55 protein-coding genes and 1 pseudogene (2 of these 56 cut by a window edge) are annotated in these 55770 nt (G+C 63.1%); 25 read left to right on the top strand and 31 right to left on the bottom strand.

The window, feature by feature from the left end; translation table 11 throughout:
• Together C4K39_RS08005 and C4K39_RS08000 are read right to left on the bottom strand one after the other, a co-directional pair.
• A protein-coding gene (locus C4K39_RS08005; RefSeq protein WP_124346067.1) for an SDR family NAD(P)-dependent oxidoreductase crosses the window boundary here: on the bottom strand, positions 1–775 show its 5' portion. 71 nt of this gene lie to the left of the window's left edge; 775 of the gene's 846 nt are visible here — the first part of the coding sequence; its start codon is at positions 773–775; its stop codon lies off the left edge, out of view.
• A gap of 228 nt (positions 776–1003) precedes the next feature.
• On the bottom strand, positions 1004–1840 hold the full coding sequence (locus tag C4K39_RS08000; protein ID WP_068585956.1) for a CvfB family protein: 837 nt from the start codon (positions 1838–1840) through the stop codon (positions 1004–1006).
• 351 nt (positions 1841–2191) lie between these two features.
• Here C4K39_RS08000 and C4K39_RS07995 point away from each other — a divergent pair, with 351 nt between their 5' ends.
• The 3 genes from C4K39_RS07995 to C4K39_RS07985 all read left to right on the top strand — a co-directional run bounded on the left by C4K39_RS07995 (position 2192) and on the right by C4K39_RS07985 (position 4239).
• On the top strand, positions 2192–2383 hold the full coding sequence (locus C4K39_RS07995; RefSeq protein WP_176719762.1) for a PFL_1563 family small protein: 192 nt from the start codon (positions 2192–2194) through the stop codon (positions 2381–2383).
• Positions 2384–2577: 194 nt separating this feature from the next.
• The gene (locus tag C4K39_RS07990; protein WP_124346066.1) at positions 2578–3297 is read left to right on the top strand and encodes a TorF family putative porin; all 720 of its coding nucleotides are present in this window, start codon (positions 2578–2580) and stop codon (positions 3295–3297) included.
• 72 nt (positions 3298–3369) lie between these two features.
• Complete coding sequence (locus tag C4K39_RS07985) at positions 3370–4239, top strand: DUF6279 family lipoprotein (protein WP_124346065.1); 870 nt, start codon at positions 3370–3372, stop codon at positions 4237–4239.
• A 1-nt stretch (position 4240) separates the two neighbouring features.
• Here C4K39_RS07985 and C4K39_RS07980 read toward each other — a convergent pair whose 3' ends face one another.
• Positions 4241–4633 (bottom strand): transcriptional regulator, encoded by a 393-nt coding sequence (locus C4K39_RS07980; RefSeq protein ID WP_124346064.1) that lies wholly within the window; start codon positions 4631–4633, stop codon positions 4241–4243.
• Between the two features lie 159 nt (positions 4634–4792).
• Between C4K39_RS07980 and C4K39_RS07975 the strand changes: the two genes are divergently transcribed.
• Together C4K39_RS07975 and C4K39_RS07970 are read left to right on the top strand one after the other, a co-directional pair.
• Positions 4793–5539, top strand: coding sequence for a DUF899 domain-containing protein (locus C4K39_RS07975; RefSeq protein WP_068585967.1), 747 nt, complete (start codon positions 4793–4795; stop codon positions 5537–5539).
• A 66-nt stretch (positions 5540–5605) separates the two neighbouring features.
• Entirely contained in the window at positions 5606–6550 is a 945-nt protein-coding gene (locus C4K39_RS07970; protein WP_124346063.1) for an AraC family transcriptional regulator, read from the top strand.
• Positions 6551–6631: 81 nt separating this feature from the next.
• On the opposite strand, the gene C4K39_RS07965 is transcribed toward C4K39_RS07970, so the two are convergent.
• Positions 6632–7213 carry a hypothetical protein gene (locus C4K39_RS07965; protein ID WP_124346062.1) on the bottom strand — a complete coding sequence of 194 codons (582 nt, stop codon included), beginning with the start codon at positions 7211–7213 and terminating at the stop codon, positions 6632–6634.
• A 303-nt stretch (positions 7214–7516) separates the two neighbouring features.
• On the opposite strand from C4K39_RS07965, the gene C4K39_RS07960 reads away from it, so the two are divergent.
• Positions 7517–7792 (top strand): hypothetical protein, encoded by a 276-nt coding sequence (locus tag C4K39_RS07960; RefSeq protein WP_124346061.1) that lies wholly within the window; start codon positions 7517–7519, stop codon positions 7790–7792.
• A 62-nt stretch (positions 7793–7854) separates the two neighbouring features.
• On the opposite strand, the gene C4K39_RS07955 is transcribed toward C4K39_RS07960, so the two are convergent.
• Complete coding sequence (locus C4K39_RS07955) at positions 7855–9198, bottom strand: DEAD/DEAH box helicase (RefSeq protein WP_124346060.1); 1344 nt, start codon at positions 9196–9198, stop codon at positions 7855–7857.
• A 193-nt stretch (positions 9199–9391) separates the two neighbouring features.
• Between C4K39_RS07955 and C4K39_RS07950 the strand changes: the two genes are divergently transcribed.
• Complete coding sequence (locus C4K39_RS07950; protein ID WP_068585984.1) at positions 9392–10690, top strand: mechanosensitive ion channel family protein; 1299 nt, start codon at positions 9392–9394, stop codon at positions 10688–10690.
• Between the two features lie 219 nt (positions 10691–10909).
• Here C4K39_RS07950 and C4K39_RS07945 read toward each other — a convergent pair whose 3' ends face one another.
• The 4 genes from C4K39_RS07945 to C4K39_RS07930 form a co-directional block, all read right to left on the bottom strand.
• Complete coding sequence (locus tag C4K39_RS07945) at positions 10910–12154, bottom strand: MFS transporter (protein WP_124346059.1); 1245 nt, start codon at positions 12152–12154, stop codon at positions 10910–10912.
• A gap of 273 nt (positions 12155–12427) precedes the next feature.
• Positions 12428–13291 carry a carboxylate/amino acid/amine transporter gene (locus tag C4K39_RS07940; protein ID WP_068585991.1) on the bottom strand — a complete coding sequence of 288 codons (864 nt, stop codon included), beginning with the start codon at positions 13289–13291 and terminating at the stop codon, positions 12428–12430.
• Positions 13292–13502: 211 nt separating this feature from the next.
• Positions 13503–14102 carry an FMN-dependent NADH-azoreductase gene (locus C4K39_RS07935; protein WP_068585994.1) on the bottom strand — a complete coding sequence of 200 codons (600 nt, stop codon included), beginning with the start codon at positions 14100–14102 and terminating at the stop codon, positions 13503–13505.
• Between the two features lie 158 nt (positions 14103–14260).
• Positions 14261–14575: a 3-phosphoglycerate kinase gene (locus C4K39_RS07930; protein WP_124346058.1), complete on the bottom strand. Its 315-nt coding sequence runs from the start codon at positions 14573–14575 to the stop codon at positions 14261–14263.
• A gap of 49 nt (positions 14576–14624) precedes the next feature.
• Here C4K39_RS07930 and C4K39_RS07925 point away from each other — a divergent pair, with 49 nt between their 5' ends.
• The 5 genes from C4K39_RS07925 to aqpZ all read left to right on the top strand — a co-directional run bounded on the left by C4K39_RS07925 (position 14625) and on the right by aqpZ (position 19895).
• Positions 14625–15548 carry a PA3225 family LysR-type transcriptional regulator gene (locus C4K39_RS07925; protein WP_068586000.1) on the top strand — a complete coding sequence of 308 codons (924 nt, stop codon included), beginning with the start codon at positions 14625–14627 and terminating at the stop codon, positions 15546–15548.
• Positions 15549–15578: 30 nt separating this feature from the next.
• A complete protein-coding gene (locus tag C4K39_RS07920; RefSeq protein ID WP_124346057.1) occupies positions 15579–16382 on the top strand; it encodes an alpha/beta fold hydrolase in 804 nt (267 codons plus the stop codon).
• 3 nt (positions 16383–16385) lie between these two features.
• Positions 16386–16949, top strand: coding sequence for a peptidylprolyl isomerase (locus C4K39_RS07915; protein ID WP_068586006.1), 564 nt, complete (start codon positions 16386–16388; stop codon positions 16947–16949).
• Between the two features lie 87 nt (positions 16950–17036).
• Entirely contained in the window at positions 17037–18869 is a 1833-nt protein-coding gene (locus tag C4K39_RS07910) for an ABC transporter ATP-binding protein (RefSeq protein WP_068586008.1), read from the top strand.
• Between the two features lie 327 nt (positions 18870–19196).
• Positions 19197–19895, top strand: coding sequence for an aquaporin Z (aqpZ, locus tag C4K39_RS07905; RefSeq protein WP_068586012.1), 699 nt, complete (start codon positions 19197–19199; stop codon positions 19893–19895).
• 3 nt (positions 19896–19898) lie between these two features.
• Here aqpZ and C4K39_RS07900 read toward each other — a convergent pair whose 3' ends face one another.
• Together C4K39_RS07900 and C4K39_RS07895 are read right to left on the bottom strand one after the other, a co-directional pair.
• Complete coding sequence (locus C4K39_RS07900) at positions 19899–21023, bottom strand: GNAT family N-acetyltransferase (protein ID WP_068586014.1); 1125 nt, start codon at positions 21021–21023, stop codon at positions 19899–19901.
• Positions 21024–21090: 67 nt separating this feature from the next.
• Complete coding sequence (locus C4K39_RS07895) at positions 21091–21993, bottom strand: LysR family transcriptional regulator (RefSeq protein ID WP_178083954.1); 903 nt, start codon at positions 21991–21993, stop codon at positions 21091–21093.
• A gap of 90 nt (positions 21994–22083) precedes the next feature.
• On the opposite strand from C4K39_RS07895, the gene C4K39_RS07890 reads away from it, so the two are divergent.
• Positions 22084–23454, top strand: coding sequence for an MFS transporter (locus C4K39_RS07890; RefSeq protein ID WP_124346055.1), 1371 nt, complete (start codon positions 22084–22086; stop codon positions 23452–23454).
• On the top strand, positions 23435–23836 hold the full coding sequence (locus C4K39_RS07885; protein WP_068586021.1) for a nuclear transport factor 2 family protein: 402 nt from the start codon (positions 23435–23437) through the stop codon (positions 23834–23836). The genes C4K39_RS07890 and C4K39_RS07885 overlap by 20 nt, the downstream gene beginning before the upstream one ends.
• A 102-nt stretch (positions 23837–23938) precedes the next feature.
• Here C4K39_RS07885 and C4K39_RS07880 read toward each other — a convergent pair whose 3' ends face one another.
• From C4K39_RS07880 to aceK, 6 genes are all read right to left on the bottom strand, one after another.
• Positions 23939–25273, bottom strand: coding sequence for an OprO/OprP family phosphate-selective porin (locus C4K39_RS07880; protein WP_124346054.1), 1335 nt, complete (start codon positions 25271–25273; stop codon positions 23939–23941).
• A 350-nt stretch (positions 25274–25623) separates the two neighbouring features.
• The gene (locus C4K39_RS07875; protein ID WP_022642937.1) at positions 25624–25857 is read right to left on the bottom strand and encodes an anti-sigma factor family protein; all 234 of its coding nucleotides are present in this window, start codon (positions 25855–25857) and stop codon (positions 25624–25626) included.
• Positions 25851–26465: an RNA polymerase sigma factor gene (locus C4K39_RS07870; protein WP_124346053.1), complete on the bottom strand. Its 615-nt coding sequence runs from the start codon at positions 26463–26465 to the stop codon at positions 25851–25853. Before C4K39_RS07870 ends, C4K39_RS07875 begins: the two co-directional genes overlap by 7 nt.
• A gap of 79 nt (positions 26466–26544) precedes the next feature.
• Positions 26545–27666, bottom strand: coding sequence for a beta-ketoacyl-ACP synthase III (locus C4K39_RS07865; protein WP_068586028.1), 1122 nt, complete (start codon positions 27664–27666; stop codon positions 26545–26547).
• A 251-nt stretch (positions 27667–27917) separates the two neighbouring features.
• Positions 27918–31829 (bottom strand): ATP-dependent RNA helicase HrpA, encoded by a 3912-nt coding sequence (gene hrpA / locus C4K39_RS07860; protein ID WP_124346052.1) that lies wholly within the window; start codon positions 31827–31829, stop codon positions 27918–27920.
• A gap of 94 nt (positions 31830–31923) precedes the next feature.
• Positions 31924–33645 carry a bifunctional isocitrate dehydrogenase kinase/phosphatase gene (gene aceK / locus C4K39_RS07855; protein ID WP_068586035.1) on the bottom strand — a complete coding sequence of 574 codons (1722 nt, stop codon included), beginning with the start codon at positions 33643–33645 and terminating at the stop codon, positions 31924–31926.
• 250 nt (positions 33646–33895) lie between these two features.
• Between aceK and C4K39_RS07850 the strand changes: the two genes are divergently transcribed.
• Positions 33896–34789: a DMT family transporter gene (locus C4K39_RS07850; protein ID WP_124346051.1), complete on the top strand. Its 894-nt coding sequence runs from the start codon at positions 33896–33898 to the stop codon at positions 34787–34789.
• 63 nt (positions 34790–34852) lie between these two features.
• Here the strand turns inward: C4K39_RS07850 and C4K39_RS07845 are convergent, their stop codons facing one another.
• The 3 genes from C4K39_RS07845 to cysK all read right to left on the bottom strand — a co-directional run bounded on the left by C4K39_RS07845 (position 34853) and on the right by cysK (position 38206).
• Positions 34853–35716, bottom strand: a complete 864-nt coding sequence (locus C4K39_RS07845) for a DMT family transporter (RefSeq protein ID WP_124346050.1) — start codon at positions 35714–35716, stop codon at positions 34853–34855.
• 350 nt (positions 35717–36066) lie between these two features.
• A complete protein-coding gene (locus tag C4K39_RS07840; RefSeq protein WP_068586044.1) occupies positions 36067–37005 on the bottom strand; it encodes an aspartyl/asparaginyl beta-hydroxylase domain-containing protein in 939 nt (312 codons plus the stop codon).
• Between the two features lie 226 nt (positions 37006–37231).
• Positions 37232–38206: a cysteine synthase A gene (gene cysK, locus C4K39_RS07835; protein ID WP_068586047.1), complete on the bottom strand. Its 975-nt coding sequence runs from the start codon at positions 38204–38206 to the stop codon at positions 37232–37234.
• Between the two features lie 127 nt (positions 38207–38333).
• On the opposite strand from cysK, the pseudogene C4K39_RS07830 reads away from it, so the two are divergent.
• The 3 genes and pseudogenes from C4K39_RS07830 to C4K39_RS07820 all read left to right on the top strand — a co-directional run bounded on the left by C4K39_RS07830 (position 38334) and on the right by C4K39_RS07820 (position 41588).
• A pseudogene (locus C4K39_RS07830) lies at positions 38334–39408 on the top strand (DUF748 domain-containing protein).
• 143 nt (positions 39409–39551) lie between these two features.
• Positions 39552–40397, top strand: a complete 846-nt coding sequence (locus C4K39_RS07825) for an AAA family ATPase (RefSeq protein WP_022642923.1) — start codon at positions 39552–39554, stop codon at positions 40395–40397.
• A gap of 12 nt (positions 40398–40409) precedes the next feature.
• Positions 40410–41588 carry a vWA domain-containing protein gene (locus C4K39_RS07820; RefSeq protein WP_124346049.1) on the top strand — a complete coding sequence of 393 codons (1179 nt, stop codon included), beginning with the start codon at positions 40410–40412 and terminating at the stop codon, positions 41586–41588.
• 152 nt (positions 41589–41740) lie between these two features.
• Here C4K39_RS07820 and C4K39_RS07815 read toward each other — a convergent pair whose 3' ends face one another.
• From C4K39_RS07815 to C4K39_RS07800, 4 genes are all read right to left on the bottom strand, one after another.
• Positions 41741–42658 carry a 5-oxoprolinase subunit C family protein gene (locus C4K39_RS07815; protein WP_068586060.1) on the bottom strand — a complete coding sequence of 306 codons (918 nt, stop codon included), beginning with the start codon at positions 42656–42658 and terminating at the stop codon, positions 41741–41743.
• Positions 42655–43359, bottom strand: coding sequence for a 5-oxoprolinase subunit PxpB (pxpB, locus tag C4K39_RS07810; RefSeq protein ID WP_068586063.1), 705 nt, complete (start codon positions 43357–43359; stop codon positions 42655–42657). Before pxpB ends, C4K39_RS07815 begins: the two co-directional genes overlap by 4 nt.
• Positions 43356–44108, bottom strand: coding sequence for a 5-oxoprolinase subunit PxpA (locus C4K39_RS07805; RefSeq protein ID WP_124346048.1), 753 nt, complete (start codon positions 44106–44108; stop codon positions 43356–43358). Before C4K39_RS07805 ends, pxpB begins: the two co-directional genes overlap by 4 nt.
• A 69-nt stretch (positions 44109–44177) precedes the next feature.
• Positions 44178–45461 (bottom strand): MFS transporter, encoded by a 1284-nt coding sequence (locus C4K39_RS07800; protein ID WP_124346047.1) that lies wholly within the window; start codon positions 45459–45461, stop codon positions 44178–44180.
• A gap of 133 nt (positions 45462–45594) precedes the next feature.
• On the opposite strand from C4K39_RS07800, the gene C4K39_RS07795 reads away from it, so the two are divergent.
• Positions 45595–46515 (top strand): LysR family transcriptional regulator, encoded by a 921-nt coding sequence (locus tag C4K39_RS07795; RefSeq protein ID WP_068586072.1) that lies wholly within the window; start codon positions 45595–45597, stop codon positions 46513–46515.
• A 7-nt stretch (positions 46516–46522) separates the two neighbouring features.
• On the opposite strand, the gene C4K39_RS07790 is transcribed toward C4K39_RS07795, so the two are convergent.
• The 3 genes from C4K39_RS07790 to C4K39_RS07780 are packed head-to-tail and all read right to left on the bottom strand — an operon-like array spanning position 46523 to position 48374.
• The gene (locus C4K39_RS07790) at positions 46523–47065 is read right to left on the bottom strand and encodes a DUF2937 family protein (protein ID WP_068586075.1); all 543 of its coding nucleotides are present in this window, start codon (positions 47063–47065) and stop codon (positions 46523–46525) included.
• Between the two features lie 10 nt (positions 47066–47075).
• The gene (locus C4K39_RS07785) at positions 47076–47852 is read right to left on the bottom strand and encodes a class II glutamine amidotransferase (protein ID WP_124346046.1); all 777 of its coding nucleotides are present in this window, start codon (positions 47850–47852) and stop codon (positions 47076–47078) included.
• A 33-nt stretch (positions 47853–47885) separates the two neighbouring features.
• The gene (locus C4K39_RS07780; protein WP_068586083.1) at positions 47886–48374 is read right to left on the bottom strand and encodes an MFS transporter; all 489 of its coding nucleotides are present in this window, start codon (positions 48372–48374) and stop codon (positions 47886–47888) included.
• A gap of 108 nt (positions 48375–48482) precedes the next feature.
• On the opposite strand from C4K39_RS07780, the gene C4K39_RS07775 reads away from it, so the two are divergent.
• On the top strand, positions 48483–50537 hold the full coding sequence (locus C4K39_RS07775; RefSeq protein WP_124346045.1) for a S9 family peptidase: 2055 nt from the start codon (positions 48483–48485) through the stop codon (positions 50535–50537).
• A 93-nt stretch (positions 50538–50630) separates the two neighbouring features.
• Positions 50631–51104 carry a cyclic nucleotide-binding domain-containing protein gene (locus C4K39_RS07770; RefSeq protein ID WP_068586090.1) on the top strand — a complete coding sequence of 158 codons (474 nt, stop codon included), beginning with the start codon at positions 50631–50633 and terminating at the stop codon, positions 51102–51104.
• Positions 51105–51122: 18 nt separating this feature from the next.
• On the opposite strand, the gene C4K39_RS07765 is transcribed toward C4K39_RS07770, so the two are convergent.
• Complete coding sequence (locus C4K39_RS07765) at positions 51123–51410, bottom strand: hypothetical protein (protein ID WP_068586093.1); 288 nt, start codon at positions 51408–51410, stop codon at positions 51123–51125.
• 171 nt (positions 51411–51581) lie between these two features.
• Here C4K39_RS07765 and C4K39_RS07760 point away from each other — a divergent pair, with 171 nt between their 5' ends.
• The 3 genes from C4K39_RS07760 to C4K39_RS07750 all read left to right on the top strand — a co-directional run bounded on the left by C4K39_RS07760 (position 51582) and on the right by C4K39_RS07750 (position 52979).
• Positions 51582–51956 carry a YajD family HNH nuclease gene (locus tag C4K39_RS07760; RefSeq protein ID WP_068586096.1) on the top strand — a complete coding sequence of 125 codons (375 nt, stop codon included), beginning with the start codon at positions 51582–51584 and terminating at the stop codon, positions 51954–51956.
• Positions 51957–52054: 98 nt separating this feature from the next.
• Complete coding sequence (locus C4K39_RS07755; protein ID WP_031321120.1) at positions 52055–52522, top strand: RNA methyltransferase; 468 nt, start codon at positions 52055–52057, stop codon at positions 52520–52522.
• Between the two features lie 82 nt (positions 52523–52604).
• Entirely contained in the window at positions 52605–52979 is a 375-nt protein-coding gene (locus C4K39_RS07750; RefSeq protein WP_124346044.1) for a YgaP family membrane protein, read from the top strand.
• An 8-nt stretch (positions 52980–52987) separates the two neighbouring features.
• Here the strand turns inward: C4K39_RS07750 and C4K39_RS07745 are convergent, their stop codons facing one another.
• Both C4K39_RS07745 and C4K39_RS07740 read right to left on the bottom strand, forming a co-directional pair.
• Positions 52988–54223 carry a hypothetical protein gene (locus C4K39_RS07745; protein ID WP_068586102.1) on the bottom strand — a complete coding sequence of 412 codons (1236 nt, stop codon included), beginning with the start codon at positions 54221–54223 and terminating at the stop codon, positions 52988–52990.
• Between the two features lie 54 nt (positions 54224–54277).
• Entirely contained in the window at positions 54278–54727 is a 450-nt protein-coding gene (locus C4K39_RS07740; RefSeq protein WP_068586105.1) for a YcgN family cysteine cluster protein, read from the bottom strand.
• Between the two features lie 271 nt (positions 54728–54998).
• Between C4K39_RS07740 and C4K39_RS07735 the strand changes: the two genes are divergently transcribed.
• A complete protein-coding gene (locus C4K39_RS07735; protein ID WP_124346043.1) occupies positions 54999–55592 on the top strand; it encodes a nitroreductase family protein in 594 nt (197 codons plus the stop codon).
• A 57-nt stretch (positions 55593–55649) separates the two neighbouring features.
• Here the strand turns inward: C4K39_RS07735 and C4K39_RS07730 are convergent, their stop codons facing one another.
• Positions 55650–55770: the 3' portion of a D-2-hydroxyacid dehydrogenase gene (locus C4K39_RS07730; protein ID WP_068586110.1), read on the bottom strand. Its footprint extends 812 nt past the window's final position; 121 of the gene's 933 nt are visible here — the last part of the coding sequence; its start codon lies beyond the right edge, outside the window; its stop codon occupies positions 55650–55652.

The following is a 55770-nucleotide window of genomic DNA, read 5'->3' as shown; positions in this document are numbered from 1 at the left end:
CCATCGGATAATCGACTCCCGGATTCTCACTGAAGCGAGTCGCGGTGAACTGACCATTGCTGGCCCGCAGAACATAGCCGGTATCGCGACAGGCAGCACTGGCCAGGTAGATCACCCCGGGGCTGACCCATTCCGGCTTGAGGTCGCTGGGGGCTTGCGTTACCCCCCACATCCGGGTCTTGGCCACCGGCGAGACTGCATTCACCAGGATCCCATGCTCCAGGCCCTCCATGCTCAGGGCATTCATGATGCCCAACTGCGCCATCTTGCCCGCTGCGTAGGCTGCCAGGCCGGTCTGGGCGTATTGCTGGTACATGGCCCGATCGGATGTGGTCAGTACCACCCGTGGGGCCTCGGAGCGCTTGAGGTATTTCCAGGCATGCTTGCACAGCCAGATTGGGGCCTGGATGTTGACGTCCAGGGCTCGCTGGAGAAAGCCGGCCTCCGCGTCCTCGATCCCCTGGTACCCCACCCAGCCAGCGTTGTGAATGATGATGTCCAAGCCGCCGAAGGTCTCGACAGCCAGCTCCACCAACTGCCGGGCAACCTGTTCATCGGCCAGATCTCCAGCGTGGGCAATCACGTTCCGGCCCTGGGCTTTTAACCCCTCGGCAGCCTGGAAAGCCACCTGCATCTCGCTACCGGCACCGGACCGGTCCGTCCCCAAGTCGCTGATCACGACCTGGGCGCCCTGCTCGGCGAGGCTACAGGCATACGCCAGGCCCAGCCCTCTCCCGGCCCCAGTGACAATCGCGGTTTTTCCCTTGAAATCCATGATTCTTCCTTTGATGGCGATCTTGCACCTGATGACCCTGTGCATGGGAGCGGCTACATCCCCATGGAAATACAGGCACATCGCTGCGCCTGTGGTTGCGCGATGGCGCTGGTGCCTGAGTCGATCACAAGCACCAACCTGCGCGGCAAATTGGTGCTGTCGTGCCCAACGGCTGGGCGCAGGCCGGCCTGATCATCGGGAATGCGCAGGCCAGGCCCGCAGAGAGTCTTAGCTGAGTTCGATACGATCGGCGTGGATGACGATCTGCCCTTGCTTGTAGAGCGCGCCGATGGCTTTCTTGAAGTTGCCCTTGCTGACACCGAACAAACGACTGATCAACGCCGGATCGCTCTTGTCGCTGACAGCCAGGGTACCGTTGCTTTCCCGCAGCTTGGCCAGGATCTTGGCATTCAGGCTGCTGCCGGCCTGCTCGCCTACCGGTTGCAGGCTCAGGCTGACCTTGCCGTCGGCCCGCACTTCCTTGATAAAGCCCTTTTCCTGCATGCCTGGCCGCAGGAACTTGAACACTTCGTTCTTGTGGATCAGGCCCCAGTGCTTGTTGTTGATGATGGCCTTGAAGCCCATGTCGGTGGACTCCACCACCAGCAAGTCGACTTCCTGGCCAGCCTGGTAGTTGGCCGGCGTCTTGTCCAGGTAGCGATCCAGCCGAGCGGTGGCGGTGATACGGCGGGTATGGCGATCCAGATAGACGTGCACCACGCAGTAATCGCCGGCATTCAACTGGCGCTTCTCTTCCGAATACGGCAGCAGCAGGTCCTTGGGCAGTCCCCAGTCCAGGAATACGCCGATACTGTTGACCTCGACGACCTTCAGACTGGCAAATTCGCCTACTTGAACTTTCGGTTTCTCGGTCGTTGCAATTAACTTGTCGGTACTGTCCAGATAGACAAAGACATTCAGCCAATCTTCATCTTCGCTGGGAATATCCTTCGGAATATAACGATTGGGCAGCAATATCTCGCCATCCGCACCGCCATCCAGATACAAACCGAAGTTAGTATGCTTAACCACTTGCAAGCTGTTGTAGCGCCCGACTAAAGCCATTTCCAATACCCTCATTGCGTGGGCGGCATTCTACCTGTTTTCCATGTCCAGGTTGACGCTCGGGAGACGGCCATGGAGAAAATCCGCGCCAAGCCCCGGAGATTCCTGACCAGGCATCGCCTGGCGCTCCACTCGTCAGGCCGATCCGAGCTTGGGCAACGACAACAGCGCCAGCCCGGGCTGGCGCCCAAGGCCACAAGTCCTGATTTAAAACAGTGACTTATAAGGCTATTTGCAAGATAAATTCAGGAATAAGAAAGACCTGCGCTAGTGCGCCGGAGAATGCCCAACGGACAATTATCGAATAATTCTGTTAGGATGGCTGGCCAAATTAATTTTCCCGAAGGTTAAATGGCCGCCATGCGAGTAAAAGCATCCAACAGCAGTAAAGCAAAACCAGCTCCCGCCGTTGAAACCAGCGAATCCATCAACGAACAGATCGCAGCGTTCCTGAAATCCGGCGGCGAAATCCAGCAGATCGCCAAGGGCGTCAGCGGCCAGACTTTCAGCCCCTCCAAGCAGATCAGCCTCGGCAAGAAGTAACCCCTCGCGTATTGTCCTGGTCCCTCGGCGCTTACCCATGAAGCGCCAGGACTGGCACCTCTGCTACTCCTCCCTCCTTGGAAAACCGACGAACGGCCTCTATCCACAAGCGCAGGCCGGTATCCTTGCGCCCACGGAATAAACGTTTCAGCCCGCCTTCAGGTTGACACTCCACGCAGTTCAAGGAGTGCTGCATGCTCAAACCTTCAATTATGGCTTTGGCCCTGCTGCTGGCCTGCCCCTTGGCCCACGGCCAGATCTTCCAGCGCGAACTGGGCGACTTCGACCTCAAGCTCGGCACCAGCCCCAGCCGCAGCATGGCCCAAGGCCTGGTCAAGCCCGCCTCCAGCGGCTCCGTACACGGCGGTCTCGACCTGAGCCACGACAGCGGCTGGTACTTCGGCCAGTGGTCGCCGAGCATGGGCCTGAGCCCGGCAAGCCGTCTCGAGATGGATTCCTACCTGGGCTTCAAGCAACCGCTCGACCGGAGCCTGGGGTACGAATTGGGGGTGATCCACTACAACTACCCGCAACTGCGCACCCAGGACAGCAAGGAGTTCTACGGCGGCCTGACCCTGCTGGGCAGTCGGTTCGGCGCCGCCTTGAGCAATGACCCGGACCGGCGCAATAGCACGCTGTTCGCCGACCTGGGCGGCAATCCGCCGTTCGGCATCGGAGTCAGCGTCAAATACACCAACTACCGGCTCAACAACGCCGTGTCAGTGGCCAAGGGGGGATATGTGGCGGGCTTCAACGACTGGTCGATCAAGTTCTCGCGGCCCTGGTTGGGAATCGACCTGAACCTGATCTACAGCGATTCCAGCCTCAACGGCAGCAATTGCTCGGCCTATTCGGGGCACAACAGCCAATGCGACGGCTTGTTGACCTTCAAGGCCGAGCGGGCGCTCTACTAGTCAGTACGAGCGCTGAACTGCTGGGGGCCTTCCGGGTTCAGATGCAAGAACCGCACTCCCAGGGACTCGGATATGTCGCGCTGGCGCTGCCTGCTCATCCCGCTGCTGATTCTTGGTATGTCGCTCGCTGCCTGCAGCCGGGTCGGCCTGGCCTACCGCAACCTTGACGTCATCATCCCCTGGAGCCTCAACGACTACCTGGAGATGACCGGCGAGCAGAAAAGCTGGTTCGACCAACGCCTGCAGCAGCATCTGCACTGGCATTGCAGCACCCAGCTGCCAGGCTACCTGGACTGGCTCGACCGCTTGCAATTGATGGTCCAGGACAACCAGGTCAACGACCAGGCCCTGCAAGCACGCACGCAAGAGGCCAAGCAGGCCATTGCCGAAATCGCACGCCAGGTCGCACCGTCGGCCATAGAGCTGCTGCAAGGCCTGGACGATCAACAAGTGGCACAGTTGAACAAGTCACTGGCCAAGGATCTGCAGGAACGCCGCGAGCAGTACCTGGAACCGTCCCTGGCGCAACAGATCGAACAGCGCAGCCAACGCATGGACAAGCGCCTGAAGGCTTGGCTGGGCAGCCTGAGTCCGAGCCAGCAGCGACGTGTCGAACGGTGGTCCGTTTCGCTGGGGGAACAGAACCGGCAATGGATCGCCAACCGAGCCCACTGGCAGGCGCTATTTCGCGCCGCGGTACAACAGCGTCGGTCCAGCGACTTCCCACAACGCGTCGAGCAATTGCTGATCGAGCGTGAAAGCCTATGGACCGACGACTATCGCCAGGCCTACGCCCATACCGAGGAGGCTGCGCGCAGCCTGCTGGTCGACCTGATGGCCGATAGCAGCCCGGAACAACGCCAGCGCCTGCTGAAGAAGCTCGATGGCGTGCGCAAGGACTTCAGCGCCTTGAAATGCTTACAGAACGCCAGGCAGAACTGATTCAGGCAATCTGCGCCTTGGAGGCCAACTCGTCGAAGGTGGCAGGGTCCAGCGCGTCGACCTGCTCATCCAGCACTTGGCGTGGATGATCATTGCCCGGAATACTGCTGTCGAGCAGGCACAGCAGGCTCGAACCCCGTGGGGTGAGCATGAAGTTCTCGCCGTTGCCACCCTCCTGCTCCGGCCTGCTCTGGATGAAGTGCCGGTCCAGCAGCAGCTTTTCGTACTCGCTAGCGGTGGTCTTCAGTTCATCCAGGTTGCCCGTGGATTCACCTTCGGCGGCCATCGCCGCAGCATGCTGTTCGGCATAGGGCCGCGGAGTGAAACTATGGCCGGCGCCGTTCTGCACCTCGTGCAGCAAGCGCTCGATCAGATCCCAATTGTAAGTCGCCATGTTGATTCGCCCTCCAGGATGGAATGCCTTACCTGAGTTGTGACCCGTAGGCACACCAGCCGTTCAAGCCATTCGCACCACTGGGCAGCTTGTCGATCCGACGGTATGGCAAACGACTAGCGTGTGTAGGACCCATTCCACAGTTCGAGGAGAGACGTCATGGATATCAGCGATCATCCCGTGGTCACCCGGGAACAATGGCTCGAAGCACGCAAGCAGCATCTACTCCACGAAAAAGCCTTCACCCGCCAACGCGACCTGCTCAGCGCCGAACGCCGGGCGCTGCCGTGGGTGCGGATCGACAAGCCTTATCGTTTCCAGGGACCGCAGGGCACATTGAGCCTGGCGGACCTGTTCGGTGGCCGCAGCCAGTTACTGGTCTATCACTTCATGTTCGGTGCAGGCTGGGCGGAAGGTTGCAAGGGGTGCTCGTTCCTGGCCGATCATTTCGATGGTGCCAACCAGCACCTGGCCCATCACGATATAGCGCTGGTGGCGGTGTCCCATGCGCCCTACGAACAGTTCCAGGCTTTTCGCCAACGCATGGGATGGCAGTTCGACTGGGTCTCCAGCGCTGGCGAAGATTTCAACCAGGACTTCGGCGTCAGCTTCAGCAACGAGCAACGGGGCACTGCCACGGCCAGCTACAACTACGCGCCCATCAACAGCAACGAGGAAGAACTGCCCGGCCTGAGCGTGTTCTATCGCAACGAACAGGGCGAGATCTTCCATACCTACTCCACGTACACCCGGGGCCTGGATCTGCTGATAGGCACGTACAACTTCCTCGACCTGGCACCCAAGGGCCGTAACGAGGGGCCCATCATGAACTGGGTCCGCCATCATGACCGCTATGACGACACCCCCAGCAACCCGAAGGCACAGGGTTGCTGTTGCACGGATTGAACGCCCACTCGATCGGCAGCGAGACTGCGCTGGCAGTCCCGCTGCTGCGCCGACTAAGCTGTAGGCATGAGCCCCGCCTATCACAGCCTCCACGAATACACCCTGCGCATGAACCGGGTGCTGGAGCATATCGACCAGCATCTGGACCAGCCCCTGGAGCTGGCGGACCTGGCGCAGGTGGCCCATTTCTCGCCCTACCATTTCCATCGCCTGTTCAGCGCCTGGGTCGGCGAACCCCTGGGCGTCTACCTGCGACGCCGCCGCCTGGCTTGTGGCGCCCACCTGCTGGCCAGCCGGCCCGAGGCCTCGGTCCTGGAGATCGCCCTGGAGGTCGGTTTCGGTTCCGGCGAAGCCTTCTCCCGGGCATTCAAGCAACACTTCTCGGTATCGCCCAGCACCTGGCGCGATACCGAACCCAAGCGCTGGCACCGCCGCCTTGAAGACATCCGCGAACGACGCCTGCGGCAATTGCGCAATCCTGATCAGACCCACATCCCGGCCTTCGACGATCCTGACGCCTTCATTCACCTGAAGGAACTCACGATGAAGGTCACCATCAAGGAACTGCCACCCGTACGCGTCGCTTACCTGCGCTATATCGGCGCCTACGGGCCGGGGATCGGCCTGTTCTGGCAGCAGACCGTCATCCCCTGGATGGCCGAGAACGGGCTCATGGGCCGCGCACGCTACGGCATCGGCCATGACGATCCCTACGTCACCCCACCCGAAAAATGCCGCTACGATGCCTGCGTCGAAGTCCCCCTCGACTTCAAGGGCCGGGACTCTGCGGTCGTCACCACCCTACCCGGTGGCCTCTATGCGATCACTCACTACCAGGGCAAAGGCCCCGATATCGCCGATACCTGGAGCGAACTGTGCCGCGATTGGCTGCCCAAGAGTGGTATGCAGCCCGACGCACGGCCAGCCTTCGAGCTGTATCCGGTGGACGCCAGATACGATCAAACCGGCGATCTGGAGTTCGATATCTGCTTTCCGGTGAAAACGCTGTAGGCCATCAAAGGCCGAGAAACAACACGGGGGAGCCCATGCTCCCCCGTTGTTTTTGCCGGATGCACGGCAAGCAGGCTTGCCTCAACGCGACGGAATGGCCGTGATATCGCGAACGATGAAGCGCGGCAGAACCCGGACGTAGAACGTCTCCACATCGGAGTTACCGCTGTTGGTAATCACCCCGAGCATGGTTTTCATATTGCGCAACTGGCCCACGGCGCCGGCAGGCTGGAGGCCGTCGCGTTGTTGGGCGAAATGCAACACTTCGGCACCGGCACGCTTGACCTGGACCTTGTAGCCGAAGTCGACACTGGCCAGGATCGTATTGTCATCGACGATCTTGGACACCAGCCCACCTTGGGAATCACTGAGCCGCCGCTTGTACACCGCCTCCACATCCAGCAGGTAATCGGCACTGTCCTTGGTCGCGGCGTAGCGATTGGCATTGCCCAGTTGCTGGATCAGTTCCGTGCCCAATTGCTGGCGCAGTTTGTCCTCAGGCAAGAAACGCGGGCTCTCCCCGATCAATTGCAAATCAAAGTTATCGATCCAGTAGGTGGCGTCGGCAGGAATCTGTACGGGTTTGGACGAGATGTAGTAATCCGGCCGGGAGGCACACCCCACGAGAAGGACACAACTGAACAACAGGGACAGCAGGCGCATTAAGGATCTTCCTTGAAAGCGATTTCGTTGAGGTGCACTGGCTCGGATCAAGGAAATATGTCCAGGCGCTCGGCATTCGCCCCTGACCCGGAGCGGCGCGCGATACTAATTCGCCACTATCCAGGCGTCAATTGAACCTGGCCTCCAGAGCCGCCGTGAATAAGACCCGCCTCCAGCACGTGCGAGCCCCTGTAACGTCACACGCCCTCCCGAAGGCACCTGCCTGGGCTGATCCAACTGAACTTTGCCCATTCCAGGCGCCTCAACCGGATGTCCCCCTGCCTACAACATGAGGCACAGCCCATGAAAACCCTGAACCTGCTCACCCTCGCCGGCAGCCTGCTGCTGGCCCTGCCCGCCTGGGCCTGTACCCCGGACGAAGCCACCGCCAAGCGCGAGCAACTGGCCCGGGAAGTCAGCAAGATCACCGAGCAGAACCCGGCCAAGGCCAAGGAAATCAACGACGAGTTGCAGAAGATGAACCTGGGCAGCGCCAACAAGGACCTGCCCGACGATTGCCAGTTGATTGACCAACGCCTCAAGGAACTGGCCGACGCCGAGCAAAAAGCCGACCACTGAGGCCCAGGAAATGAAAAGCCCGGACCAGGTCCGGGCTTTCTAATGGCGATCAGGCCTGCACTTTACTCAGCGGCTGGTGCGGGCTTGCGGCGCTTGAGCGGCGCCAGGCCATCCTGGCTGACCAGAGCCGGGCTCTCACTCTTTGGCCGGTTGGCGCTCTTGCGCTTGGTTGGCGACTTGGCCAGGGCTTTTTTCTTGTCGCCCTTGGTATCGGTCTTTTTCTTCTTGGTCCCAGCAGCCTTGCCGGAGGCCTTGACCTTTTTCGGACCGCCGTAAGTGCCCTTGACTTCCTTGATGGTGCGGCGCTCGAAGCTCTGTTTGAGGTAGCGCTCGATACTCGACATCAGGTTCCAGTCGCCATGGCAGATCAGCGAGATGGCCAGGCCTTCGTTGCCAGCACGACCGGTGCGGCCGATACGGTGCACGTACTCGTCGCCACTGCGAGGCATGTCGAAGTTGATCACCAGGTCCAGGCCCTCGACGTCCAGGCCGCGGGCGGCGACATCGGTGGCCACCAGGATCTTCACCCCGCCCTGCTTCAGGCGATCGATGGCCAGCTTGCGGTCCTTCTGGTCCTTGTCGCCGTGGAGGACGAACGCCTTGTAGTCCTGGGCCACCAGGCGGCCGTAGATACGGTCGGCCATGACCCGGGTGTTGGTGAAGATAATGGCCTTCTGGTAGGTCTCGTTGGCCAGCAGCCAGTTGACGATCTGCTCTTTGTGCTGGTTGTGGTCGGCCGTGATGATCTGCTGGCGCGTGGTCTCGTTGAGCTGGCTGACGCTGTTGAGTTGCAGGTGCTCAGGGTTGTCGAGGACCTTGGCGACCATTTCCCGCAGGCCGGAACCACCGGTGGTGGCGGAGAACAGCATGGTCTGCTGGCGGCTCGGGCACTCATCCACCAAGCGTTGCACGTCTTCGGCAAAGCCCATGTCGAGCATGCGGTCGGCTTCGTCGAGCACCAGCACTTCCACTTCCTTGAGGTCCAGGTTGCCGGCATTGAGATGCTCCAGCAGGCGACCCGGGGTACCGATGAGGATATCCGGCACCTTGCGCAGCATGGCGGCCTGGACCTTGAAGTCTTCACCGCCGGTGATCAAGCCGGACTTGATGAAGGTGAACTGGGAGAAACGCTCGGCTTCCTTCAGGGTCTGCTGGGCCAGCTCCCGGGTTGGCAGCAGGATCAGGGTCTTGATGCTGACGCGGATTTTCGCCGGGCCGATCAGGCGATTGAGGATCGGCAGCATGAAGGCGGCGGTCTTGCCGCTACCGGTCTGCGCCGTCACCCGCAGGTCACGCCCTTGCAGCGCGAGCGGAATAGCCGCGGCCTGTACCGGAGTCGGCTCGACAAATTTAAGCTCGGCCACGGCTTTGAGCAGGCGTTCGTGCAGGGCGAATTGGGAAAACACGGGTGCTACCTCGAAGATGTGCAGAAAAACAGCTGCATAGGGTAACGGTTTCGGAGGCCCAGGCCGAGTTTCTTTGTGCAAACGGTGGCAAAGAGTTGGTTTTTTGTTAACCGATTTGTCCTCAACGGTAACTTTGCCGGGGTTCAATGCTCTAATCCCCTCTTTGTGCCACATAGAAGAATCGTTTTAGCCCATGGATTTCAAACAGCTCTGGCTCGATACCCAGGACCTCTGGGGAGCCCTCGACCAACACCCGCTCCTACACGCTGGCCTTGGCTTGACCCTGTTGCTGGTGGTCGCCCTGGTGCTCGGACGGGTAGCCCGCTATGTGGTCCTGCATGGTGTGCGACTGCTGGGCCGGCAACCCGCCCTGCACTGGCTCAACGACCTGCGCCAGAACAAGGTGTTCCACCGCCTGGCACAGATGACTCCCTCCCTGGTGATCCAGTTCGGCCTGCACCTGGTGCCTGAGTTGAGCAAGGCCAGCCTGCTGTTCCTGGGCAACCTGGCCATGGCCTTCACCATCCTGTTCCAGTTGCTGGCCCTGAGCGCCCTGCTCAATGCCCTGCTGGACATCTACGCCCGCACCGAACACGCCCGCACCCGCTCGATCAAGGGGTATGTGCAACTGGCGAAGATGGTGTTGTACGTATTCGGCGCCATCATCATCGTCGCCACCCTCATCGATCGCTCGCCGCTGTTGCTGCTCTCGGGCCTGGGTGCCATGTCGGCGGTGATCCTGTTGGTGTACAAGGACACCCTCTTGTCCTTCGTCGCCAGCGTACAACTGACCAGCAACGACATGCTGCGGGTCGGCGACTGGATCGAAATGCCCCAGGTGGGCGCCGACGGCGACGTGGTGGACATCACCCTGCACACGGTCAAGGTGCAGAACTTCGACAAGACCATCGTTTCCATCCCCACCTGGCGGCTGATGTCCGAGTCGTTTCGCAACTGGCGCGGCATGCAGCAGTCCGGCGGCCGGCGGATCAAGCGCAGCCTGTTCATCGATGCCAGCGGCGTACGCTTCCTGCATGACGACGAAGAAGCACGGCTGAGCGGGGTACGCCTGCTCACCGACTACATCGGGCGCAAACAGGCCGAGCTCAAAAGCTGGAACGAGGCCCAGGGCAACGTTGCCGCCCTGTCGGCCAACCGCCGGCGCATGACCAACCTCGGCACCTTCCGCGCCTACGCCCTGGCCTACCTGAAGAGCCACCCCGAGATCCAGCCGAACATGACCTGCATGGTGCGCCAGATGCAGACCACGGCCCAGGGCATTCCCCTGGAGATCTACTGCTTCACCCGCACCACGGTGTGGGCCGACTACGAGCGAATCCAGGGGGATATCTTCGACTACCTGCTGGCGGTGATGCCGGAGTTCGGCCTGAGCCTGTACCAGCAACCCAGCGGCAACGACCTGCGGGCCGGCCTGCTACCGGCAGTGCTGGGCGCCAGCCATATCGGCCCAAGCGAGAAACAGGCGCTCTGACAAATGCCGATCAGTTAAGGAAACGGTAGGAGCGAGGCTTGCCCGCGATGGGTTTCAGAGCGCTGCGTTTACCCCATAAACACGCGCCACCGTTGACGAGCATCGCGAGCAATCGAGCGTCGGCCGGCTGCTCCTACGGGGAGCACCTTGCTTAACTGACCGGCATCAGGCGCTGTGCCCCACCGCAAAACGCCTGGGCCACCCCGGCTCCCGGCGTTTTCAGGCAGCCGTCGGCGCTGCCTGCAACAGCGGATCGGGCTGAGGACGGCAAGCCATGAGGATGAACAGCACGGACAGCAACGCGCACGCAGCCCCCAGGCCAATCGCCGCGTCGTAGCCCTGGTACAGGTCGAACAACCAGCCGGCGAAACTGCCGCCCAGCAATGCCGCCACCCCCACCGACAGGTACAGGGCACCGAGGATAGCCCCCAGGTTGGCCGTGCCGAACCAATCGGCCGCCACGGCCGGGTAGAGCGAAATGCAACCGCCGTTGGCCACGCCAAAGCACAGGGCGAACAACGCCAGCGCCATGAAGCCATCGGCCACCAGCCACAGTAGGTTCAACAGCACCAGGAGCAAGGTCAGGGCGACCAGCAGGCGCCGGCTGCCGATCCGGTCGCCCAGGCTGCCGAGGAACAGGCGGCCACCGACGTTGCCGGCGCCGATCAGGCCAATCAACAAGTTGGCTTCGGAAACACCCAGCCCCGCCTGCCGGGCATAGGGGTTGATGTGCACCAACGCCACGAACAATCCCACCGAACCGCACAGGATCGCCGCGAAGTACCACCAGAAACGCGCCATGCCCAAGGCTTCGGCCAGGTGCAGACCGGACGGGGCCACCTGGGGCCGCTCGGCCATGGCAGGCAGGCCGTCCGCGAACAGCCCGAGCTCCTGGGGGCCGCTGCGGATCAGCGCCGTGGCAGCCAGGCCAAGCAACAGGATCGCGCCGGCGAAGATCTGCAGGGTCGCCTCCCAGGAAAAATGCTCCATCAGCCAGCCGGCCAGCAATGGCCCGGCAAAGGTCCCGACCCCGGTTCCCGCCAGGGCAAGGCCCGAAGCCTGGCTGCGCCGGCTGACGAACCAACGCTGGACCACCGCCACCGCCGGCACATACACCAGGCCGACGCCCAGCCCCACCAGTACGCAGAAGCACAGCAGGAACCACCACAACGACCCGGACGCCAGGCTCGCGCAGAAAAACCCCAGGGCCAGGGACAGGATGCCGACCCCCACCACCCGCCGGGTGGAAGTGCGATCGGCCAGCACGCCAGCGACAACCCCCATGGCGTAATAGATCAACGCCGTCAGGGAAAACACCGAGGCCACGGAAAAGCTCCCCACTGCGAAATTGGCCTGGATCTGCGAGAAGAACGCACCGAAGGAATAGGCACCGCCAAAGATCAGCGCCAGCAACACATGGGTGGCCAACACCACATACCAGCCGTGGAATACCTGGAACTTCATGGCACAACGCCCTCCCTTGCCAGGAACTGGCGTCAGCAAAGCCAGCTCATCTTGTAATGTCTTGTATATACATATGAATGCAATTTTATGGCCAGACGCGTCACCGAGCGCTCGTCTCTTCTCTTGACTCATCTAACTCATTGTTTCCAATTGAAAAACAGAAACAAAAAAAGAACCCGCCGATAGGGCGGGTCCTGGACAGAGCCTCGTTCCTGGGGATAGGGGTAACAGCTGCGTAGAACCGCTACCCCATCTCGCTGGCGCCCGTAACCTTCACGCCGTGGCCACCCTGCGCTGGCCATGGCGGCTAACCCACACCGCCAGCAGGATCACCAATCCGCCGAGGGCCAGGCGGCCCAGGTCTTCATGGCGGTTCCAGATCAGCAAATTGAGCAGCAGGCCCACCGGCACATGCAGGTTGTTCATCACCGCCAGGGTCGCGCCGGTGACCAGGCACGCGCCCTTGTTCCACCAGTACAACCCCAGCGCCGTGGCTACCAGCCCGAGGAACAGCAGCACCGCCCAGGTCACCGGGGCATCCGGCAGGAAGTGCGCCTTGCCGAACAGCAGGAATGCCGGCAGCACCACCAGCAACGCGCCCAGGTAGAAGTAGCCGAACCGCCGGTAGTGCGGCAGGTCGCTGGGATAGCGCGCCACCAGATGCTTGTACAGCACCTGCCCGGCGGCATAGGTGAAGTTGGCCAGTTGCAACAGCAGGAAGCCCATGAAGAAGTCCGGGTTGATCCGGTCGTAGCGAATCACCGCGGCACCCGCCACCGCCACCAGGGCCGCGAGCAAGCCCCAGGGATTGAAGCGCCGGTTCAAGGCGTCTTCGATCAGGGTCACGTGCAACGGCGTGAGAATGGTGAACAACAACACTTCCGGCACCGTCAGCACCCGGAAGCTCAGGTACAGGCACACATAGGTGATGCCGAACTGCAGCGCACCGATCAGCAGCATGCCGCGCATGAAGGCCGGTTCCACCCGGCGCCAGCGAGTCAGCGGGATGAACACCAACCCTGCCAGCAGCACCCGCACCAGCACGGCAAAGTAGCTGTCGACATGCCCGGCCAGGTACTCGCCGATCAGATTGAAGGAAAACGCCTGGATCAGGGTGACAACCAGTAGATAGCCCATGCTCGCCTCATCGTTGGATGGCGGCGACGATAACGGTTTTGCCGGCGCGGGTGAAATCACCAGCAAAAAAAAGCCCGATCTCGCGAGGCGTTCGATCGGGCATTGGCACTGAAGGAGCACCCAGTGCAAAGGGAGGTTCTATGTGCGGACCTGCTTGAAGGGGCACACAGGAGCTACTTGAACATCCAGCGATTACCTGGGGATTAACGCCTCAGGCCACCTGGGCCAGCCGGGCGTTGGCCTGGTTCAGGCCCTTCTCGTGGAAATCGCCGCCCAGGTTCAGGCCCTCGGCATGGATGAACTGCACGTCGTGGATCCCAATGAAGGCCATGACCTGGCGCAAGTAGGGTTCCTGGTGATCGGTGCTGCTACCGGCGTAGATCCCGCCCCGGGCAGTCAGGACATAGGCGCGCTTGCCAGTGAGCAAACCCTGGGGACCGGTCTGGGTGTACTTGAAGGTCACCCCGGCACGCAGCACATGGTCGAGCCAGGCCTTGAGCGTGCTGGGGATGGCGAAGTTGTACATCGGCGCGGCCATCACCAGTACGTCGGCGTCCAGCAGCTCTTGGGTCAACTCGTCGGAACGTTGCAGCGAGTCCTGCTCGGCCGCGCTGCGTTGCTCGGCGGGTTTCATCCAGCCGCCCAGCAGGTTGGCATCCAGGTGCGGCACCGGGTTACGGGCCAGGTCGCGCACAGTGATCGAATCGGCCGGGTGAGCAGCCTGCCATTGCTGGATAAAGGTCTGGGTCAGTTGGCGGGAAACGGAATCTTGCTGGCGGGCACTGCTTTCAATGATCAGGACGCGGGACATGGCTGAAGCCTCCATCGGGGTATGCGTAAGTCGATGGGGCGCAGATTAAACAGAGAGATATCGATGAAAAAGCGCAAATAACTGCTATAACCAATCAATAAATTCGTTTATAAGCGAACCCAGTCCCGTCACGATCGACAGGACCGGCATCACGGCGGTCATTTGGCCTGGCATTTCAGGTCCAGGCGCAACTTGATGATGTTGCGGTTGAACTTGACGGTCACGCTGCGGCTCTTGCCGGCGGCGACTTCCACCTTGCGAGTACGCGGTGATTCGGGACCGTTGCGAAAAACCACCGAGCACACGGCATCGGTCTTGCCGTAGTTGTTCAACTGGATCGAGCCAATGTCGGCGTCGGTATCGTAGGTGGTGTAGTCGATGCTCAGGCCATTGAGTTGCTTGTCGACATCGATGGGATAAGCCCAGGCGCTCAAGGGCAGCAGGGCCAGCAACACACAACAGAATTTTCTCATTCGGCGGTCTCCGGTAAGGAACGCCAGCTTAGGACAAGAGGAGCCCCTCATGAAAGCGCCCCGCGTGACCCTGGATCAATGGCGCACCCTGCAGGCCGTAGTCGATCATGGAGGCTTCGCCCAAGCCGCCGAGGCCCTGCACCGCTCGCAATCCTCGGTCAGCTATACCGTGGCACGCATGCAGGACCAGCTCGGTGTACCCCTGCTGCGGATCGATGGCCGCAAGGCCGTGCTCACCGAGGCCGGAGGCGTACTGCTGCGCCGCTCCCGGCAACTGGTGAAACAGGCCAGCCAGCTCGAAGACCTGGCCCACCACATGGAGCAAGGCTGGGAAGCCGAGGTGCGGCTGGTGGTGGATGCCGCCTACCCCAATGCACGGCTGGTCCGCGCCCTCACCGCCTTCATGCCGCAGAGCCGCGGCTGCCGTGTGCGCCTGCGCGAGGAAGTGCTGTCTGGAGTCGAGGAAGTGCTGCTCGAAGGCGTCGCCGACCTGGCCATCAGCGGCTTCAATATTCCAGGTTACCTGGGCACCGAGATGAGTTCGGTGGAGTTCGTCGCCGTGGCCCATCCGGAACACGCCCTGCACCGCCTGCAACGGCAGTTGCACTTCCAGGACCTGGAAAGCCAACTGCAAGTGGTGATTCGCGATTCCGGCCGCCAACAACCGCGGGACGTGGGCTGGCTGGGTGCCGAGCAGCGCTGGACGGTTGGCAGCCTGGCCACCGCGGCGAAGTTCGTCAGCAGCGGCCTGGGCTTCGCCTGGCTACCACGGCACATGATCGAGCGCGAGCTGCACGAGGGCCTGCTCAAGGTGCTGCCCCTGGACCAGGGCGGCAGCCGCCATCCGACGTTCTTTCTCTATTCCAACAAGGACAAACCCCTGGGCCCGGCGACGCAGATCCTCGTGGAACTGTTGCGCACCTTCGACACCGCGCCCCTGGATGCGCCCTTTGCCGCACCCGAGCAAGCCTGACGTCCCATTTACCAGAACAGGAGTTCTGCCATGGCGTATTTCGAACATGAAGGTTGCACCCTGCACTATGAGGAATACGGCCGGGGCGAGCCCCTGCTACTGGTCCACGGCCTGGGCTCCAGCGCCCAGGACTGGGAAAAACAGGTCCCGGAACTGGCGACCCGCTATCGCCTGATCATCCCGGACGTGCGCGGCCATGGTCGCTCCGACAAGCCTCGGGAGCGCTACAGCATCCCGGGCTTTGCCGCCGACCTCATGGCCCTGGTCGACCACCTGGGCCTGGGGCCGGTGCATTATGCCGGACTGTCCATGGGCGGCATGATCGGCTTCCAGTTGGCCGTGGACCAGCCACAGCTGTTCAAGAGCCTGTGCATCGTCAACAGCGCACCGCAGGTCAAGCTGCGCTCGGCCGACGACTACTGGCAGTGGTTCAAGCGCTGGAGCATGGCCCGCCTGCTGAGCATGGCGGCCATCGGCAAGGCCCTGGGCCAACGATTGTTTCCCAAGCCGGAGCAAGCCGAGTTACGGCAGCAGATGGCCGAACGCTGGGCAAAGAACGACAAACGTGCTTATCTCGCCAGCTTCGACGCCATCGTCGGCTGGGGAGTCCAGGAACGTCTGGGCCGTATCACCTGTCCAACCCTGGTCGTCAGCGCCGACCACGACTACACCCCGGTGGCGCTCAAGGAGGCTTACGTCAAACTGCTGCCGGATGCGCAGCTGGTGGTGATCGAGGACTCCCGACACGCCACACCGCTGGACCAACCGCAGCGCTTCAACCAGACCCTGCTGCACTTCATCAATACAGTCGACACCACCACCCAGGATCACTGACCCATGCTGAAAAAAATCGCCCTCGTCGCCGGCTCCGTGCTCTTTGCCGCCAACCTGATGGCCGCACAACCGGCCAAGGCACCCCACGTCATGCTGGACACCAGCTTCGGCAAGATCGAAATCGAACTGGATCCGGTCAAGGCGCCGGTTTCCAGCAAGAACTTCCTCGACTACGTCGACAGCGGCTTCTACACCAACACCATCTTCCACCGAGTGATCCCGGGGTTCATGGTCCAGGGTGGCGGCTTCACCGCCCAGATGGTGCAGAAGGACACCCGTGACCCGATCAAGAACGAAGCCTCCAACGGCCTGCACAACGTGCGCGGCACCCTGGCCATGGCCCGGACTTCCAACCCCAACTCGGCCACCAGCCAGTTCTTCATCAACGTTGCCGACAACGCCTTTCTCGACCCGGGTCGCGATGCCGGCTACGCGGTATTCGGCAAGGTGGTGAACGGCATGGAAGTGGTGGACCAGATCGTCAACTCCCAGACCACCACCAAGCAAGGCATGCAGAATGTCCCGGTCGACCCGGTACTGATCAAGTCGGCCAAGCGCCTCGACTGAATCTCGCAGCCTGTCCCGACGGCGGCGCCTATCCGGCGCCCCGTCCGCTTTAGCACAGGAGAGCCCGCACAACGGGCTGCAGAACCCATGCTCTATCGTCGTTTCGAACAACTGATCGATATCTTCCGCGACACCCCCGCGACCACCCCGCCCAACCGGGTCCTGCCCTTCTACTTCCATTACATCAAGCAAGTCTGGCCCAGCTTCGTCGCGCTGCTGGTGGTCGGGCTGTTCGTGGCGCTGATCGAGGTGTCGCTGTTCAGCTACCTGAGCACCATCATCGACCTGGCACAGGGCACGCCCAGCATCCAGGTATTCAGCGACCATGGCCTGGAACTGGCCTGGATGGCCGTCGTGGCCCTGTTGCTGCGCCCGTTGATGGTGTGCCTGCACAACCTGTTGATCCACCAGGCCATCAATCCCGGCATGACCAGCCTGATTCGCTGGCAAAACCACAGCTACGTGCTGCGCCAGAGCCTGAACTTCTTCCAGAACGACTTCGCCGGGCGCATCGCCCAGCGCATCATGCAGACCGGCTACTCACTGCAGGATTCCTCGGTGCAGGTGATCGACGCCCTGTGGCACGTGACCATCTACGCCGTCGGTGCCCTGGTGCTGTTCGCCGACGCCGATTGGCGCCTGATGATTCCGCTGCTGTTGTGGATCGTCGGTTTCATCGGCGCCATGCGCTACTTCGTGCCACGCATCCAGAAGCGCTCGGTGGATGCCTCCGATGCCCGCTCCAAGCTCATGGGACGGATCGTCGATGGCTACACCAACATCGCCACCCTGAAGCTGTTCGCCCACACCCATTTCGAACAGAGCTACGCCCGCGAAGCGATCGCCGAGCAGACCGAGAAAAGCCAGCTGGCCGGGCGCGTGGTGACCTCCATGGACGTCGCCATCACCAGCCTCAACGGCCTGCTGATCACCAGTACCACGGGCCTGGCCCTGTGGTTGTGGAGTCAGTCGCTGATCAGCGCCGGAGCCATCGCCCTGGCCACCGGCCTGGTCATTCGCATCGTCAACATGTCCGGCTGGATCATGTGGGTGATCAACGGCATCTTCGAGAATATCGGCATGGTCCAGGACGGCCTGCAGACCATCGCCCAGCCCCTGCAACTGACCGACCGCGAAGCGGCCCCCAGGCTTGAGGTGAACAAGGGCGGGGTGAGCTTCGAGCACGTCGAGTTCCACTATGGCAAGGCCAACCGGGTCATCAGCGACCTCAACCTGCAGATCCGCCCTGGAGAAAAGATCGGCCTGATCGGTCCGTCGGGAGCGGGCAAGTCGACCCTGGTCAACTTGCTGCTGCGCCTCTACGACCTGCAGGGCGGGCAGATCCTGATCGACGGCCAGGACATCGCCGGGGTGACCCAGGAAAGCCTGCGCGAACGCATCGGCATGATCACCCAGGACACCTCGCTGCTGCATCGCTCCATCCGCGACAACCTCTTGTATGGGCGGCCCGAGGCCAGCGACGAGGAACTCTGGGAAGCGGTGCGCAAGGCCCGCGCCGACGAGTTCATCCCACTGTTGTCCGATGCCCAGGGCCGTACCGGCTTCGATGCCCATGTGGGCGAGCGCGGGGTCAAGCTGTCCGGGGGCCAGCGCCAGCGCATCGCCATTGCCCGGGTACTGCTCAAGGACGCGCCGATCCTGATCATGGACGAGGCCACCTCGGCCCTGGACTCGGAAGTCGAGGCCGCGATCCAGGAAAGCCTGGAGACCCTGATGCAGGGCAAGACCGTGATCGCCATTGCCCACCGGCTCTCCACCATCGCCCGCATGGATCGCCTGGTGGTGCTGGAACAGGGCCGCATCGCCGAGACCGGCACCCATGCCGAGCTGCTGGCCCACGGCGGTTTGTATGCGCGGCTGTGGCAGCACCAGACCGGAGGTTTTGTCGGCATCGACTGAAACCTGCAGGTGCTGCGTGTCGCCGCTGCCGCAGGCTGCGCACGGGCGCGTAGCGGCCGCAAGATCGGATAGCCGCCGCCATCGTTGGAAGGCCCTGCGGGCCTTGGCGCAGCTTCGCAGGCTCAGCAGCGGCTACAGGGTCTGCACAACCTCCTGAAAAGACGCCAGCCCCCAGCCCACGGGGCCTGGCGTTTTTCATGGGCCAGTGGAATTGCCACCAAAGCCTGCTGTACTGAGGCTAGGTTCCAGAGTGAAACCTGTTGTTGAACTGCGGGATGCATAACGGCGATATCGCGTTGATAGGTACACCTATCAAGGACTCTTCCCATGTCTTTGTTCAAGCGCTCCATGACTGAAATGCTCGGTACGTTCTGGCTGGTGCTGGGCGGTTGCGGCAGTGCCGTGCTCGCAGCGGCGTTTCCCAACGTCGGCATCGGACTGCTGGGGGTCGCCCTGGCCTTCGGCCTGACCGTCCTGACCATGGCCTTCGCCATTGGCCACATCTCCGGTTGCCACCTCAATCCTGCGGTGTCCGTGGGCCTGGTGGTGGGGGGACGCTTTCCGGCCCGGGAACTGCCCGCCTATGTGGTGGCCCAGGTGATCGGCGCCGTGATCGCCGCGGCGCTGCTGTACTTCATCGCCAGCGGCAAGCCCGGCTTCGAGTTGGCGTCGGGGCTGGCATCCAACGGTTATGGCGAACACTCGCCCGGTGGCTACTCGATGGCTGCGGGTTTCGTCTGCGAACTGGTGATGACCGGCATGTTCGTGGTGATCATCCTCGGCGCCACCGACAAGCGTGCCCCGGCGGGGCTGGCACCCATCGCCATCGGCCTGGCGCTGACGCTGATCCACCTGATCTCGATCCCGGTGACCAACACCTCGGTCAACCCCGCCCGCAGTACCGGCCCGGCCTTGATCGTCGGCGGCTGGGCCCTGCAGCAGCTGTGGATGTTCTGGCTGGCGCCGATCCTCGGTGCGGTGGTCGGCGGCGTGGTCTACCGCTGGCTGGGCAAGGAAGACAGCTGAGGCTCAGGCCTGGCGATAGGGCAAGGCGTCCCGGGACTCTTCGGCATAGGCCCGGACGCCCGCCCGCTCCTGCTGGAGAAAATCCTGCACCGCGGCCTTGAGCCCGGGATGGCGCAAGTAGTGCCAGGAACGCGTGAGCACCGGTTCGAAACCACGAATCAGCTTGTGCTCGCCCTGGGCTCCGGCATCGAAACGCTCCAGCCCATGGGCGATCGCATACTCCATGCCCTGGTAGAAGCACGTCTCGAAATGCAGGCGGTCGAACTCTGCCAGGCATCCCCAGTAGCGCCCATAGAAACTGCCGCCGCCCACCAGGCTGAAGGCCATGGCCACCGGCCGGCCACCCTGGCGAGCCAGGACCACGCGGATCGCCTCCGGCATGCGCTGGGCCAGCAGGCTGAAGAAGTCGCGGGTCAGGTAGGGTGACTGGCGGCGCACCGCATAAGTATTGGCGTAGCAGGCGTAGACGAAATCCCACTGGGCCTCGCTGAGCTCGGCCCCCTCCAGCCACTGGAAGTCCAGGCCCTGCCCCGCCACCTGCTCGCGCTCCTTGCGCATCTGCTTGCGTTTGCGCGAACTCAAGACATCGAGGAAATCCTGGAAGTCACGGTAGCCGCGGTTGTGCCAGTGGAACTGGCAGCCCAGGCGCGGCAACCAGCCCGATTGCAGCTCCAAGGCCTGGTCGCTGAAATCGTCGGTGAAATTCACGTGGGCACTGGATAGCCCTTCGATCTCCAGGTAGCCCGGCAGGCTCTTGAGCAGCTCGAAGGCATCGGCCTGGGTCGCCGCCAGTACCCGCGCACCGCTTACCGGGCTGAACGGCACCGCAGTCAACAGCTTGGGGTAGTAGTCGATCCCGGCTCGCTCACAGGCATCCGCCCAACCATGGTCGAACACGTACTCACCGTAGGAATGCCACTTGCGGTAGCTGGGCAGCGCCGCCAACAGCCGGCCGTCCTCCACGTGCAGCAGGTGCTCGGCCTGCCAGCCGGAGCGAGGGCCGAGGCTGCCACTGTCTTCCAGGGCACTGAGAAAGGCATGGCGCACGAAAGGTTGCCCGTCCTTGAGCAGCCCATCCCATTGCAAAGGATCGACGGCAGACAGGCTGTTCAAGGGTTGCAGCGGCATCAGGGTCCCCAGGCATCAAATCGAACGACCCGGCGAGTATCCCCCATCGCCGGGCTCGCCGAAACACTCAGGCATGCCCCAGGTGTTCGGCCAGGAAGTCGATGAAAACCCGGGACTTGCGCGGCAAGTGCGGGCTATTGGGAAACAGCACATGCACCGGCTGCCGGGCCAGGCTGTACTCGGGCAACACACGCACCAGGCGCTCATCGGCCAGGTCGTCCAGGACCATCCATTCCGGCAATACCGCCAACCCCAGCCCGGCCAGGGCCATGGCACGGATGGCCGTCGCCGAGTTCGATTCGTGCCCAGGGGTCATCCGCACCTGCACCTCGCCACGACGCGGATGGCCGAAGGTCCAGGCCGGCGGCCCGGCAAGATTGCTGTTGCCTATCCAGGGGCAAGCCGCGAGATCCTCGGGTTGGGCCACCGCCAGGCTCGCCAGCAGCACCGGGCTGGCCACCAGGACAATGCCGTAGTCGGCCAACTGGCGCCCCTTGAATCCGGAGTCCGCCAGGTGGCCCAGGCGAATCACCAGATCGAGTTTTTCCGCCACCAGATCGTTCAGCGATGAATTGAAGTGATAACTCAAGCGCACCTCGGGATAGCGTGCAGTGAACAGAGGCAGCAATGGCAGGATGTAGGCCTGGGCATACTCGGCGGTGGAACTGATGCGCAACTTGCCCGATACGCGGTTGCGCCCATGCAGCACGTTATCGAAAGCCGTATCGATATTAGCGACAATCCCCTTGAACTCGTCGTAAAGATCCTGCCCGGTTTCGGTGAGGGCGATATGCCGTGTGGTACGGGTCAGCAAGGGGGTCGCCAAGACCTGCTCCAAAGTCTTCACATGCAGGCTGGCCATGGCCTTGCTGATACCAAGGTACTGCGCCGCACGGGTGTAGGAAGCAAAGTCCACCACCGCGAGAAAGGTCTGTACTCGATGCAACTGGCCGTGAAGGCTTTCATTCATTGTCAAGATTCCAAAAACAATGAATCAAGTATAGGCGCCTCGACAGGCTCGGCCCAGCCTCCCTAAGCTGCCGGCCAAACAGGAGGCGACATGACCTATAGATACAAAGTGGCGGTGGTATTCCTCCTCGGCTTCTTCATCGATTGCATCAACATCTTCATGTCGGCGGTGGCCCTGCCCAGCATCGCCGAGCACCTGCAAGTCTCCAGTGCCAGCGTGGCCTGGGTGGCCAACGCCTACATCCTCGGCCTGACCCTGGTGATTCCCATCAGTACCTGGTTGGCAGGACGCTTCGGCCACCGGCAGATCATTGCCGCTTCGATGTTGTTGTTCAGCCTCGCCGGGCTGTTGTGCGGGCGAGCCGACTACTTTGCATCCCTGGTGTTCTGGCGCCTGGTCCAGGGCATGGCCGGCGGACTGCTGATTCCCCTCGGACAGGCCTTGACCTTCAACCTGTTCCAGGGCCCGCAACGAGCACGGATCTCGACCCTGGTAATGGCAGTGGCCCTGCTGGCCCCGGCCTTGTCGCCAACCCTGGGCGGGGCCATCGTCGACCACAGCTCCTGGCGCTGGGTGTTCTTCGCCAGCCTGCCGCTCTCGTTGCTGACGGCCGTGCTCGCCTGGTGCTGGATCGGTAACCAGGACCAACCGCCACCGGCGCGGCCCGACGTGCGTGGCCTGCTGTTGGTGAGCGCCGCCCTGGCCGGCCTGCTGCTGGGCATGTCGCTGTATGGCAGCGGCTATCCGGCCTACCAGGCCCTGGCCTGCCTTGCTGGCGGCCTGCTGTCTGCCGTGGGGTATGGCCTGCATTGCCGCCGCTGCCCGCAACCCATCGTCGACCTGCACCTGCTGCGCAATGTGCGCCTTGGGCTGTCGGTGGGTATCTACCACGCTATTCCCGGGATCTTCACCGGGGTCAACCTGCTGAGTCTGTTCTTTCTCCAGGACAACCTGCACCTGAGTGCCCAGCAGAGCGGCATGTTCATGTTGCTCTACGCCGCTGGCGCCCTGCTGGCGATGCTGGCCTGCGGGCGCTTCTACAACAGGCTCGGCGCCGCCCGGCTGTTCGCCATCGCCCTGGTGCTACACAGCGCCGGCATCGCCACCTTGTGCTGGGTCGACGCGAGCCGCGACCTGCCCTTGCTCATCGGTGCCTACCTGCTCATGGGCCTGGGTGGCGGCGCCGGCGCCAATACCGCACAGACCACCGCCCTGCTGGACTTCAGCGGCAGCGACACGCACCAGGCCAGCGTGATCTGGAACATCAACCGGCAGATGGCCTTCAGCCTTGGCGCGGCCTGGCTGCTGATGCTCTACAACCTGTTGCTCGGACACCTCCCGGCCACCAGCGCCTTTCACCTGAGCCTGCTGCTGGCCGCCCTGGCCGGGCTGCTCCTCCTGCCGTTTCTAGGCAAGCTCAACCCACAGAAGAAGGTCCTTCATGCACCAGTCGATCGTTAAACAGGCACTGCACAGCGTTCACCAGATCCACCAGTTGATCCATGACGTCTTCACTCACTCCCAGGGTGACGGCGCGGCGCAGGTCGAACAGGTCATGGCGCTGCTGGCCGAGGATTTCCAGATGGTCACCACCGCGGGTGCCATGGCCGATCGTGAGCAAGTGAAGCAACTGTTCCGCGGCGCCCTGGGCGCCCGCCAAGGCTTGCAGATCGAGGTCAGCGAGCTGCATTGCGTCTGGCAGGAAGGCCAATGTGCAGCGATCCGCTACAAGGAAACCCATCGCCTGGAGCACGTGCAGACATCGCGCCTGTCGCTGGCGCTGATCCGTGTCCAGGACGACTCGGCCCAGTGGTTGTACCTGCATGAGACAACCTGCCCTTGAGGCCATTGCCGTAGCTGCGGGCAAAAAAAACCCCGCCGGGGCGGGGTCAAAACGAGAGGAGCTATAACGGATGAGAAAGAGCTCTACTGTGTTGCAACAGCCTTAGAACACGTACTGCACACGGGCTACGAGGGCATCGCCGCTGTCATCGCCAACGCTGTTGGTGATCTTGTCGGTGTTGACCTTGATGTAGTTGGCCGAGACCTTGATCGCTTCGTTGGCATACCAGTTGACACCGATGGTGTTCATGGTGGCCTTGGCATCGCCCACTTCACGGGTGGCGGTGGACGTCACGATGTTCTTGTCATCGACCTTGATGTTGTCGTAGCGGTAGAAGACTTCCCAGGCACCGTACTGTTTGTTCTCGGGCTTGATGGTGTCGAACTTGGCGCCATCGAGCTTGTACACGCGGGACTCGCCGGTCAGGGTGTAGGCCAGTTGGCCGTAGAAACCGGTGGCCTTGACGTCCTGGTAAGCGGCGCTGTCGGCCTTCATCTTGCGAGTCAGGTACTCGGCCTGGGCCGAGAACGGGCCTCTGGCGAAGGCGAATTCACCACCGAACACACGGTCGTTGTCGTAGGCACCCGCCGCGGTCAGGTTCGAGCCGTTGAGGCCCGCGCCGCCGCCGAAGGTGGCACGGTTGCCGTTGCTGCCGGCATCGTTGCCGCCGTTGGTGGCGATGCCGCGAACACCCAGGCGTGGACGGATCCGCGAGTCGAAGGCGGTGTCGCTAAGGTCACGGCTGGCGAAATCCAGGCCGAAGTGCAGGACGTTGCCGGTTTCATGCATCGGGGCGAACACCGCACGGGCGTTGAACTGCTTGACGCTGTCGCCGTCGCTGTCGTTGATGTCCTTGGCGGACACGCTACCGGACAGGTAGGCCATGTCGGCCACCACCGAGCTCACCTGCAGGCCCATGCCGTTCTCGTGGGAGTTGACCCAGTCGGCCAGCTCGTAGGCGGCATTACGCTCCATGGCGGTGACCCACTTGGAGCTGGTGGCTTTTTCCAGGCCGAAGTCCGCATCGAAACGACCGCCACGGATGGTCACCGGCTTGAAGCCCACATAGGAGATGGTCGCTTCGTCGAAGTAACCGTCATCGGAAGTGCCCGAGTTGTGGGAGAAGTCGTAGTTGATCTGGTATTTCCAATCCTTGTAGGCGGTGCCGCCCAATTCCAGATAGGCGCGGCGGAAGTAGGCGCCGTCACCGCTGTTCCCATTCTTGGTATAGAACCCGTCGAAACGGCCATAGTCGGCTTGCAGGCGACCGCCCAGCTTGAAGCTGAAGGCCGAGTCGGTGGTAGCAACCTCAAGGCCGCCCTTGGTTTTGACTACGATATCGGCGCCGTCGGTGGTGACGGTGCCAGCGAAAGCCTGGGCGGTCACTGCCAGGGCCAGGGCGCTGGCGGCAAAACCGGCGAAGTGCTTACGGATCATCGAAGAGTTCCCCTAATTGGTGGTCTGTAGCGTTGGAAAACACGCGGACTGGGCCGCTGGTGTCGGGGGGAATCTTGGGGTCCGAGGATTTCAGCCAGGTTGCTGGAAAATAAAGATTTGATTACAGAGGAACTTTTTTACTTCGAAAAGAAATAAGGCAAAAGGCCCGTTCTAGAGCGGTTTGCGGCTGTTTTCAGGGACAATGCCAAAGATGACGACAGTGTTATTTTTGTGCGGGCCGACGTGCAACGAGCACAACGGAAGCGGGAATCACGGACGTGATTCCCTGGCAGGAACAGGCAGAAAAACATCGCGGCGGATGCCTGGCGACATCCGCGGCTTCATGACGATCAGCGCTCGCGCTTACTCTCGGCGGCCAAGCGTTCGGCCAGCTCGTCGAGACCTTCCAGCGGTGGTTCCGGCAACACGCGCAAGGTGGCCTGCAGCAGGCGCATCTGGCGAATGAAACGCCGGCAATTGGGGCAGAACAACAAGTGATGGCGGACCATCAGGCGTTCGCGAAAGCTCAATTGGCCATCGAGATAATCGCTGGATCGCGCCACTTGTTCCTTACAGGTCAGCATTGGCCGGTCTCCTCAAAATGCTCCACCGTGGCGAAGACCTTCAGACGCGCCCGGTGCAGCAGCACCCGGACATTGGATAGCGTGATCCCCAGAAGATTACAGATCTCTTCCAGTTCCAGGCCCTGGCGCTCGCGCAGCATCAGCACACTGCTTTGCAGTTCGGAGAGGCTGAGCAGGGTGTGCTCCAGGCAATCGCGAAGTTCCGCTTCAGTCAACAGGGCTTCGGGGGTGTCCTCGTGCCAGGCGAAGGGCGCCACCAGCCAGTGGCCATCGGCGGAAGAGAAACGCTCGTCGCCCACCGTGCCATGGGGCGCGGGCAGGTCGTCGAGCAGGACCTCCCGGCGATTCTGCTTGTAGCGGCCCTTGGCGGCGTTGGCGGTAATGGTCAACAGCCAGGTCTTGAGGCTGGAACGCCCCTGGAAGCCCGGCAGGTTGCGCACCACCGAAAGCCAGGCATCCTGCACCACCTCATCGGCATGCCGGTTGCCGACAATGGCGTAGGCCACCGCGCGCATGGCGCTCTGGTAGGTGGCGACCAGTTCCTTGTAGGCCTTCTGTTCGCCCGCGAGCAGGCGCTCGAGCAGTTGCGTGTCGTCAGCAGCGGCCATTCATGCCTCGTTCAATCATGCGGGTTTGCCCGGGTAAGACGCGCCGTAGAGCCGTCGCGCCACACCCGGCCCACGTGGATCAACGCTTGCGCAGAAGGACGCTGCCGATGGAGTAGCCCGCACCGAAGGAGCTGAGCACCGCCAGGGCCCCGCTGGCCAGGTCATCCTGGTGCTTGTGGAAGGCAATGACCGAGCCTGCCGAACTGGTGTTGGCGTAGGTATCGAGAATCACTGGCGCCTCCTCCAGCGTAGCCTCGCGGCCCAGGAGTTTCTTGACGATCAGGTGGTTCATGCTGAGGTTGGCCTGGTGCAGCCAGAAGCGCTTCACGTCGCTGACGTTGAGCTGGTTTTCTTCCAGGTGGGCGGCGATCAGCTCGGCCACCATCGGGCAGACATCACGGAACACCTTGCGACCTTCCTGGACGAACAGCTTGTCCCGGGCCCCGATGCCTTCCTCGGCTGCGCGGTTGAGGAAACCGAAGTTATTGCGGATGTTGTTGGAGAACTGGGTCAGCAGCTTGGTGCTGACGATCTCGAACTGATGCGCCGACGTGGCCAGCTCGGCCCGCTCGACGACGACCGCGGTGGCGGCATCGCCAAAGATGAAGTGACTGTCGCGGTCACGGAAGTTCAGGTGCCCGGTGCAGACCTCCGGGTTGACCATCAGGATCGCCCGGGCCTGGCCCAGCTGGACGCTGTTGCAGGCCGCCTGGATACCGAAGGTGGCCGAGGAGCAGGCCACGTTCATGTCGAAACCGAAGCCCTCGATGCCCAAAGCAGCCTGGACTTCGATGGCAATGGCCGGATAGGCGCGCTGCAGGTTGGAACAGGCGACGATCACCCCGTCGATATCGGCGGCAGTCTTGCCGGCCCGTTGCAGGGCCTGCTCGGCGGCGGCCACGGCCATCTGACAGAGCACCGACCACTCGTCGTTGGAGCGCTCCGGCAAGCGCGGGGCCATGCGCTGCGGATCGAGGATACCGTCCTTGTCCATGACGAAACGGCTCTTGATGCCCGAGGCTTTCTCGATGAACGCAGCGCTGGACTCAGTCAGGGCCTGCACTTCACCGCGTTCGATGGCGGCGGCATTGTCGCTGTTGAACTGGTGGACGTAGGCGTTGAAGGATTCCACCAGTTCTTCGTTGGAGATGCTGTTGGCCGGGGTAAACAGGCCGGTGCCGCTGATGACGACGTTATGCACGGTCGTTCCTCTAGTGTGTTGAGGCAGAAGGTATTGGCACCCTCGTGCCAAACCGTAAAGGGAGCGCCCCGCTGCTCAGCCTGTGCTGGAGCGCTTTCCTGGCATCGCTTTATTCCGCTTCGCCCGGGTCGCCTGTTTTACGAGCAGCCCGGGCCGGTATTTATGACCGCGAAGTTTGCCATAACCTCTGGCGTTTCGCCGCAATTGCAAGATCGACGGAACCCGGCTCCTGGGAGCCGGGCCGGCATGGATCAGGCCTCCACCTGGCTCCACTGCTTGTTCAGGCGTTTATCGGAGATCGGCGCCTTGGTCCCCAGTTGCTGGGCGAACAGCGACACCCGGTACTCCTCCAGCCACCAGCGATACAGCTCCAACTGCGGATCACGCTTGCCTTCCTGGCCGTGCTTCTGCGCCCGGGCCTGGTACTGGGCCCAGAGCCCGGCGAGCTCGGTGCTCCACACCCGATCCTTCTGCACCTGGCTGCCCAGCTTGTCGAAACGCAACTCCACCGCCTTGAGGTAACGCGGCAGTTCCTTGAACCACAGGGCCGGGGTTTCACGAACGAAGCCCGGATACACCAGGTTGCCAAGCTGGGCCTTGATGTCGTTGAGGGCCACGGCCTGGGCCAGGTCGATCTTGCCCTTGAAGCGTTTCTGCAGGCCGTGCCAGAGCTTGAGGATCTCCAGCGTCAGGCGCGCCAGGCGCTCGGCGTGCTCGGTCCAGGCACCACGCTTGCGCTCGGCCAGGGAGGCCAGGCCGGCGCCATCCCGAGGCAGGCTGGCCTCGCCGTCGAGAATGCAACTGTCGAGGCTGGCCAGGAGGATGTCCTCCACCAGGGCCTCGATCCGACCCAACTCGCGGTACAGCAGGCCCAGCTCGGTCAGCCCCGGCAACTTGCCACGCAGGAACTTGGCCGGTTCGGCCAACTGCTGCAACAGCAGGCGCTGCAAGGCCCGGCGATGCTGGAACTCGGCCTCGGCGGCGGTGGAGAAGCGCCCTTCCTTGACCGTCCCGGCTTCCTCCACCAGCGCCGGATAGACCGTCATCGACAGCCCGGCGATCTTCTGCTGGGTCTTCTGCGCCACCTCGGCGAACACCTTGGCTTGCACCGGCTGCTGGTTCTTGGCGGTCTGCGGTACTGCCAGGGCTGCCTGGCTGGCCTCGGCGAAGCGCGCCGTCAGTTCCGCCAGGTCACGGCCTTCGCCGAGGAACTTGCCCTGGGCATCGACGATTTCCAGGTTCATCCGCAAGTGGCTTTCCACCTGCTGCTCGGCTTCGCTCCAGGCCTCGTCGCTGACCCGCGCGCCGGTCATGCGCAGCAGCTCGCGCCCCAGGGCCTGGGGCAAGGAGCCTTCCGCAAACGCCATGCGTTGCAAGGCCGCCTTGACGAAGTCCGGCACCGGCACGAAGTTCTTGCGCAGGGCCTTGGGCAGGTTGCGCACCAGGGCGATGCACTTGGCCTCGATCAGGCCCGGCACCAGCCATTCCAGGCGCTCGACGGGCAGCGCCGGCAGCAGCGGTGCCGGCACCCGCAAGGTCACGCCATCACGGGGATGGTTGGGCTCGAAGTGATAGCTCAGGGCCAACTCCAGATCACCGATATGCAGGGTGTCCGGATACTGCTTGGCCGTGACCTCGCTGGCCTCGCGGGCCAGCACGTCTTCCTCGCGCATGATCAACAGTTGCGGGTCTTTCTGGCTGTTGACCCGGTACCAGCTGTCGAAAGTGGCGGTCTGGTGGATCTGTTCCGGCAAGCGTGCGTCATAGAACGCGAACAGGGTTTCCTCGTCCGCCAGGATGTCCCGGCGCCGAGCCTTGGCCTCCAGGGCATCGAGCTGCTCCAGCAACTGGGTATTGGCCGTCAGGCACTTGGCCTTGGACTGGATCTCGCCACGCACCAGGGCCTCGCGGATGAACAGCTCGCGGGATACCACCGGGTCCACCGGGCCGTAGTGCACTGGCCGGCGGCCGACCACGATCAGGCCGAACAGGGTGATCTGTTCGTAGGCCACCACTTGGCCGCGCTTCTTTTCCCAATGGGGTTCGAAGTGGTTCTTCTTCACCAGATGTCCGGCCAGGGGCTCGATCCAGTCCGGCTCGATCTTGGCCACCATGCGCGCATACAGCTTGGTGGTCTCCACCAATTCGGCGGTCATCAGCCACTGCGGGCGCTTCTTGCCCAACCCCGAGGATGGGTGGACCCAGAAGCGTCGCTGGCGAGCACCGAGGTAGTCGCCGTCCTCGGTCTTCTGGCCGATCTGGCTCAGCAGGCCCACCAACACTGCCTTGTGCAGTTTCGGGTAGTCCGCCGGCTCCTTGTTCTGGCTCAGTTGCAGGTCGCGACAGATCAGGCTCAGTTGGCGATGGGAGTCGCGCCACTCGCGCAGGCGCAGGTAGTTGAGAAAATTCTTGCGGCACCAGTTGCGCAGCGGGCTGGCCGTCAGGGCCTGGCGCTGCTCCTCGAATCCACGCCACAGGTTGACCAGCGCGGCGAAGTCCGAGTCGGCATCCTTCCATTGGGCATGGGCCTGGTCCGCGGCCTGCTGGCGCTCCGGCGGACGCTCGCGCGGGTCCTGGATCGACATCGCACTGGCGACGATCAGCACTTCCTGGAGGCTGCCCAGGCGAGCCGCTTCCAGCAACATGCGGCCCATGCGCGGGTCCACCGGCAAGCGCGCCAGCTGCCGGCCCAGGGGGGTCAGCTGGCTGTTGCGATCCACCGCCGAGAGCTCTTGCAGTAGGTTGAAGCCGTCGCTGATGGCCTTGCCGTCCGGCGGCTCGATGAAGGGGAACGCGGTGATTTCACCCAGGCGCAGGTGGAGCATCTGCAGGATCACCGCCGCCAGGTTGGTCCGCAGGATCTCCGGATCGGTGAACTCCGGCCGGCCGAGGAAATCCTCTTCGCTGTACAGGCGCACGCAAATGCCCGGCTCGACCCGACCGCAACGGCCCTTGCGCTGGTTGGCGCTGGCCTGGGAAACGGCCTCGATGGGCAGGCGCTGGACCTTGGCCCGGTAGCTGTAGCGGCTGATGCGCGCGGTGCCGCTGTCGATCACGTAGCGAATGCCCGGCACCGTCAGCGAGGTCTCGGCGACGTTGGTCGCCAACACCACCCGCCGCCCCGGATGGGACTGGAAGATGCGCTGCTGTTCGGCCGGCGACAGCCGCGCGTACAACGGCAGGATCTCGGTGTGCTTGAGCTGGGCCTTGCGCAGCATTTCCGCGGCATCGCGGATTTCCCGCTCGCCCGGCAGGAACACCAGTACGTCGCCGGGGCTACGGCGCTCGCTGCGTTCATGGGCGGCGATTTCATCCAGGGTGGCGAGGATCGCCTGGTCCACCGTGAGGTCATCCTCGACCCGGTTGCCCTCCTCGTCCTGCTCCAGGGTCAGGGGCCGGTACCAGGTTTCCACCGGGAAGGTGCGGCCGGAGACCTCGACGATGGGGGCATCGTCGAAGTGCTTGGAAAAGCGCTCCAGGTCGATGGTCGCCGAGGTGATGATCACCTTGAGGTCCGGGCGCCGAGGCAGCAGGGTCTTGAGGTAGCCCAGGAGGAAGTCGATGTTCAGGCTGCGCTCGTGGGCCTCGTCGACGATGATCGTGTCGTAGCGTTCCAGGAAGCGATCGTTCTGGGTTTCCGCCAGCAGGATGCCGTCGGTCATCAGCTTGACCAGGGTGCTGGAGTCACTCTGGTCCTCGAAACGCACCTGATAGCCCACCAACGCCCCCAATGGCGTAGCCAACTCTTCGGCAACCCGACTGGCCACGCTGCGGGCGGCAATCCGCCGGGGCTGGGTGTGGCCGATCAGGCCATGCTGGCCGCGGCCGATCTCCAGGCAGATCTTGGGCAACTGGGTGGTTTTGCCCGAACCGGTCTCGCCGGCGATGATCAGCACCTGGTGCTTGAGCAGCGCGTCTTTGATTTCATCGCGCTTGGCGGCGATGGGCAGGCTGTCGTCATAGCGGATAGTGGGCACGCTGTTGCGCCGCGCCGTCACCAGGTTGCAGGAAGCCTGCATCCGCTCCAGCCACTGGGCAAGCTTGGCCTCGTCGGGCTTCTTGCGCAGTTCGAGCAGCTGGCGACGCAACCGGTGGCGGTCGGCGAGCATGGCTTGATCGAGGTTTTTCAGCAGTTGGTCGATAGCGGGCGATTGGTCAGTCATAGGAAACGGCGACTAGCTTCAAGCGAAAAGCCGCAAGGTTAACGCAGCTTGGCGCTTTTAGCTTGCAGCTTATGACTGGCCCCCAGCACTGCCGCTATTCGTCTTCCCGGCCTTTGCGTCGATAAGGGAACACATCGATCACCTTACCGGCGCGAATGGCGTCCTGCAGGCTCTTCCAGTAGTCGGCGTTGTACAGCTCGCCGTGGAGCTGGTCGAACAGCTTGCGCTGGCCTGAGTCGGCGAACAGGAACGGCGGGAACTCCTCGGGGAAGACATCGTGGGGACCGATGGAGTACCAGGGCTCGGACGCCATCTCGTCCTCCGGGGTACGCGGTGCAGGAATGTGCCGAAAGTTAACCTCGGTGAGGAAGCTGATTTCATCGTAGTCGTAGAACACCACCCGGCCATGGCGGGTGACGCCGAAGTTCTTCAGCAGCATGTCACCGGGGAAGATGTTGGCCGCCGCCAGTTGCTTGATGGCCAGGCCGTAGTCTTCCAGCGCCTCGCGCACCTGGGCCTCATTGGCGTGTTCCAGATACAGGTTCAGGGGCGTCATGCGGCGTTCGGTCCAGCAGTGGCGAATCAGCACCGTATCGCCCTCCACCACCACGGTGGACGGCGCCACCTCCAGCAGCTCCTCGAGACAGGCCGGATCGAACTTGGCCAGGGGGAAGCGGAAGTCGGCGAACTCCTGGGTATCGGCCATGCGCCCTACCCGGTCGACGCTCTTCACCAACCGGTACTTTTCGATCACCGTGGCCCGATCGACGTTCTTCGACGGCGAGAAGCGGTCCTTGATGATCTTGAACACGGTGTTGAAGCCCGGCAGGGTGAACACGCTCATCACCATGCCACGCACGCCGGGGGCCATGATGAAGCGGTCGTCGGTATTGGCCAGGTGGTTGATCAGCGCCCGGTAGAACTCCGACTTGCCGTGCTTGTAGAACCCGATGGAGGTATACAACTCGGCGATGTGCTTGCCCGGCAGGATACGCTTGAGGAAGCCGATGAACTCCGCCGGTACCGACACATCCACCATGAAATAGGAGCGGGTGAAGGAGAAAATGATCGAGACATCGGCCTCGTCGGTGATCAGGGCGTCGATCTGGATGCCCCGGCCTTCGCGGTGCAACAACGGGATCACCAGCGGCCACTGCTCTTCGTGGGTAAAGATGCGCCCCACCAGGTAGGCGCCCTTGTTGCGATAGAGCACCGAGGAAAACAACTCCACCGTCAATTCCGGGTCCTTGCACACCCAGTCGGGCAGGTTCTCGCGCAACTGCGCCTCCAGGCGCAGCAGGTCCCCGGCCAGGTCGGCATAGTCCTCGCTGAAGCGGTAATCGTTGAAGATCCGCTCGAGCATCGTCGACAGCTCGCCCCGCGGAGTGTAGCTGCGGGTCTGGGCGGCACGGGCTCGACGCAGGCTGGGCCGGGTGGTGTGGATGAACATGCAGCCATCGCTGATCAGGTCATGGCTGAACAGCCCGCAGAAGATCGAGTTGTACCAGGTCTCGGACAGCTCATCGTCCAGGCGCAGGTCGATCAGGCTGATGTAGGCGCTTTTTACCAGGGGCCACTGGCCGACATCCATCAATGCCTCGTCGTTGAACCCGTGGTGCAGCCGGGCCACGGTTTCCCCGACCTTCTCCTCGTAGAGATTGATCCGCGCCGTCGAGGCTTTCTGCGCCTCCTGCCACTGCGCCTGCTCGAAACGATGCCGGGCGCCATCGGCGATCCGACGAAAGTGGTCGCGGTAGTCGTCGAAGCCACTCAGGATGATTCGAGCGATATCGATGGCGGGCCATGGCTGCGGCATAAGGAGACCTCTACGGGAATTTTCGTTGCCTGAGCTTAGCGACTGAAATGGCCCGAGGAGAAGCGTATTTTTGTGACCCGACGGTCGCCTCGCCCAGCATCGGCCGCCAGCGATCGGCCCCGGAAAATCCGCCACCACAATCGAACGCAACAATCGGAGTGCAGGCTAGGCCAGGCCCATGCACCAATAAGGTTTGCCATGCTTATCCAGGCTCGGCAAGATTCCCGCCCTGCCACCCAAGGAACCTTTCGTGAGACTTGTCGATCTGTTGCGCCTGTTGTCGCTAGCCGCCATCTGGGGCGCGAGCTTTCTGTTCATGCGCATCATCGCCCCGGTGCTGGGCAGCGTGCCCACGGCCTTCTTCCGGGTATCGATCGCCGCCGTCGGCTTGCTGGCCATGCTGGCGCTGATGCGGGTGAGCTGGAACTTCCACGGCAAGCTCAAGACGGTCCTGTTGCTGGGGGTGATCAACTCGGGGTTGCCCGCCACCCTGTATTCGGTGGCGGCCCTGGTGCTGCCTGCCGGCTACTCGGCGATCTTCAACGCCACCACACCGCTGATGGGAGTGCTGATCGGCGGCCTGTTCTTTCATGAACGCCTGACCCCGAGCAAGCTCGCCGGCGTGTTCCTGGGACTGCTCGGCGTCGGCATCCTGAGCCGTGCCGGCCCAGTGGCCTTCGACCATGAACTGCTGCTCGGCGCTCTCTCCTGCCTGCTGGCCACCACCTGCTACGGCTTCGCCGGGTTCCTCGCCCGGCGTTGGCTGGACCAGGCCGGGGGCCTGGACAGTCGTCTCTCGGCCCTGGGCAGCATGCTGGGTGCCACGCTGTTCCTGTTGCCATTGTTCGCCTACAGCGCACTCAGCCAGCCACCGGCCAGTTGGGGCGGCTTGAGTGTCTGGGTGTCGTTGCTGGGCCTGGGGTTGGGCTGCACGGCCTTCGCCTATGTCTTGTACTTCCGCCTGCTGAGTTCCATCGGCCCGGTACGCTCCATGACCGTGACCTTCATGATCCCGCCGTTCGGCGTACTGTGGGGAGCCCTGCTGCTGGACGAGCCCCTGTCCATGGGCCATCTGTATGGCGGGGTACTGATCGCCGCGGCCTTGTGGCTGGTCCTCAGGCCGGCGGCGAAGGCCGCGGCCTGAGCAGCAGATAGTTGCAGGAAAAACAGCCACCGGCCGGGCATTGCACCCGGCCGGTGTATTCCATCAGGCGTTCTTGCGGAACACGAACACCAGCCCGACGATGATCAGGCCCATGCCGAACAGGCTCAGCAGGGCCAGGCGATTACCGAAGATCAGGTAGTCCATCAGGGCGGTCACCGCCGGTACCAGGTAGAACAGGCTGGTGACATTCACCAGGTTGCCCTGGGCGATCAGGCGGTACAGCAACAAGGTCGCCAGCACCGACACCACCAGTCCCATCCACAACACCGGGATCACGAACCCGGCGCTGTACTCGAAATGCAGCGGCTGGAACGGCGCGAACAATCCGCACAACAGCAAACCGGCCAGGTATTGCACCGGCAAGGTTCCCAGCGGGTTATCGGTGATGCGTTTCTGCATGATCGAACCGGCGGTCATGCTCACCAGGGCCAGCAGGCCGCAGAGCATGCCGGAGATCGAGATGCCTGCCAGGCCGATGCCCTGGTACACCACCATGATCAGGCCGGCGAGCCCCAGGCCCAGGCCGAACAGGCGGCTCCAGGAGCGCTGACGCTCCATCAACACCACGGTGAGGATCGGCTGCACCCCCATGATGGTAGCCATCACCCCGGGGGTGACCTTCAGGTCCAGGGCCAGGATATAGAAGATCTGGTAGGCACCCAGCAACACCAGGCCCGTGGCCACGGCGAACCCCATGGCCCGTCGCCCCTTGGGCCACCGCAGCTTGAGCAGCGGCACCAGCAGCATCAGGCCGGCCAGGGCAATGGCGAAGCGCACCAGCAAGAAGGCAAAGGGCGAGGCATGGGCCAACCCCCATTTGGAGAAGATCGCGCCACTGCTCCAGAGCAGGACGAACAGACTCGTGGAGGCAGCCGCAAAAGCGGACTTTTTCGAAATGAGCAACATGAAACCACCTGTAGTCAGGCAAGAAGCCAATTCAGCCGGAGCTGAAGTTCAGTAGTGTTTGTTTCAGGCGGGCGCAGGGAACAGCAGCGGTTGCTGATCAGCCCGAGAAGCCAACGCCCGGCGGTGATACGACTGCGTACACCGGCGTGCTACTGACAGGTGGGGGGTTCTGACCGATCTGCACAGGCTGCTGATTCCCGCACGGCACGACGCCAGCGTTGACCGCTGAAACCACTACCGCGTTGATGAGGGATAAGGCCATGTGCCGAAGGTTCTCGAAGAAGGACAGAATGAGTCGCTTGACTCATCGAGCGCCGAATATAACCAGCGCTCGATATTCATTGCAAGATTTATCCGAACAGCCATTTCCACAGGATAACCAGCACCACCACCGCCAGGACCGGGCGCAGGATGCGGTACAGCTTGGGATTGCGGCGCTTCCACTGCTTGACCACGCCGCTGAAGCTGTCGCTGAAACGCTTGCTCCAGGCATAGGCCTGGTTGATGCCGCCGACCCGCTCGTCGTCGAGGTTCTGCGGTGCAGTGGCACGCCCCAGCTGGGCACTGACCCAACGGTTGATGCGGGTCATCAGGCCGCTGCTCAGCGGACGCTCGATGTCGCAGAACAGGATCACCCGGGTGGTCTCGGTTTCGTTCTTCACCCAGTGCACGTAGGTCTCGTCGAACATCACGTCCTCACCGTCGCGCCAGGCGTACTCCTCGCCGTCGACGAAGATCCGGCAGGCATCGGAGTTGGGCGTCGACAGGCCCAGGTGATAGCGCAGCGAACCGGCGAAGGGATCGCGGTGCGGGTTCAGGTGGCTGCCGCCGGGCAACAGCGCGAACATCGCGCCCTTGACGTTGGGGATGGCACTCACCAGCTCCACGGTCTTGGGGCACAGGGCAGCGGCCGAAGGCAGTGGCTTGTCGTACCACTTGAGGTAGAAGCGCTTCCAGCCCTTCTTGAAGAACGAGCCGAAACCGGCGTCGTTGTTCTTCTCGGCGGCGCGGATGTAGCCCTCGTCGAACAGGTGCATGGCCTCGTCACGGATGGTTTCCCAGTTGTCACGCAGCACATCCAGCTCAGGAAACTTGCTGCGATCCAGGTAAGGCTTGGAAGGCACGCCCGAGAACAGGTACATCAGGGTGTTGTAGGGAGCGAACAACGCCGAATGGTTGACGAACTGGCGCAGTACCGGCAGGCGCGCCTTACCGCGCAGATGCACGAAAAGGATGCTGCCGATGAACAGCGACAACACCGCGAACTTGGCGGCAAAGGAAAAGCTCATGCAACAACTCCTTGGAAATAGGCACCGGTGGGGGGAGCGATCACCCGACCTGGCAGCCGGTCATGATAAACACTCCTGAACCCCGGAAAAACCCGCACGACCGAACATTCAGCATTAACGGTCGTGCAACAAAGGCGTTAAGTAGCATAAGTCGCGTAGGGAACGGCTGATGTGGGTCAGCCAATGGCCCACCAGTTCGACCCGGAGGGCAATCGGCACAGGTTGCCTACTGCTGGTTCTCCTGCTCGGTGAACAGGTCGCTGAACAGCATGCTGGAAAGGTAGCGCTCGCCGGAGTCCGGCAGGATCACCACGATGGTCTTGCCTTGCATTTCCGGGGTTTCCGCCAGGCGTACCGCCACGGCCATCGCTGCCCCGCAGGAAATACCGCAGAGAATGCCCTCCTCCTGCATCAGGCGCAGGGCCATGGCCTTGGATTCCTCGTCGGTCACCAGCTCCACCCGGTCCACCATTTCCAGGTCCAGGTTCTTGGGCACGAAACCGGCGCCAATGCCCTGGATCTTGTGCGGGCTGGGCTTGATCTCTTGCCCGGCGAGCTTCTGGCTGATCACTGGCGAGGTGGCGGGCTCCACCGCCACCGCAAGGATCGGCTTGCCCTGGGTCTTCTTGATGTAGCGCGATACGCCGCTGATGGTGCCACCAGTGCCGACGCCGGCCACCAGCACATCCACCGCGCCATCGGTGTCGTTCCAGATCTCCGGGCCGGTGGTCTTTTCATGGATCGCCGGGTTGGCCGGATTATCGAACTGCTGCGGCATGAAGTACTTGCCCGGGTCGCTGGCAACGATTTCCGCCGCCTTGTCGATAGCGCCCTTCATGCCCTTGGCCGGCTCGGTGAGCACCAGCTCTGCCCCCAGGGCCTTGAGCACCTTGCGTCGCTCGATACTCATGGAAGCCGGCATGGTCAGCATCAGCTTGTAGCCACGGGCCGCGGCCACGAAGGCCAGGCCGATCCCGGTGTTGCCCGAGGTGGGTTCGACGATGGTCATGCCCGGCTTGAGCCGGCCCGTGCTTTCGGCGTCCCAGATCATGTTGGCGCCGATGCGGCATTTCACCGAGTAGCCCGGGTTGCGCCCTTCGATCTTGGCCAGGATGGTCACCCCACGCGGGGCGATGCGGTTGATCTGCACCAAGGGCGTGTTACCGATGGAATGGGCATTGTCAGCAAAAATTCGGCTCATGGCTGGGTCCTTATGCAGCAGTGAAGAAGTCCCCAAGGGTATGCCTGGCATCCTTGAGCGTCCAGTCGCGCCGAACGACCTGGAGCCTGGGCAGTCAATGCCTTTATAGGACTGGAGGCTGCCACCCATGAAACGTCGCTATCGTTGGCCCCTGTGGACCCTCGCGGGCCTGGTCGTGCTGCTGGCCGGCCTGCACATCGCCCTGCCCTACCTGGTACGTGACTACCTGAACGACAAGCTCGCGGACATGGGCGACTACCGTGGCCGGGTCAACGATGTCGACCTGGCCCTGTGGCGCGGTGCCTACCGCATCAACGGCCTGGAGATCGTCAAGGTCAGCGGCAAGGTGCCGGTGCCTTTCGTCAAGGCGCCGTTGATCGACCTGGCGGTGAGCTGGCATGCGCTGTGGTACGACCACGCGGTGGTGGCGCGGGTGCAGTTCGCCCAGCCCCAGGTGAACTTCGTCGATGGCGGCGACAGCCAGTCTTCGCAGACCGGTGCCGGCACCGACTGGCGGGCGCAACTGGGCAAGCTGCTGCCCATCACCCTGGATGAAGTGCGGATCGATGACGGCACCCTGCACTTTCGCAACTTCGGCTCCCATCCACCGGTGAACCTGGGCGCAACCCAGGTCAATGCCAGCTTCTACAACCTGACCAACGTGGTCGACACCCAGGGCAAACGCGACGCCCGCTTCGAGGGCAAGGCCCTGCTGCTGGGCCAGGCGCCCCTGGAAACCAGCGCCACCTTCGACCCCCTGAGCAACTTCGAGGACTTCGAGTTCCGCCTGCGAGCCCGGGATATCGAGCTCAGGCGTTTCAACGACTTCGCCTCGGCCTACGGCAAGTTCGATTTCAAGGCCGGGCACGGCGACCTGGTGATCGAGGCCCAGGCCGAGAAGGGCCAACTGCACGGCTACATCAAGCCGCTGCTGCGGGACGTGGAAGTCTTCGACTGGCAACAGGACGTCGAGAACCGCGACAAGAATGTGTTCCGCTCGGTCTGGGAAGCCCTGGTGGGCGCCGGGGAAACCCTGCTGAAGAACCAGCGCAAGAACCAGTTCGCCACCCGGGTCGAGCTCAGCGGCAACGTACACCAGCAAGATGCCAGCACATTTCAGGCGTTTTTTGCAGATTTTGCGCAACGGTTTCATCCAGGCTTTCAATGCCCGCTACGAACAGCCCAAGCCGTCGACTGACTGAGTCACCCCGTGACGCTCCATTCAGAGACTGAATGGAGCGTCTGCGTTCACACTCGAGCAGGCGCCGCGTTATAGTCGCGCCATCACCCCCTATTCAACCGACCTGCCCCGGGCAGCTCGCCGTCACCGTTCGAGGAATTGCAGATGAAGTTCGAAGGCACCAGCGCATACGTCGCCACCGATGACCTGAAGCTGGCAGTCAACGCCGCCATCACCCTGGAGCGTCCGCTGCTGGTCAAGGGCGAACCCGGCACCGGCAAGACCATGCTCGCCGAGCAGTTGGCCGAGTCCTTCGGTGCCAAGCTGATCACCTGGCACATCAAGTCCACCACCAAGGCCCACCAGGGGCTCTATGAATACGATGCGGTGAGCCGCCTGCGCGATTCGCAGCTGGGTGTGGACAAGGTCCACGACATCCGCAACTACCTGAAGAAGGGCAAGCTGTGGGAGGCCTTCGAATCCGAGGAGCGGGTGATCCTGCTGATCGACGAGATCGACAAGGCCGATATCGAGTTCCCCAACGACCTGCTGCAAGAGCTCGACAAGATGGAGTTCTACGTCTACGAGATCGACCAGACCATCAAGGCCAAGCAGCGGCCGATCATCATCATTACCTCCAACAACGAGAAGGAACTGCCGGACGCCTTCCTGCGCCGCTGCTTCTTCCACTACATCGCCTTCCCTGACCGCACGACCCTGCAGAAGATCGTCGACGTGCACTACCCGGACATCAAGAAGGACCTGGTCAGCGAGGCGCTGGATGTGTTCTTCGACGTGCGCAAGGTGCCGGGCCTGAAGAAGAAGCCCTCGACCTCGGAACTGGTGGACTGGCTCAAGCTGCTGATGGCCGACAACATCGGCGAGGCCGTGCTGCGCGAACGCGATCCAACCAAGGCCATCCCACCGCTGGCCGGCGCCCTGGTGAAGAACGAGCAGGATGTGCAACTCCTCGAACGCCTGGCTTTCATGAGCCGTCGCGGCGGTCGTTAAGAGGGCATCGGCATGCTGCTCAACCTGTTCAATGAAATGCGCGCCGCCAAGGTACCGGTGTCGGTGCGCGAGCTGCTGGACCTGATCAACGCCCTCAAGCAGCGCGTGACCTTCGCCGACATGGACGAGTTCTATTACCTGGCCCGGGCGGTCCTGGTGAAGGACGAGCGTCACTTCGACAAGTTCGACAGGGCCTTTGGCGCCTACTTCAACGGCCTGGAGAAGCTCGACGACCACCTGCAGGCGCTGATCCCCGAGGATTGGCTGCGCAAGGAGTTCGAGCGTTCGCTCAGCGATGAGGAACGGGCGCAGATCCAGTCCCTGGGCGGCCTGGACAAGCTGATCGAGGAGTTCAAGAAGCGCCTGGAAGAACAGAAGGAACGCCACGCCGGCGGCAACAAGTGGATCGGCACCGGCGGCACCAGCCCCTTCGGCTCCGGCGGCTTCAACCCCGAAGGCATCCGCGTCGGCGACGCCGGCAAGCGCCAGGGCAAGGCGGTCAAGGTCTGGGACCAGCGCGAGTACAAGAACCTCGACGACTCGGTGGAGCTGGGCACCCGCAACATCAAGGTGGCCCTGCGCCGGCTGCGCAAGTTCGCCCGCCAGGGTGCGGCCGAGGAGCTGGATATCGACGGCACCATCGACCACACCGCCCGGGATGCCGGCCTGCTGAACATCCAGATGCGTCCGGAACGGCGCAACAGCGTCAAGCTGCTGTTGCTGTTCGACATCGGCGGCTCCATGGATGCCCACGTGAAGATCTGCGAGGAACTGTTCTCGGCCTGCAAGACCGAGTTCAAGCACCTGGAGTACTACTACTTCCACAACTTCATCTATGAATCGGTGTGGAAGAACAACCTGCGGCGCGGTTCGGAGCGGACTTCGACCCAGGACCTGCTGCACAAGTACGGCGCCGACTACAAGGTGATCTTCGTCGGCGACGCCGCCATGGCCCCCTATGAAATCACCCAGGCCGGCGGCAGCGTCGAGCACTGGAACGAAGAAGCCGGTTATGTGTGGATGCAGCGCTTCATGGAGAAGTACAAGAAGCTCATCTGGATCAACCCTTACCCGAAGGACACCTGGGGCTATACCGCGTCCACCAACATCGTCCGCGAGCTGATCGAGGACCAGATGTATCCGCTGACCTTGCGCGGCCTGGAAGAAGGCATGCGCTTCCTGTCCAAGTAGGCGGCGCTCTTGCTGGGGCGGCACAGCCGCCCCAGCGGGCCTTTTCGCAGCCTCGCCACGGCTCGACAGCGGCTACACGGTATAACCCGTTTCGTGGAGCCGCTGCCGCAGGCTGCACACGGGCGCGCAGCGGCCGCCACAGCCATCAGCCACTACACAAAGCGGCGCAAGAACGCCAACTGCTGCCGATGCGCTGTCTCCTGCACCACCGGCGCCAGGCGCACCTGGCTACCCGGCAGGCACTGCGCCAGCCGCGCCAGGGACAAGGGCGTCAGCGCCCCCAGGCGTGGATAACCACCGATGGTCTGCCGGTCATTGAGCAGTACGATCGGCTGGCCATCCGGCGGTACCTGGACCGCGCCCAGGGCAATGCCTTCGGAAATCATCGGCTGGCCCTGGTACTGCAATTTCGGCCCCAGCAATCGCGCGCCCATGCGATCGGCCCGGCTGTCCAGGACCCAGTCGCTGTTGAAGGCGTCGAACAGGCTCAAGCCACTGAACTGGCCCACCTGGGCCCCAAGAATCAACTCCAGCGGCGCAGCGGATTGCAAATCCGGCATCTGCACCGCCGCCAGGCTACGCAGCGCACCCGCCGTTCCCGAGTACCCCAGCACATCGCCCTCGCTCAAGGACCGGCCCAGTCCATCGAGACCGCCCAGGGCTTCACGCAGCACACTGGCACAACTGCCCAGCACCCTGGGCGCATCGAAACCACCCGGTGCCGCCAGATAGGCCCGGGCCCCGGAGACCGGCTGGGTGAGGCGCAGCCGCTGGCCTTTTTGCAGGATGAAGCTGCGCCCCGGCGCCAAGGGGCGTTCATCCACATAAGCCCCCAGGTCGGCTCCTGCCAGCGCCAGCAGGCAGTAGTCCTCGGCCAGCAGGGTAAAGCCGCCCAGGGTGACTTCCACCACAGGGGCATCCAGGGCATTGCCCAGCAGCCAGTTGGCCCAGGACATCGACACCCAGTCCAGCGCCCCGCCCTGGGTCACGCCCAAGTGGCGCACGCCAAAGCGTCCCGCGTCCTGCAATAGGCACAAGGGGGTGCTGGCCTCGATCGACAAACGGCTCATGCCGACACCTCCAGAGGCCGGTCGTCACCTCCCAGGCGGATGAACTCCGCATGCTCCACCGGCGCAAAGCGCACCCGGTCCCCCGGCTGCAACAGGCTATAGCCATCACGCTGGCGATCGAACAAACGACTCGGTGTCCGCCCGATCAGGTTCCAGCCACCGGGCGAGACCACCGGGTACGCGGCGGTCTGGCGCTCGGCAATACCAACGCTACCGGCTGCCACGCGCTTGCGTGGAGTATCGAGCCGGGGCGCTGCCAGCAACTCTTGCACCAGTCCCATGAACGCGAATCCGGGGGCAAACCCCAGGGCGAACACCTGGTACTCGCGCTGGCTATGGCATTCGATCACCTCGGCCACCGACAACCCGCTACGCCGGGACAACAGCGCCAGCTCCGGCCCGACGCTGGGGTCATACCACACCGGCAGCACGTGCTCGCGCCCACCCCGGGCATCGAGCGGGGTCAACTCGGCCAGGGCCGTATCGATCAACGCTCGTGCCTCGGACGGGGCCAGGGCATGCAGGTCGTAATGCAGCATCAGCGTGGTGTAGGACGGCACCAGGTCGATCAACCAGGTGCCGAAAGCCTGGCGCAAACGCTCGGCAGCGGAGAGCATCCAGGGCATGTTGTCTTCGGCGATGCTCTCGAACAGACGCACCATCAGGCAATCGATGGCCACCACTTCAATCGTTGGTTTCATAGACCGCACTGCTGGTTCAAGGCTTCACGGATGCGCTGTACCGCTGCCACCGAGCTGGCGTTGTCGCCATGCACGCACAGGGTATTGGCCTGTAGCAGCAAGGCGCTGCCATCGCTGGCGACCAGGGGTTCGCCTCGGGCGATGGTCAGGGCTTGCCGGACGATGATCTCGGGGTCGTGGTGCACCGAACCGGGTACCTGGCGCGATACCAGATGCCCGGCATTGTCATAGGCCCGGTCGGCGAAGGCCTCGAACCACAGGGTCACGCCATATTCGTCCCCCAGGGCCTGGGCCGCACTGTTGTCGCGAGTGGCCATGAGCATCAGCGGCAGTTGCCGGTCGTAGGCCGCGACCGCCTGGATCACCGCCCGCAACTGGCTCGGCTTGGCCATCATGTCGTTGTACAGGGCGCCGTGGGGCTTGACGTAGCTGACCTGCGTCCCCTGGGCCCGGCAGATGCCATCGAGGGCACCGACCTGGTAGTGCAGCAGGTCCTGGATCTCTTGTGGGGAATAGCTCATGGAGCGGCGACCGAAGCCAGCCAGGTCCTGATAGGCAGGGTGGGCCCCGATACGCACGCCATTGGCCAGGGCCAGGCTCACGGTCTTGCGCATGATCCCCGGGTCGCCGGCATGGAAACCGCAAGCGATGTTGGCGCAATTGATAAAGGGCATGACCTCGGCATCCAGGCCCATGGTCCAGTTGCCAAAGCTTTCGCCAATGTCGCAGTTCAATAGCAGGCGGCTCATGGTCGGCACTCCTGTGTTGTTATAGGTTCGCGCTGCAAGGCAGCGATACCGCGCCTTGCAGGTTATCAGTTAGCGTGCCTCGAGTTCCTTGCCCCGGGTCTCCGGCAGGCTCAAGGCCGACAGCACCACCACGGCGTAGGAAACCGCGGCGAAGGTGCCGATGGCCACGCTCAACGCGACATGTTGGCTGAGCAGGCCGATCAGCAGTGGAAACAGCGCCGCCACTGCCCGGCCGCTGTTGTAGCAGAAGCCCTGCCCCGAACCCCGGATGCGCGTGGGGAACAGCTCGGTGAGGAAGGCCCCCATGCCACTGAAGATACCCGAGGCGAAGAAGCCCAGGGGAAAGCCCAGCCAGAGCATCACGGCGTTGCTGACCGGCATCTGCGTATAGAGCAGGATGATGGTGAAGGAGCCGGCGGCGAACAGTACGAAGTTCTTCTTACGCCCCAGGATATCGGTCAGGTAGGCACTGATCACATACCCCACGTAGGAACCGACGATCACCATGGCCAGGTAGCCACCGGTGCTGAGCACGCTCAGGCCGCGCTCGGTCTTGAGGAAGGTCGGCAGCCAGAACGTGATCGCGTAGTAGCCGCCCTGGGCACCCGCGGCCAGGAGCGAGGCCCGCAGGGTGGTACTGATGATCCCCGGGGCGAAGATCTCGTAGAAGCGCGGTGGATTGCTCGGCGCCTCCTTGGCCCGGGTTTCCCGATAGACCTCGGGGTCCTTGACCAGGCGCCGGACGAAAATCACGAAGATCGCCGGCAGGATGCCGAGGATGAACAGGCCGCGCCAGGCGTCTTCCGGCGGGAGCAGGGAAAACAACAGCGCATAGAGCAACGCCGTCAGCCCCCAGCCCAGTGCCCAGCCGGACTGCACCATGCCCACTGCCTTGCCACGGTTCTGGGCGCGGATCACTTCACCGATCAGCACCGCACCGGCGGTCCATTCGCCACCGAAGCCGAACCCCATCAGGGTCCGGGCCACCAGAAGCTGTTCATAGTTCTGGGCCAGGCCGCAGACAAAGGTGAAGAAGGCGAACCACAGCACCGTGAGTTGCAGCGTGCGCACCCGGCCAATGCGGTCGGAGAGAATCCCGGCGATCCAGCCGCCCAGGGCCGAGGCGAGCAAGGTGCTGGTATGGATCAGGCCGGCCTCGGCCGAGGTGATCCCCCAGAGGGCGATCAGTGTCGGGATCACGAAGCTGAGCATCTGGGTGTCCATGCCGTCCAGGCCATAGCCGATCTTGCAGCTCCAGAACGCCCGGCGCTCCTGCTGGTTGATGTCTGTATACCAGTCAAACGGGCCGGCGCGGCGCGGGGCCTTGGCGGCCAGTGTCTCGGGCGCACTCATGGCGATCTCCAGGGTTATTGGTGTTGTTCTGGGCCCCGACGACGCATATCGTGGGTCGGCGCATTCTTCGACTCGGGCCTGGCACCCGTCCAACTAATAAAAGCCGTCCCAAGGCATAAGAAAAGTTGATCCCATGAATCTCAAGTTCCTCGAAACCTTCATCTGGGTCGCTCGGCTGAAGAACTTCAGCCTGACTGCGGAAAAGCTCTTCACCACCCAGGCAGCCGTGTCCAGCCGCATCGCGGTGCTGGAGGGTGAGTTGGGGGTCAAGCTGTTCCTGCGCGACTCGCGGGGCGTGAGCCTGACTCCGGAAGGGGTGAAGGTGCTGGAGCATGCCGAACAGATGCTCGACACCCTACAGGCATTGAAGCAGTCGATAGAGGCGCCCTCGAGCAAGGTCGGGCGGCTGCGGATCGGGGTCATGGACACAGTGATCCACACCTGGCTCAGCCCCCTGGTGGCGCAGATGATGGACCACTATCCCCAGGTGGAAATCGAGCTGGTGGCCGATACCTCGCTCAATCTTTGCGAGCAACTGCAAAAGGGCTTTCTGGACCTGGCGCTGCAGACCGATCTGCTACGCCGGGAAAGCATCCGCAGCCTGGAGCTGGCCAGCTACCCGGTCAGCTGGATCGCCGCCAGCGATTCGATCTACAACCGCCATTACGACTCCCTGGCCGAACTGGCCCGGGAGCGAATCGTCACCTACTCGAAGAATTCCCTGCCCCATCAGCAGGTGATGAGCCTGATGCAAGCCAGCGGCGTGCTGGCTCCCAGGCTCAGTTGCGTCAACTCGGTCTCGGCCATCACCCGCCTGCTGCGCGACGGCTTCGGGATCGGCGCGCTGCCGCCAGTGTTGGTGCGCGAGGAACTGGCCCGGGGCGAGCTGACACAGTTGGACATCGATCAGCGCCCACCGAACCTGCAGGTGGTGGTGTCGTGGCGGGTGGGAGTGGAGTTGGTGGAGGACATCGTCGGGCTGTGCCAGCGCGTCGTGCAACGCTATGCCCAGAAGGTCGGCCAGGAGCATCTGCTCCTGGCACCGTCCCTGTAGAGAGGGCTCAGAGCCCCTTGAGATCGCGCTCTTCGATGGGCCGGCTCTGGCGCAGGCGACGACCGCCGAGCACGACCCAGTCGATCAGCCGGTACAGGCATTCCAGGCCGAAGGACAGCAGCAAGGCGCCGCCCATGGCCCAGGACATCGCCTCCGGGGTCAACAGGATCTGGTAGCTGTAGCCATCCCAGGTTTCCTTGCGGATCGCCGGGTCGGCCGCCAGGGCGACTTGCAGCATGCGGATGTACCAGGGGCCTTGCATCGCCTGGTACTGCTTGTCCAGGGCGAGCTGGCGACTGAGCAGGCCGCTCAGGCTGTCGGCATCGCTGCGAAACACCGGATCGTCGCTGGCCCGGTAATGGGCCACCAGGGCGTTCAGGTCGCCCTTGAAGAACTGCTGCGCGGTGGCCTGGAACCCTTGCAGGCTGTTCTGCGATTCGATCATGTGGGCTTCGACCCGCTTGGCGTAGTCGCTGATGAAGCCCGGCACTTGCACACCGATCAACAGGCCGGCCGCGAACAACACCAGACGCAGGTAACTGAGCAACATAGGAGTGTCCTTATTCGGTCTGGCCATGGCTGATGCACTCTCCGCGCCGCCACAGGCTCCACTGTCCCGGCTGGTAGCGGGTCCAGGTTTCGTTTTCGGTCAAGGGTTCGGTGGCGATCACCGTGACCACGTCGTCCGGGGTGGTTTCTGCCTGGAAGTCGACGATCACATCGACATCCTTCAGGCGGGCCGGGCCGAACGGTGCGCGCCGGGTGATCTGCGCCAGCTTGGTGGAGCAGTAGCAGAACAGCCAGTCGCCATCGCTGAGCAAGGCGTTGAACACCCCCTTGCTGCGATACTCGCTGCAGGCCTGGATCAGGATCGGCAGCACTTGCTCGATCGCAATCGGCTCGGGAAATGCCTGGCGGACCCGATTGAGCAAGTCGCAGAACGCCGCCTCGCTGTCGGTATCCCCCACCGGGCGATAGAACTGGGTCTCGGGCTGGAAATCCGCCAACTGGCCGTTATGGGCAAAACACCAGTTGCGGCCCCACAGCTCACGGACAAAAGGATGGGTATTGGCCAGGCAGACCTTGCCGACATTGGCCTGGCGGATATGGCCGATGACCACTTCGCTCTTGATCGGATAGCGCTGCACCAGATTGGCCACTTCCGACTCGCTGCTGGCCGCAGGGTCCTGGAACAGGCGCAGGCCCCGGCCTTCGTAGAAGGCAATGCCCCAACCATCACGATGGGGGCCGGTACGACCGCCACGCTGCATCAGCCCGGTGAAGCTGAAGACGATGTCGGTCGGTACATTGGCGCTCATGCCCAACAATTCACACATGCTCGGACTCTCGCTGCAGTGCCGGGGACAACGTTACAAACGCGGCTCGACCCGCGTGTTCAGGGGAGCACTGCCAGCAGGCGGGCGACCGTAACGATCATTGCCGGCACTGCCAAAAGGCTGGTCATCTTCCGCTTCAGCCGCCTTGGCTGCGGCTTTCGCCGCTTCGCTGCGCTGGCGGCGCTCGCGCATCGAGCGCTCTATCGGCCAGCGGATCAGCACGAACAGCAGGTACACGCCGAAGGCGATCATGCCGTACATGAACAGATCGGAAACCGCGCGCCAGGCGTTGTTACCCACCTTGAAGGCCACGTCCAGGGCGGTGATGGCCACGGCCGGAGCGATTTTTTCCTTGACCGGGTCGATGATGGTCGGGCTGAACAGCAACACGGCGACCAGCACGCGCAACGGCTCGCGCAACCAGCGCCACATCCAGCGGGTCAGGCGCATCCATACCAGCAGGCAGCCCAAGGCGGCGAAGGCATAGCAGCCCCAAGCGATCAGATAGTCGTTCTCGGTCATGGTGTCCGTGGCAAGGCAGGCAAAGAGGCGCTTATGATAACGACTTTTCCCGTGTCAGGCTGCCCCGCCGTCTGCCAAGCCCTCATTTGTCATCGTTCGAGAGCCCCCATGCCCTTACCTGCCAATGACACCAGCGCCCCGATCGCCCACAAGGCCGCCGGCGCTGACCCCTACGCCTGGCTGCAGGAGCGCGACACCGACGCGGTGCTCGATTACCTGAAGGCGGAAAACAGCTACCAGGAACGCCAACTGGCCCAGCAGGCGCCCCTGCGCGAGGCCCTGTTCCAGGAAATCAAGGGACGAATCCTCGAGACCGACCTGTCGCTGCCCTCGCCCTGGGGCCCCTATCTGTATTACACCCGGACCACTGCCGGCGACGAATACGCCCGGCATTACCGCTGCCCACGCCCGGCGGACGACAGCCTGACGGTGGACGAAAGCCGCGAACAACTGCTGCTGGACCCGAACGTCCTGGCCAATGGCGGTTTCTTCTCCCTGGGCGCCTTCAGCATCAGCCCCGACCATCAGCGGCTGGCCTATAGCCTCGACACCAGCGGCGAGGAGACCTACACCCTGTTCGTCAAGGAACTGGCCAACGACAAGGTCAGCGAACTGCCGTTCCAGCAGTGCGACGGCAGCATGACCTGGGCCAACGACAGCCAGACCCTGTTCTTCGGCGAACTGGACGAGACCCATCGTCCACACAAGCTGTTGCGCTATCGCCTGGACGGCACAGCGGCCGAAGAGGTGTTCCATGAACCGGACGGGCGCTTCTTCCTGCATTGCTACCGCGCCAGCTCCGAACGCCACCTGCTGTTGTCCCTGGGCAGCAAGACCACCAGCGAAAGCTGGGCCCTGGACGCCGAGCAGCCGCACCAGCCATTCACCTGCCTGGCGCCCCGGGTCGAGGGCCATGAGTACGATGTCGACCACGGCCAGCTCGAAGGCCGCTGGACCTGGTTCATCCGCAGTAATCGCGAGGGCATCAACTTCGCCCTCTACCAGGCCCAGGACACCGGTCGTGTTCCCGACCAGGACGACTGGCGCCTGCTGGTTGCGCATAACCCCGAGGTGATGCTCGATGGCGTGACCCTCAATGCCGGGGCCATGACCCTGAGCCTGCGCGAAGGCGGCCTGCCAATCATCGAGGTGCACCCGCAAGGCCTGCCCAGCTACCGCGTGCAATTGCCAGACGCCGCCTACAGCCTGCACGTACAAAACAGCCTGGAGTTCGCCAGCGAGCGTATCCGCCTGCGCTACGAAGCCTTGAACCGCCCGGCCCAGGTACGCCAGTTGCAACTGGCCGACGGCCAGCAGCAGGTACTCAAGCAGACCCCGGTGCTGGGCGAGTTCGACCCTGATGCCTATGTCAGCCAGCGCCTGTGGGCCACCGCCACCGATGGCACCCGGGTGCCCATCAGCCTGGTGGTCAAGCGCGAGTACCTGGGTCGTCCTACGCCTCTGTACCTGTATGGCTACGGTGCCTATGGCGAGAGCCTCGACCCGTGGTTCTCCCATGCCCGCCTGAGCCTGCTCGATCGCGGCATGGCCTTCGCCATCGCCCATGTGCGAGGTGGTGGCGAGCTGGGCGAAGCCTGGTACCGAGCCGGCAAGCAGGAGCACAAGCAGAACACCTTCAGCGACTTCATCGCCTGCGCCGAGCACCTGGTGGCCCAGGGCCTGACCACCTCCCGCCAACTGGCCATCAGCGGTGGCAGCGCTGGCGGCCTGCTGATCGGCGCGGTGCTCAACCAGCGCCCCGAGCTGTTCCAGGTGGCCATCGCCGAAGTGCCGTTCGTCGATGTGCTCAACACCATGCTCGACCCGGAACTGCCATTGACCGTCACCGAGTACGACGAATGGGGCAACCCCGAGGAGCCGCAGGTGCATGCACGCATCAAGGCTTACGCCCCTTACGAGAACGTGCAGGCCCAGGCCTACCCGGCCACGCTGGTGATCGCCGGCTACAACGACAGCCGCGTGCAGTACTGGGAAGCCGCCAAGTGGGTGGCCAGGCTGCGGGCGACCAAGACCGACGACAACCTGCTGTTGCTCAAGACCGAACTGGGCGCCGGCCACGGCGGCATGAGCGGGCGCTATCAGGGATTACGTGACGTAGCCCTCGAATATGCCTTTGTCCTGAACATTCTGGGCCTGGGCTGAGGAACTCCCGGCGGCGCTCCTGTCTTAATCCGGGACCGCCGCCGATCCGGGCCTGCGCCCAAGCCACCGACACAAGAAAAAGACCGTGATCCCATGTCCGAACCCACCCTGCTGAACAATGAAATCCGTGACTGGCTGATGGACTGCGGCCTGTTCGACCAACTGTTGCCCGCCGACTTCAACGCGGCGGCCGGCTACTTCAGCATCAGCAGCATCGCCCAGGGCGAGGCGATCTTTCATGAGGGCGATGCCGGTAGCTTCATGTGCATCATCCACAGCGGCCAGGTAGCCGTGCAGAAGCGCAGTCACGACGGCCAGCTCTTGAGCGTCGCGACCCTGCGCAGCGGCCGGGCCTTTGGCGAAATGGCGGTACTCGATGGCGAACGGCGCTCCGCCACCTGCGTGGCGGCCAGCGATTGCCAGTTGCTCAACCTGGGCAAGGACTCCCTGGAGAAAATGCTCAATGATGCGCCGAAGATCGCCGCCAAGATCATCCGCGCCCTGGCTGTCTCGCTGTCCAAGCGCCTGCGCATGGCCGACGGCCAGTTGCTCGCACAGCAGGTCTGACCCTGGCCAGGCCGCTCCCTAGCGACCCGACTTGCTGTCGTTCTGCTCAGGAGCTGGCTGGGTCTGATCCTTGGGCGGCTTGGGCATGTCGATTGGCGGCAACAGCGGCGCGCCGCCATTGCTGGCCTTCGGAGTGCTGGGGGGAGTCACTTGTGGGTAAGGGGTGGGCGTGGCGGTTCCCGGCGTGCCGAGTGTCGGCGTGGGAGTGACCACCGGAGCGCTTTGTGGCTCATCGGCCCAGGTCGGGCCCATTCCTGCGGCAAGGGTCGCCGCCAGTGTCAGCACCGTCGCAATAGTGCGTTTCATCAATGACTCCATGGCTATTGTCTGGCGTCAGGCTACTCCCAACCGCAGGGTTTTGCCTGCCCCAATACGATGTCCCGGCAAGGTTTCGTCATGCCGGGACTGACGAGGCCCCAAGGGCCTGGGCTAAACTTCACCCATTACCGTCATTAGTCTTTCTACAAAGGTGAACCCATGAGTTCGTCCACTCCTAGTTCCAACACCGCCAAGCTGGACCGCATCCTTGCCGACGCCCAGCGCGACCGGGAAATGGGCTACCGCGACAAGGCGCTGAAGATGTACCCCCACGTCTGCGGCCGCTGCGCCCGTGAGTTCTCCGGCAAGCGCCTGAGCGAGCTGACCGTGCACCACCGCGACCACAACCACGACAACAATCCCCAGGACGGCTCCAACTGGGAATTGCTGTGCTTGTACTGCCACGACAACGAACACTCGCGCTACACCGACCAGCAGTATTTCGGCGAGGGCTCCCTGAGCACGCCGAAAGTCGCCAAGGCCACCCACAACCCCTTCGCCGCCCTGGCCGGAATGATGAAGAAAGACGAATGAGAATGCGGATGTGGCCAGGGTTCTCCCTGGCCACAACGGCCCCCGGCCTTGGAACAATCGCCGTATAATCGCGCTTTTTTCTCCAAGGCTCCTCGCTCGTGGCAAACAAAAGGTACAGCTGCATCGGTTTGTATAACCCCAAGTCACCGGAGAACGTCGGTTCGGTGATGCGCGCCGCTGGCTGCTATGGCGTCGCCTCGGTGTTCTACACCGGCAAGCGCTATGAGCGTGCCCGCGACTTCGTCACCGACACCAAGAAAGTCCATCAGGACATTCCGCTGATCGGCATCGACGACCTGAAGAAGATCCTCCCTTTAGGCTGTATTCCCGTTGCCGTGGAGCTGGTCGAAGGCGCCCGCCCACTGCCCGAATACACCCACCCCGATCGCGCCCTGTACATTTTCGGCCCGGAAGACGGCTCCCTCGACAAGGAAATCCGCGACTGGTGCGAAGACGTGATCTACATCCCCACCAACGGCTGCATGAATTTGGCGGCCACGGTCAACGTGGTGCTCTACGACCGCCTGGCCAAGGGCAACAACACCCGCTCCGGTCCCAAGTTCTGAAGCATCACCGCTCGATGCCCGGGAACCGCCAGGGGCTCCTCGCAGTCAGCCCTATATCACTCACCGCCCCAGGAGACAGATCATGAGCGAGCGCAAACAGTTGCAGACGATAGAGTCGACCCCGTTCCAGAGCCCTTCGCAGCAGAACGTCCAGGGTTGGGAGCGCATCGGCTCGCTGGCCGGTGGCGTGGTGATGGTGGGCAAGGGCCTGCGCCGCGGCGGTGTGTTCGGCCTGGTACAGGTGGCGCTCGGCGGTGTGGCCCTGGCCCGAGGCATCACGGGCCACAGTTCGGCCAAGAGCCTGCTGGAAAAGAGCCGCCGGGACATGCACCACGTAAGGACGAAGATCGAACAGGCCTCGGCGGAGCTACGCAACCTGAAGGCCACTGCCGATGCCGCCGGACGTCGTCCAAAGACTACCGCCGAGGATACCAACCTCCCCGGCCACCAGGACTGAGCCCCGGGTCAACGTAGCAACGGGCTGTCCAGGACCCTGGATGATTCCCCCAGCACGCTTTCGCTCAACTGGATGAACTCGGCGGTACTGACGCTTTCCAGGCGCATCGCCGCTTGCAGCACATCGTCCAGTGAGCGCTTGTTGCGGGTTTTCAGGCGGATCTCCCGATCCAGCTCCTGTAGCAACAGCACCGCCCTGGCCACCGTTGCGCTATCCACCTGCTCGCCGCGCAGGCTGCTGACCTTGTGGCCGTCCCGGGCCAGGCGCTTTTGCAGCACCTGATAGCGCTCATCGCTGATCCCTCCGGCCCGGCGCAACAACTCGATGGCGTAGTACTGGGCCAGCCCTTCGCTGATCCAGTCGCTGTGCTGGCTGTCGTTGATACGGGCCAGGGATTGCACCAACTCCCGCAACAGCGGGCTGCTGCCGTTCTCGCCGATCAACGGCAGGCGGCTGTGCAGGTACAGCGAATCGCGACCGGCCAGGCTACCGCGCCACATGGGATCAGCGGCGCCGACGATCAGCAGCTTGCCCGGCTGGCGTGGAAACACCGCCTGCACCTGGGGCCAGACGAAAGTGAGCAACGTCAGGATATCCATGCGGCGCATACCCTGGCCCAGGGGCGAAACCACGCTGACCTCTGTGCTTCCCAGGCGCGTGCGGCGGCTGCCCAGGTTACCGGCGAGCATCCAGCCGAGGGGACGATCGAACAGGCGCGAGGGGTTATCGATGCGAAAGCGCTGCTTGCCGATCCGCGGCCATGCCGTCTCGACACTCTTCCAGCCGCTGGGCAGTTCGAAATCCAGGCGTGCCACCAGCTCGATGCCATCTTGTTGATCGAGCCGGGCCGGCGGCACCAGCGTCTCACCGCGCACCAAGGCCCAGTTGGCATTGCTGCGGCTGTCGTAGCTGCCCTTCTTCGGGCTATGGCTCAAGCGTACCCGGTAGCTCAGGCTGGCCTTGCCGCTGGCCGGGCGCCAGATACCGCGCTGCTCGCCGGTCTCGGCCGGCGCAGCCTGCCATTGGCCATCGGCCTTGAAGTCGCTGTAGTCACCACTCTGGCCCAGGTCAAAATCCAGGCTGCGCAGCGCCGACCCTTCAGCCAGGGTCAGGCGTACTTCGGCCTGGTCGCTCTGGGGCAGGAAACGCACGTGGTAATCCAGATCGACTTTCTGCGCGGCCCAGGCCGATGCATTCAACGCCAGCAGCGCCATGGCCAGCGCCAGCTTCGCCCTCCCCCTCATACACACTCCTTGCTTGAGAGCCCGCCCTGGGCTCGAGGTCAGCGCGGCGATGCCTCAGCCTGCGCGAAAAATCAGGTGATCCTCCCAGTCTTCTTCCGCCACGCTACCTTCGGCCAGCATGCGTCCGGACTGGGAAATGCGCTCATGGTGCACCGCATCGCGATCGCCGCACACCAGGTGGTGCCAGAGCGGCAGGTCCTTGCCTTCGCTCACCAGACGGTAACCGCAAGTGGGTGGCAGCCACTTGAATTCATCGGCCTTGCCCGGCGTGAGCTGGATGCAGTCGGGCACCGACTCGCGACGGTTGGCGTAGTCACTGCACTGGCAGGTCTTCAGGTCCAGCAGCTTGCAGGCGATACGGGTGTAATAGACGCTGTTGTCGTCCTCGTCCTCGAGCTTTTGCAGGCAACACAGGCCGCAGCCATCGCACAACGACTCCCATTCCTCCTGGTCGAGTTGTTCGAGGGTCTTGCGTATCCAGAATGGTTCGACTTTGGCGGCCATGGTTCGAGAATCAGTTTCCAAGGGTGAAAAGGCCGCCAGTCTAGTGCCGAAGGCCCGGCGGGCCAAGCACTGGCGACTACTGGTAACCCGGGGCTTGCCAGCTGCCAGGGGGCACAGTAGCTTTGCTCCCCGGACCACCCCCGCCCGGGTGCCATGAAATGCCAATCACATGGCACCCGGAGCATCCCGCAAGGTCAGGAAAACCCCTTCGCCCAGCTAACTGCGCCTGCCGGTTATTCCATCTTTCCCAAATGTTGTCTGGAGTCTTTGCATGAGCGCCAATCCTCGCGTTGCCGACTACACCATCCACCCGCAATTCACCCAGCGCTGGTCGCCACGGGCCTTCACCGCAGAAGCCATCCCTGAGGAAACCCTGCTGAGCTTCTTCGAAGCCGCACGCTGGGCACCTTCGGCCTACAACTCGCAACCGTGGCGCTTTCTCTATGCCCGCCGCGACACGCCGAACTGGGAACGCTTCCTGGGCCTGCTCAACGAATTCAACCGTGGCTGGGCGCAACACGCTTCGGCCCTGGTGATCGTGATTTCCAAGACCACCTTCACCGCCCCAGGCGCCAGCGAGGAAACCCCGGCCCTGTGGCACACCTTCGACACCGGTTCGGCCTGGGGCCACCTGGCACTGCAAGCCAGCCTCAGTGGTTGGCACACCCATGGCATGGCCGGCTTCGACCAGGAGCTGACCCGCAAGGAGCTGAAGATTCCCGAAGGCTATGCCCTGCACGCTGCCGTGGCAGTGGGCAAGCTGGGCGACAAGTCGACCCTGGCCGACTACCTGCAGGCCCGCGAAGTACCGAGCCCGCGTCGCCCACTGAGCGAAACCGTATCCGAAGGCGACTTCAATCTCTAAACAAGCCTCAAGCTGCAAACCTCAAGCTTGCAGCTTGCAGCTTGCCGCTTCGGCGTCCTAGTAGCCCCGGGCGAAATCCACTTCGCCGCGCAGGGGCTGCTTGGACTGGTAGGCCCGCAAGTTCTCCACGAACAGCTGCACCATCAGCTCCGGCGAGGTCGGTGCCGAGCTGTGGCCC

The sequence above is a fragment of the Pseudomonas sessilinigenes genome (genome assembly GCF_003850565.1).
Classification (GTDB): Bacteria; Pseudomonadota; Gammaproteobacteria; order Pseudomonadales; family Pseudomonadaceae; genus Aquipseudomonas; species Aquipseudomonas sessilinigenes.
The sequence above is the reverse complement of the archived record's forward strand: the minus strand, read 5'-3'. Positions and strand labels throughout refer to the sequence as shown.

Bases quoted from the DNA above. Each gene is read 5' to 3' on its own strand.
- C4K39_RS08000 (WP_068585956.1), bottom strand. From the start codon at position 1,840: ATGGCTTTAGTCGGGCGCTACAACAGCTTGCAAGTGGTTAAGCATACT.
- C4K39_RS07995 (WP_176719762.1), top strand. From the start codon at position 2,192: ATGGCCGCCATGCGAGTAAAAGCATCCAACAGCAGTAAAGCAAAACCA.
- C4K39_RS07990 (WP_124346066.1), top strand. From the start codon at position 2,578: ATGCTCAAACCTTCAATTATGGCTTTGGCCCTGCTGCTGGCCTGCCCC.
- C4K39_RS07985 (WP_124346065.1), top strand. From the start codon at position 3,370: ATGTCGCGCTGGCGCTGCCTGCTCATCCCGCTGCTGATTCTTGGTATG.
- C4K39_RS07980 (WP_124346064.1), bottom strand. From the start codon at position 4,633: ATGGCGACTTACAATTGGGATCTGATCGAGCGCTTGCTGCACGAGGTG.
- C4K39_RS07975 (WP_068585967.1), top strand. From the start codon at position 4,793: ATGGATATCAGCGATCATCCCGTGGTCACCCGGGAACAATGGCTCGAA.
- C4K39_RS07970 (WP_124346063.1), top strand. From the start codon at position 5,606: ATGAGCCCCGCCTATCACAGCCTCCACGAATACACCCTGCGCATGAAC.
- C4K39_RS07965 (WP_124346062.1), bottom strand. From the start codon at position 7,213: ATGCGCCTGCTGTCCCTGTTGTTCAGTTGTGTCCTTCTCGTGGGGTGT.
- C4K39_RS07960 (WP_124346061.1), top strand. From the start codon at position 7,517: ATGAAAACCCTGAACCTGCTCACCCTCGCCGGCAGCCTGCTGCTGGCC.
- C4K39_RS07950 (WP_068585984.1), top strand. From the start codon at position 9,392: ATGGATTTCAAACAGCTCTGGCTCGATACCCAGGACCTCTGGGGAGCC.
- C4K39_RS07945 (WP_124346059.1), bottom strand. From the start codon at position 12,154: ATGAAGTTCCAGGTATTCCACGGCTGGTATGTGGTGTTGGCCACCCAT.
- C4K39_RS07940 (WP_068585991.1), bottom strand. From the start codon at position 13,291: ATGGGCTATCTACTGGTTGTCACCCTGATCCAGGCGTTTTCCTTCAAT.
- C4K39_RS07935 (WP_068585994.1), bottom strand. From the start codon at position 14,102: ATGTCCCGCGTCCTGATCATTGAAAGCAGTGCCCGCCAGCAAGATTCC.
- C4K39_RS07930 (WP_124346058.1), bottom strand. From the start codon at position 14,575: ATGAGAAAATTCTGTTGTGTGTTGCTGGCCCTGCTGCCCTTGAGCGCC.
- C4K39_RS07925 (WP_068586000.1), top strand. From the start codon at position 14,625: ATGAAAGCGCCCCGCGTGACCCTGGATCAATGGCGCACCCTGCAGGCC.
- C4K39_RS07920 (WP_124346057.1), top strand. From the start codon at position 15,579: ATGGCGTATTTCGAACATGAAGGTTGCACCCTGCACTATGAGGAATAC.
- C4K39_RS07915 (WP_068586006.1), top strand. From the start codon at position 16,386: ATGCTGAAAAAAATCGCCCTCGTCGCCGGCTCCGTGCTCTTTGCCGCC.
- C4K39_RS07910 (WP_068586008.1), top strand. From the start codon at position 17,037: ATGCTCTATCGTCGTTTCGAACAACTGATCGATATCTTCCGCGACACC.
- aqpZ (WP_068586012.1), top strand. From the start codon at position 19,197: ATGTCTTTGTTCAAGCGCTCCATGACTGAAATGCTCGGTACGTTCTGG.
- C4K39_RS07900 (WP_068586014.1), bottom strand. From the start codon at position 21,023: ATGCCGCTGCAACCCTTGAACAGCCTGTCTGCCGTCGATCCTTTGCAA.
- C4K39_RS07895 (WP_178083954.1), bottom strand. From the start codon at position 21,993: ATGAATGAAAGCCTTCACGGCCAGTTGCATCGAGTACAGACCTTTCTC.
- C4K39_RS07890 (WP_124346055.1), top strand. From the start codon at position 22,084: ATGACCTATAGATACAAAGTGGCGGTGGTATTCCTCCTCGGCTTCTTC.
- C4K39_RS07885 (WP_068586021.1), top strand. From the start codon at position 23,435: ATGCACCAGTCGATCGTTAAACAGGCACTGCACAGCGTTCACCAGATC.
- C4K39_RS07880 (WP_124346054.1), bottom strand. From the start codon at position 25,273: ATGATCCGTAAGCACTTCGCCGGTTTTGCCGCCAGCGCCCTGGCCCTG.
- C4K39_RS07875 (WP_022642937.1), bottom strand. From the start codon at position 25,857: ATGCTGACCTGTAAGGAACAAGTGGCGCGATCCAGCGATTATCTCGAT.
- C4K39_RS07870 (WP_124346053.1), bottom strand. From the start codon at position 26,465: ATGGCCGCTGCTGACGACACGCAACTGCTCGAGCGCCTGCTCGCGGGC.
- hrpA (WP_124346052.1), bottom strand. From the start codon at position 31,829: ATGACTGACCAATCGCCCGCTATCGACCAACTGCTGAAAAACCTCGAT.
- aceK (WP_068586035.1), bottom strand. From the start codon at position 33,645: ATGCCGCAGCCATGGCCCGCCATCGATATCGCTCGAATCATCCTGAGT.
- C4K39_RS07845 (WP_124346050.1), bottom strand. From the start codon at position 35,716: ATGTTGCTCATTTCGAAAAAGTCCGCTTTTGCGGCTGCCTCCACGAGT.
- C4K39_RS07840 (WP_068586044.1), bottom strand. From the start codon at position 37,005: ATGAGCTTTTCCTTTGCCGCCAAGTTCGCGGTGTTGTCGCTGTTCATC.
- cysK (WP_068586047.1), bottom strand. From the start codon at position 38,206: ATGAGCCGAATTTTTGCTGACAATGCCCATTCCATCGGTAACACGCCC.
- C4K39_RS07825 (WP_022642923.1), top strand. From the start codon at position 39,552: ATGAAGTTCGAAGGCACCAGCGCATACGTCGCCACCGATGACCTGAAG.
- C4K39_RS07820 (WP_124346049.1), top strand. From the start codon at position 40,410: ATGCTGCTCAACCTGTTCAATGAAATGCGCGCCGCCAAGGTACCGGTG.
- C4K39_RS07815 (WP_068586060.1), bottom strand. From the start codon at position 42,658: ATGAGCCGTTTGTCGATCGAGGCCAGCACCCCCTTGTGCCTATTGCAG.
- pxpB (WP_068586063.1), bottom strand. From the start codon at position 43,359: ATGAAACCAACGATTGAAGTGGTGGCCATCGATTGCCTGATGGTGCGT.
- C4K39_RS07805 (WP_124346048.1), bottom strand. From the start codon at position 44,108: ATGAGCCGCCTGCTATTGAACTGCGACATTGGCGAAAGCTTTGGCAAC.
- C4K39_RS07800 (WP_124346047.1), bottom strand. From the start codon at position 45,461: ATGAGTGCGCCCGAGACACTGGCCGCCAAGGCCCCGCGCCGCGCCGGC.
- C4K39_RS07795 (WP_068586072.1), top strand. From the start codon at position 45,595: ATGAATCTCAAGTTCCTCGAAACCTTCATCTGGGTCGCTCGGCTGAAG.
- C4K39_RS07790 (WP_068586075.1), bottom strand. From the start codon at position 47,065: ATGTTGCTCAGTTACCTGCGTCTGGTGTTGTTCGCGGCCGGCCTGTTG.
- C4K39_RS07785 (WP_124346046.1), bottom strand. From the start codon at position 47,852: ATGTGTGAATTGTTGGGCATGAGCGCCAATGTACCGACCGACATCGTC.
- C4K39_RS07780 (WP_068586083.1), bottom strand. From the start codon at position 48,374: ATGACCGAGAACGACTATCTGATCGCTTGGGGCTGCTATGCCTTCGCC.
- C4K39_RS07775 (WP_124346045.1), top strand. From the start codon at position 48,483: ATGCCCTTACCTGCCAATGACACCAGCGCCCCGATCGCCCACAAGGCC.
- C4K39_RS07770 (WP_068586090.1), top strand. From the start codon at position 50,631: ATGTCCGAACCCACCCTGCTGAACAATGAAATCCGTGACTGGCTGATG.
- C4K39_RS07765 (WP_068586093.1), bottom strand. From the start codon at position 51,410: ATGAAACGCACTATTGCGACGGTGCTGACACTGGCGGCGACCCTTGCC.
- C4K39_RS07760 (WP_068586096.1), top strand. From the start codon at position 51,582: ATGAGTTCGTCCACTCCTAGTTCCAACACCGCCAAGCTGGACCGCATC.
- C4K39_RS07750 (WP_124346044.1), top strand. From the start codon at position 52,605: ATGAGCGAGCGCAAACAGTTGCAGACGATAGAGTCGACCCCGTTCCAG.
- C4K39_RS07745 (WP_068586102.1), bottom strand. From the start codon at position 54,223: ATGAGGGGGAGGGCGAAGCTGGCGCTGGCCATGGCGCTGCTGGCGTTG.
- C4K39_RS07740 (WP_068586105.1), bottom strand. From the start codon at position 54,727: ATGGCCGCCAAAGTCGAACCATTCTGGATACGCAAGACCCTCGAACAA.
- C4K39_RS07735 (WP_124346043.1), top strand. From the start codon at position 54,999: ATGAGCGCCAATCCTCGCGTTGCCGACTACACCATCCACCCGCAATTC.